This window comes from Companilactobacillus miaonis (assembly GCF_036913615.1).
Classification (GTDB): domain Bacteria; phylum Bacillota; class Bacilli; order Lactobacillales; family Lactobacillaceae; genus Companilactobacillus.
The window spans coordinates 1-57,671 of record NZ_JAYKTX010000009.1 but is presented as its reverse complement, the minus strand read 5'-3'; the positions used below and the strand labels follow the sequence as shown (position 1 = coordinate 57,671).

The 57,671-nt window shown below is 36.2% G+C and carries 50 protein-coding genes (1 of these 50 running past the window's edge); 29 read left to right on the top strand and 21 right to left on the bottom strand.

From position 1 onward, the window contains the following. Together U8521_RS08955 and U8521_RS08950 are read right to left on the bottom strand one after the other, a co-directional pair. Positions 1–454, bottom strand: partial view of an alpha/beta hydrolase gene (locus U8521_RS08955; RefSeq protein WP_334352481.1) — the 5' portion only. 149 nt of this gene lie to the left of the window's left edge; 454 of the gene's 603 nt are visible here — the first part of the coding sequence; the start codon lies at positions 452–454; the stop codon falls past the left edge of the window. Positions 455–462: 8 nt separating this feature from the next. Further along, on the bottom strand, positions 463–1,128 hold the full coding sequence (locus U8521_RS08950) for a type 1 glutamine amidotransferase (protein WP_334352480.1): 666 nt from the start codon (positions 1,126–1,128) through the stop codon (positions 463–465). A gap of 210 nt (positions 1,129–1,338) precedes the next feature. Here U8521_RS08950 and U8521_RS08945 point away from each other — a divergent pair, with 210 nt between their 5' ends. Then, positions 1,339–2,361 carry a hypothetical protein gene (locus U8521_RS08945; RefSeq protein ID WP_334352479.1) on the top strand — a complete coding sequence of 341 codons (1,023 nt, stop codon included), beginning with the start codon at positions 1,339–1,341 and terminating at the stop codon, positions 2,359–2,361. A 491-nt stretch (positions 2,362–2,852) separates the two neighbouring features. Here U8521_RS08945 and U8521_RS08940 read toward each other — a convergent pair whose 3' ends face one another. The 4 genes from U8521_RS08940 to U8521_RS08925 all read right to left on the bottom strand — a co-directional run bounded on the left by U8521_RS08940 (position 2,853) and on the right by U8521_RS08925 (position 5,634). Then, on the bottom strand, positions 2,853–3,572 hold the full coding sequence (locus tag U8521_RS08940; RefSeq protein ID WP_334352478.1) for a helix-turn-helix transcriptional regulator: 720 nt from the start codon (positions 3,570–3,572) through the stop codon (positions 2,853–2,855). A 73-nt stretch (positions 3,573–3,645) separates the two neighbouring features. Continuing rightward, positions 3,646–3,837, bottom strand: a complete 192-nt coding sequence (locus U8521_RS08935; RefSeq protein ID WP_334352477.1) for a hypothetical protein — start codon at positions 3,835–3,837, stop codon at positions 3,646–3,648. 103 nt (positions 3,838–3,940) lie between these two features. Next, entirely contained in the window at positions 3,941–4,648 is a 708-nt protein-coding gene (locus U8521_RS08930) for a hypothetical protein (RefSeq protein WP_334352476.1), read from the bottom strand. Between the two features lie 221 nt (positions 4,649–4,869). Next, positions 4,870–5,634, bottom strand: coding sequence for a glycosyltransferase family 2 protein (locus U8521_RS08925; RefSeq protein ID WP_334331896.1), 765 nt, complete (start codon positions 5,632–5,634; stop codon positions 4,870–4,872). A gap of 65 nt (positions 5,635–5,699) precedes the next feature. Here U8521_RS08925 and U8521_RS08920 point away from each other — a divergent pair, with 65 nt between their 5' ends. Continuing rightward, positions 5,700–6,452: a tyrosine-protein phosphatase gene (locus tag U8521_RS08920; RefSeq protein WP_334331897.1), complete on the top strand. Its 753-nt coding sequence runs from the start codon at positions 5,700–5,702 to the stop codon at positions 6,450–6,452. A gap of 213 nt (positions 6,453–6,665) precedes the next feature. Here the strand turns inward: U8521_RS08920 and U8521_RS08915 are convergent, their stop codons facing one another. Further along, positions 6,666–9,140 carry a hypothetical protein gene (locus U8521_RS08915; protein ID WP_334352475.1) on the bottom strand — a complete coding sequence of 825 codons (2,475 nt, stop codon included), beginning with the start codon at positions 9,138–9,140 and terminating at the stop codon, positions 6,666–6,668. 234 nt (positions 9,141–9,374) lie between these two features. Here U8521_RS08915 and U8521_RS08910 point away from each other — a divergent pair, with 234 nt between their 5' ends. From U8521_RS08910 to U8521_RS08880, 7 genes are all read left to right on the top strand, one after another. Beyond that, positions 9,375–10,829, top strand: a complete 1,455-nt coding sequence (locus U8521_RS08910; RefSeq protein WP_334352474.1) for a BglG family transcription antiterminator — start codon at positions 9,375–9,377, stop codon at positions 10,827–10,829. After that, positions 10,822–11,214 (top strand): PTS sugar transporter subunit IIA, encoded by a 393-nt coding sequence (locus tag U8521_RS08905; RefSeq protein WP_334352473.1) that lies wholly within the window; start codon positions 10,822–10,824, stop codon positions 11,212–11,214. Before U8521_RS08910 ends, U8521_RS08905 begins: the two co-directional genes overlap by 8 nt. Positions 11,215–11,217: 3 nt before the next feature. Then, entirely contained in the window at positions 11,218–11,664 is a 447-nt protein-coding gene (locus tag U8521_RS08900; protein ID WP_334352472.1) for a PTS sugar transporter subunit IIA, read from the top strand. Between the two features lie 30 nt (positions 11,665–11,694). After that, complete coding sequence (locus U8521_RS08895) at positions 11,695–13,035, top strand: PTS galactitol transporter subunit IIC (RefSeq protein WP_334352471.1); 1,341 nt, start codon at positions 11,695–11,697, stop codon at positions 13,033–13,035. A 16-nt stretch (positions 13,036–13,051) separates the two neighbouring features. Further along, entirely contained in the window at positions 13,052–13,345 is a 294-nt protein-coding gene (locus tag U8521_RS08890; RefSeq protein WP_334352470.1) for a PTS sugar transporter subunit IIB, read from the top strand. A gap of 215 nt (positions 13,346–13,560) precedes the next feature. Continuing rightward, positions 13,561–14,901: a zinc-ribbon domain-containing protein gene (locus tag U8521_RS08885; RefSeq protein ID WP_334331900.1), complete on the top strand. Its 1,341-nt coding sequence runs from the start codon at positions 13,561–13,563 to the stop codon at positions 14,899–14,901. 200 nt (positions 14,902–15,101) lie between these two features. Next, positions 15,102–17,009, top strand: coding sequence for an Ig-like domain-containing protein (locus U8521_RS08880; RefSeq protein ID WP_334331901.1), 1,908 nt, complete (start codon positions 15,102–15,104; stop codon positions 17,007–17,009). Positions 17,010–17,435: 426 nt separating this feature from the next. Here U8521_RS08880 and U8521_RS08875 read toward each other — a convergent pair whose 3' ends face one another. Together U8521_RS08875 and nagA are read right to left on the bottom strand one after the other, a co-directional pair. After that, a complete protein-coding gene (locus tag U8521_RS08875) occupies positions 17,436–18,179 on the bottom strand; it encodes a glycerophosphodiester phosphodiesterase family protein (protein WP_334331902.1) in 744 nt (247 codons plus the stop codon). Positions 18,180–18,484: 305 nt separating this feature from the next. Continuing rightward, positions 18,485–19,645, bottom strand: coding sequence for an N-acetylglucosamine-6-phosphate deacetylase (nagA, locus tag U8521_RS08870; protein ID WP_334331903.1), 1,161 nt, complete (start codon positions 19,643–19,645; stop codon positions 18,485–18,487). A gap of 313 nt (positions 19,646–19,958) precedes the next feature. Here nagA and U8521_RS08865 point away from each other — a divergent pair, with 313 nt between their 5' ends. Next, positions 19,959–20,624: a YczE/YyaS/YitT family protein gene (locus tag U8521_RS08865; RefSeq protein ID WP_334331904.1), complete on the top strand. Its 666-nt coding sequence runs from the start codon at positions 19,959–19,961 to the stop codon at positions 20,622–20,624. A 38-nt stretch (positions 20,625–20,662) separates the two neighbouring features. On the opposite strand, the gene U8521_RS08860 is transcribed toward U8521_RS08865, so the two are convergent. Beyond that, complete coding sequence (locus U8521_RS08860; RefSeq protein WP_334352469.1) at positions 20,663–21,718, bottom strand: D-alanine--D-alanine ligase family protein; 1,056 nt, start codon at positions 21,716–21,718, stop codon at positions 20,663–20,665. A gap of 481 nt (positions 21,719–22,199) precedes the next feature. Continuing rightward, positions 22,200–23,432, bottom strand: coding sequence for a PTS sugar transporter subunit IIC (locus U8521_RS08855; protein ID WP_334352468.1), 1,233 nt, complete (start codon positions 23,430–23,432; stop codon positions 22,200–22,202). A gap of 249 nt (positions 23,433–23,681) precedes the next feature. Here U8521_RS08855 and U8521_RS08850 point away from each other — a divergent pair, with 249 nt between their 5' ends. From U8521_RS08850 to U8521_RS08840, 3 genes are all read left to right on the top strand, one after another. Further along, positions 23,682–24,623: a DUF1002 domain-containing protein gene (locus tag U8521_RS08850; RefSeq protein ID WP_442886151.1), complete on the top strand. Its 942-nt coding sequence runs from the start codon at positions 23,682–23,684 to the stop codon at positions 24,621–24,623. 852 nt (positions 24,624–25,475) lie between these two features. Beyond that, on the top strand, positions 25,476–28,124 hold the full coding sequence (locus tag U8521_RS08845) for an HAD-IC family P-type ATPase (protein ID WP_442886152.1): 2,649 nt from the start codon (positions 25,476–25,478) through the stop codon (positions 28,122–28,124). 18 nt (positions 28,125–28,142) lie between these two features. After that, positions 28,143–28,601: an ASCH domain-containing protein gene (locus U8521_RS08840; RefSeq protein ID WP_334352466.1), complete on the top strand. Its 459-nt coding sequence runs from the start codon at positions 28,143–28,145 to the stop codon at positions 28,599–28,601. Between the two features lie 831 nt (positions 28,602–29,432). On the opposite strand, the gene U8521_RS08835 is transcribed toward U8521_RS08840, so the two are convergent. Beyond that, a complete protein-coding gene (locus tag U8521_RS08835) occupies positions 29,433–30,122 on the bottom strand; it encodes a ribonuclease H family protein (RefSeq protein ID WP_334352465.1) in 690 nt (229 codons plus the stop codon). A gap of 62 nt (positions 30,123–30,184) precedes the next feature. Here U8521_RS08835 and U8521_RS08830 point away from each other — a divergent pair, with 62 nt between their 5' ends. The 4 genes from U8521_RS08830 to U8521_RS08815 all read left to right on the top strand — a co-directional run bounded on the left by U8521_RS08830 (position 30,185) and on the right by U8521_RS08815 (position 35,128). Next, a complete protein-coding gene (locus U8521_RS08830) occupies positions 30,185–30,940 on the top strand; it encodes an alpha/beta hydrolase (RefSeq protein WP_334352464.1) in 756 nt (251 codons plus the stop codon). 40 nt (positions 30,941–30,980) lie between these two features. Beyond that, the gene (locus U8521_RS08825; RefSeq protein WP_334352463.1) at positions 30,981–33,740 is read left to right on the top strand and encodes a YhgE/Pip family protein; all 2,760 of its coding nucleotides are present in this window, start codon (positions 30,981–30,983) and stop codon (positions 33,738–33,740) included. Positions 33,741–33,982: 242 nt separating this feature from the next. Then, a complete protein-coding gene (locus U8521_RS08820) occupies positions 33,983–34,426 on the top strand; it encodes a hypothetical protein (RefSeq protein WP_334331912.1) in 444 nt (147 codons plus the stop codon). Between the two features lie 6 nt (positions 34,427–34,432). Then, positions 34,433–35,128 carry a zinc metallopeptidase gene (locus tag U8521_RS08815; RefSeq protein WP_334331913.1) on the top strand — a complete coding sequence of 232 codons (696 nt, stop codon included), beginning with the start codon at positions 34,433–34,435 and terminating at the stop codon, positions 35,126–35,128. 134 nt (positions 35,129–35,262) lie between these two features. On the opposite strand, the gene U8521_RS08810 is transcribed toward U8521_RS08815, so the two are convergent. Further along, positions 35,263–35,496, bottom strand: a complete 234-nt coding sequence (locus U8521_RS08810; RefSeq protein WP_334331914.1) for an AbrB/MazE/SpoVT family DNA-binding domain-containing protein — start codon at positions 35,494–35,496, stop codon at positions 35,263–35,265. Between the two features lie 502 nt (positions 35,497–35,998). Between U8521_RS08810 and cls the strand changes: the two genes are divergently transcribed. Together cls and U8521_RS08800 are read left to right on the top strand one after the other, a co-directional pair. Then, entirely contained in the window at positions 35,999–37,465 is a 1,467-nt protein-coding gene (cls, locus tag U8521_RS08805; protein ID WP_334352462.1) for a cardiolipin synthase, read from the top strand. 69 nt (positions 37,466–37,534) lie between these two features. Then, positions 37,535–38,266, top strand: a complete 732-nt coding sequence (locus tag U8521_RS08800; RefSeq protein ID WP_334352461.1) for a sulfite exporter TauE/SafE family protein — start codon at positions 37,535–37,537, stop codon at positions 38,264–38,266. On the opposite strand, the gene U8521_RS08795 is transcribed toward U8521_RS08800, so the two are convergent. Continuing rightward, a complete protein-coding gene (locus U8521_RS08795; RefSeq protein ID WP_334352460.1) occupies positions 38,263–39,282 on the bottom strand; it encodes a sugar kinase in 1,020 nt (339 codons plus the stop codon). The genes U8521_RS08800 and U8521_RS08795 overlap by 4 nt on opposite strands. A gap of 171 nt (positions 39,283–39,453) precedes the next feature. Further along, positions 39,454–40,209: an IclR family transcriptional regulator gene (locus U8521_RS08790; protein WP_334331918.1), complete on the bottom strand. Its 756-nt coding sequence runs from the start codon at positions 40,207–40,209 to the stop codon at positions 39,454–39,456. Positions 40,210–40,388: 179 nt separating this feature from the next. On the opposite strand from U8521_RS08790, the gene U8521_RS08785 reads away from it, so the two are divergent. Genes U8521_RS08785 through pcp form a run of 3 tightly spaced genes read left to right on the top strand, consistent with a single transcriptional unit; the run spans position 40,389 to position 42,640 of the window. Next, entirely contained in the window at positions 40,389–41,045 is a 657-nt protein-coding gene (locus U8521_RS08785) for a DUF969 domain-containing protein (RefSeq protein ID WP_334331919.1), read from the top strand. A gap of 14 nt (positions 41,046–41,059) precedes the next feature. Continuing rightward, positions 41,060–41,977 carry a DUF979 domain-containing protein gene (locus tag U8521_RS08780; protein WP_334352459.1) on the top strand — a complete coding sequence of 306 codons (918 nt, stop codon included), beginning with the start codon at positions 41,060–41,062 and terminating at the stop codon, positions 41,975–41,977. Between the two features lie 15 nt (positions 41,978–41,992). After that, positions 41,993–42,640, top strand: a complete 648-nt coding sequence (gene pcp, locus U8521_RS08775) for a pyroglutamyl-peptidase I (RefSeq protein ID WP_334331921.1) — start codon at positions 41,993–41,995, stop codon at positions 42,638–42,640. Positions 42,641–43,664: 1,024 nt separating this feature from the next. On the opposite strand, the gene U8521_RS08770 is transcribed toward pcp, so the two are convergent. Beyond that, positions 43,665–43,943 carry a hypothetical protein gene (locus U8521_RS08770; protein ID WP_334331922.1) on the bottom strand — a complete coding sequence of 93 codons (279 nt, stop codon included), beginning with the start codon at positions 43,941–43,943 and terminating at the stop codon, positions 43,665–43,667. Between the two features lie 148 nt (positions 43,944–44,091). Between U8521_RS08770 and U8521_RS08765 the strand changes: the two genes are divergently transcribed. Then, complete coding sequence (locus tag U8521_RS08765; protein ID WP_334352458.1) at positions 44,092–44,742, top strand: endonuclease III domain-containing protein; 651 nt, start codon at positions 44,092–44,094, stop codon at positions 44,740–44,742. Here U8521_RS08765 and U8521_RS08760 read toward each other — a convergent pair. Next, positions 44,713–45,303 carry a TetR/AcrR family transcriptional regulator gene (locus U8521_RS08760; RefSeq protein WP_334352457.1) on the bottom strand — a complete coding sequence of 197 codons (591 nt, stop codon included), beginning with the start codon at positions 45,301–45,303 and terminating at the stop codon, positions 44,713–44,715. The genes U8521_RS08765 and U8521_RS08760 overlap by 30 nt on opposite strands. A 190-nt stretch (positions 45,304–45,493) precedes the next feature. Between U8521_RS08760 and U8521_RS08755 the strand changes: the two genes are divergently transcribed. The 3 genes from U8521_RS08755 (at position 45,494) to U8521_RS08745 (ending at position 49,177) form a co-directional block, all read left to right on the top strand. Beyond that, the gene (locus U8521_RS08755) at positions 45,494–46,399 is read left to right on the top strand and encodes an ABC transporter ATP-binding protein (protein WP_334352456.1); all 906 of its coding nucleotides are present in this window, start codon (positions 45,494–45,496) and stop codon (positions 46,397–46,399) included. Continuing rightward, on the top strand, positions 46,389–48,005 hold the full coding sequence (locus U8521_RS08750; RefSeq protein WP_334352455.1) for an ABC transporter permease: 1,617 nt from the start codon (positions 46,389–46,391) through the stop codon (positions 48,003–48,005). Before U8521_RS08755 ends, U8521_RS08750 begins: the two co-directional genes overlap by 11 nt. Before the next feature lie 176 nt (positions 48,006–48,181). After that, positions 48,182–49,177: an aldo/keto reductase gene (locus tag U8521_RS08745; protein WP_334352454.1), complete on the top strand. Its 996-nt coding sequence runs from the start codon at positions 48,182–48,184 to the stop codon at positions 49,175–49,177. Between the two features lie 66 nt (positions 49,178–49,243). Here U8521_RS08745 and U8521_RS08740 read toward each other — a convergent pair whose 3' ends face one another. From U8521_RS08740 to U8521_RS08725, 4 genes are all read right to left on the bottom strand, one after another. Further along, a complete protein-coding gene (locus U8521_RS08740; RefSeq protein WP_334352520.1) occupies positions 49,244–50,833 on the bottom strand; it encodes an ATP-binding cassette domain-containing protein in 1,590 nt (529 codons plus the stop codon). A gap of 289 nt (positions 50,834–51,122) precedes the next feature. After that, positions 51,123–51,464 carry a bacteriocin immunity protein gene (locus U8521_RS08735; protein WP_334331928.1) on the bottom strand — a complete coding sequence of 114 codons (342 nt, stop codon included), beginning with the start codon at positions 51,462–51,464 and terminating at the stop codon, positions 51,123–51,125. 120 nt (positions 51,465–51,584) lie between these two features. Then, positions 51,585–52,964 (bottom strand): bacteriocin secretion accessory protein, encoded by a 1,380-nt coding sequence (locus tag U8521_RS08730; RefSeq protein WP_334352453.1) that lies wholly within the window; start codon positions 52,962–52,964, stop codon positions 51,585–51,587. 12 nt (positions 52,965–52,976) lie between these two features. After that, the gene (locus tag U8521_RS08725) at positions 52,977–55,142 is read right to left on the bottom strand and encodes a peptide cleavage/export ABC transporter (protein ID WP_334352452.1); all 2,166 of its coding nucleotides are present in this window, start codon (positions 55,140–55,142) and stop codon (positions 52,977–52,979) included. A 229-nt stretch (positions 55,143–55,371) separates the two neighbouring features. Here U8521_RS08725 and U8521_RS08720 point away from each other — a divergent pair, with 229 nt between their 5' ends. The 3 genes from U8521_RS08720 to U8521_RS08710 all read left to right on the top strand — a co-directional run bounded on the left by U8521_RS08720 (position 55,372) and on the right by U8521_RS08710 (position 57,596). Further along, the gene (locus U8521_RS08720; protein ID WP_334352451.1) at positions 55,372–55,521 is read left to right on the top strand and encodes a hypothetical protein; all 150 of its coding nucleotides are present in this window, start codon (positions 55,372–55,374) and stop codon (positions 55,519–55,521) included. A 186-nt stretch (positions 55,522–55,707) separates the two neighbouring features. Continuing rightward, positions 55,708–56,880, top strand: a complete 1,173-nt coding sequence (locus U8521_RS08715; RefSeq protein WP_334352450.1) for a GHKL domain-containing protein — start codon at positions 55,708–55,710, stop codon at positions 56,878–56,880. Beyond that, entirely contained in the window at positions 56,877–57,596 is a 720-nt protein-coding gene (locus tag U8521_RS08710; RefSeq protein WP_334352449.1) for a LytR/AlgR family response regulator transcription factor, read from the top strand. Before U8521_RS08715 ends, U8521_RS08710 begins: the two co-directional genes overlap by 4 nt. Positions 57,597–57,671: the final 75 nt, after the last annotated feature.

The window sequence follows — 57,671 nt, the reverse complement described above, 5'->3', positions numbered from 1 at the left end:
TTTCACCATAGAGAATACTCGTTGGTACTTGCCAATTAATGGGATGTTCGCGAACGAATTGTAAATATTGCCACGAAACTTCCTTACCAGTTTTCAAAATAATTTTGGATTCTTTTTGTAATTGCGTTTCCGAAATATTTTCTGCTTGTAAGGAATCGGTGATCGACTTCTCCATGTCTAGGATTGGCGAGATGAATAGGGCTTTTTTTAGCGGTTTATCTTGCAGTGCCACCATCCCGAAATAAGTTCCGATACTGTTTGTTATTAAGCTAATTAATTCATAGTCGCGTGACAGGCGTTCATAATCTTCCCGGATCAATTTTTCCACAACCCAAGGCAAGTATTCTTGATAATCGACACCAAAAGCATCATATTCTGGACAATCCATTCCAAAACGTCGAGCTTCTGCCGCACTGCCACCTTTGCCGTGGACGTACAAAATTGCTTTTTTCACGCTGCCACCTACTCCGTTATGTAATCCAAAAGTCGATTCAAAATCAGTTCATTTTCCGCTGGCACTGGCGAATTGAGGATATCTTCCTTAGTCTGATTCAACACCGAGCCTTTAATATAAGGAAAGTCATTAACGACTATTTCTCGAACATTATCAGCTTTTGGCTCTAGATGAAACTGCAGTCCAACCATCCGGTGGTTCAGAACAAAGCCTTGATTCTTCACTTTGTCGCTGGAAAAAAGCAATTGCGCCTCATCCGGTAATTCAAACATTTCCTCGTGCCAATGTAAGACAGTTGTCTTTTCAGGCAAACCAAAAATTTCTTCAGTTTGTCGATAAACTGGTGCCCAACCGACTTCCTTAGCTGGTGATTTAGTGATTTTTTTACCGAGTGCTTTAGCGATTTGTTGCGCACCAAAACAAACTCCAAAAATCGGTTTATTTTGTTTAATCAATTCTAAAATCAATTGACGTTCTTGACTGATCCAATCCAAATCATCATTTGGACTCATTGGTCCACCTAAGACAACCAACATGTCAGTTTCAGCTGCAGTTGGTAGATAACCATATTGATAGGGATGATAAATATACATTTGATGTCCATGATTTTGCGACCAATCCTGAATCATTCCTGGCCCCTCATTAGGAGTATGTTGCAACACATTTATACGCATAGTTTTCCTTTCCACATCAACGGCAATGTTTAGTGGGGTTCGCCTGCAAATCCCCAAGATGAGAATATTATAACATGATGGTTTTGTTTCAACGCCAATTTGAGATTTCGATAATATTTTTGATTTTTATTTTCGTATCTCTTGTAATGACATATTGTGTCGTGGCTAAGTGATATTCTTTAGTCATAAAATGATAAGGGGGATTTTTTTATGAACCGTGGAAAAGTATTAGAGAAACTTGATGAAATAGATAAAGAATTTGAATACAAAGGAAAAAAACTATCAATTGATAATTTCAGTTCTTTCTTAGTAGTCACTAGAGGGCTGCCATCAAACGAAGAAATAGAACATTTTGTATCTGAACATCCTAATGATCATGGTTTAAAAGATTTAACTGATCATTTTCAAACTAATTTAACATTTGATAAATCATTTATAAACCCCAAAAATAACGAAAAAGAGTTTAATAACCGATTCATGTTTATTGGATTAAACGTCGCTGCCCGTTCTACTGACAAGGGCAAAGATGGTAAAGGGGATTCATTAGAAAATTGGCAGAACTTCCATGATCCTGACAAAAATCCAGAAATGCAAAATAATATGAGAAAGCTATATATTCAGACGAATGACAAATTATTCAAAGGATGCTACATAACTGATGCTATTAAAAAGGCAGTCGCAAGTAATTCTGGAAAAATCGATAGTGAATATTTCCTATCATCTGAAAAATTGCGATTTTCACAAAATGATTACGATGTTTATACAGGAAAAGCTACAGCAGAGCAAAAATCAATTGTCACAGAGCTTGATAAGAAACGTATAAAGTCGTATCGAGAAAAGGATTTTAACTCATCACATCCAAAATCAGAAAAAGTAAATCCTACTAAACAATTATATTTTTCCGATGATGATGCATATAATGCCCTTCAAGAAAATAAAAAAACATTTTTCAAATCAGCATATACTCTACTAGAAGAAATGAAAGCCGTTCAGCCTAGACACTTATTAGTCTTCGGCCCATCCGCTAATCATGCCCTACAAAAAATGAAAGATCTACAAATATTTAGAGATAGCAATAAATGCTCCACTCTGATTGATGATGCTACAATTATTAAACATTATGCTGGAACCGACGATAAAGCCGACGCTTGGTTCAAAAATCAACCTTCTATCGCAGCACTACATAATATTAGAGATGATAAGGCCTTCACTAAGTATGATGAATATATTTAATTGATAATATTTGACACATCTAAATAATATTATTATTTCATTCGAAACAAAAAGTTGTACTAATGGAAACTCTCCTTTAGTACAACTTTTTTGATGTTCATAATTAATTGATATATAGAATAAAATTTGTTATCTAGTCTGAAACATAAGCTCTGCGATGTCAGGTTCCAAATTTTTGTTGGTACTTTAGCAGTTCTCGTTCTAGTTTGGTTATAAAAGATACAGGAAGTCTTTATTAATGAGATTTCCGTTAGTAGTGACTTCTTCTTTTTAACATTTTTACAGTAAACAGATAAAAAAATAAAACTGGAGATTTAGTCTGGAGCACAAGCCCTGTGATGGCTCAGCCGCCAAATTTTTTGTTGGTGCTAAAGCACCAACAAAAAGGCTAATCTTTGAGATTTTTCCGAACTTGAAAAAACTCAAAGTTACGCCGGCAGCGTTCCAGTCCATCACAGAGCTTGTGCGGAAGACGGCAATTTACCACTAACCTAATCTTCATACAATTTCAAAGCTCGATGCAATTGATCTTTAACTGCCTCAACCAAAGTAGGCGGATAAAGCACTTTAATATGCTCTCCTTGACTAAAGAGCCACAACAAAGCACCTTCAGAAAAAATCTCCCCTTCAATTTGGACACTATTGTCAGGAAATACTTTGGTAACTCTCGATCCTGGTAATTTGTCCAAAGCAGTTTGTGGATAATACCAGTATCTAAATTTGTAATGAACATCATTTCCCATTTTCAACAAGAAAGTTTTCTTTAACATTTCCCCTTCGTCGACTTTCTTATCAAATGGTAAATGAATTTGTTTTCGTTTCTCCACAACTGGAAAATTAAAGCGATCGACTCGAAAGACTCTTGGATTCTCAGCCTTACTATCATCGGTATCTAAATACACCATTACATAATAATAACTTCTATCAAAATACATATTGATTGGAATGCCAGTGAACTCTTCATTTGGATCACTATCAGTTCTGCTACTGTTATAAGTGTATGTGATAGCTTTTTGATTAAGTATCCACTTAGAAAATTTTCCAATCCGTTCCAACATATCATCTGGACTTTTCACAGGATAATACTTATTGACGGTGGTCGTCGTCAAACGTTGAATCTGCTTTTTTTGACCGCTATTCACTAATTCGAAAATCTTTTCTCTGATTGCATTCAACTCGGATTGACTGAACGCTCTAGTTCCAATGATCATCTTTAAAATGGCTACGGCTACCGAAATGGAAACTTTACTCTCTGTTTCAATGCGGTGGGTCTTATCTTCGCTGTCAAAAATAATTGACCATTCTGGAACATTTTGTTTTAATGATTCTTAAATCATTTTGAATCGCTTTTATACCAACATTGTAGTATTTACTAGCAGATTCAGTATTGATCCTTTCACCAAAATACATTCTAAAGAATAAATCCATGATTCGTGTTCGACTGTCAATTCGGTCTTTTTTATTCGTATCGCTCATATATTCCCCTCCCCTTGCAGATAATATCATTATATTATTTACTGATAGCAATTAATAATACGAACTGATTGCTTTTTGCATGAGGTTGAGATAGAGCTTTTACTTAAGAAATATAACTCTCTTCTTCTGAATTGAGACGACTACGCCAATAATCATTAGGTACAACGATCTCTTTGCCCAAATTTTTAATACTCTTAATTTTTTCAATTTGATATGACATATCTTTATATTCGTCATCAACGTACATCAGAACATAAAAGGTTCCCTTCTCAGAAAAAACTGATAGTGGAACACCTTTATTTGTCCCGCCATTATATGTGAATTCAAGTGTCTGATAATTGATGATTCCGTTCAATAATTGTTGTAATCTTTCAAATGCGTCTTCTTTATGAAGCGTCGGTTCATAATTTTTATATGCACTCAACAACAATGCATTCAGAGACTTTCTTTGATCAGACGCTACCAACTGAATAACGCTTTTTTGAATCAAACTGAATTCATCACTACTGATTCGCACATTATTATCCAACAACGACAGTAACATTCTCAACGCATCTGGAGAAGTCAAAATACCTTCATCAAACAATTGGTAATCATTATTTTGACTGTCATATTTGATAAAAAAACGAGAATTTCCAACATCTTTATCATCCAAGGAATGCTTAATAGCACTAATATCACGTAAAATAGTCCGTTTTGAAACTCCATATTTGTCTGCTTCAGCTTTGACACTGATTTTTTCCCCCGAAACCATTCTGATTGCTTCAGCCAATACGCGTTCCTGACTGTTCATATCCTTGCTACTAGTCATTTCAATCCCCCCTAACGCATTCAAGATAGCATCGGGTCATGTCACAATATGACGTTTTGAGAGGTTTGAAAAATTTATTTCAATTTTTTTTGAAAGCAAACAATATCACTAAATGCTATTCTTGATTAGGTTACTTATTAAGGCGTTCCAGTCCATCACAGGGATTGTGCGGAAGGCGGCAATTTACGCCACAATAAAAAATAGCCGAGCTCTTCACTCGACTACTGTAATTGATCTTTTTCCTTTCGAGAGCTATCCCGAATTGCTTTGTAAACTTTCATTCTAGCGACACCGACATCACGAACATTCTCCATCGCAAAACGTTTAGTAATGCTGTCTTTGCGGGAAATATAGTGATAAAGCGGCACGCTATCTAAGTAAAATTCTCTTGAAACTGTCGCATATTCAACGTTGAAAACTTGGTCTTCCATTAAATCTAAATCAGTTTGAAAACTCAAATTGTTATCAATGATAATTGAACGGATATAAGCTTTGTTCCATGTGTAACCCATAACAGTTCCGGTCATTTTAATGATCTGTTTGATTGCTTCGTCCCGACCGACAATTGACGTTTGATTCGGAGCTAATTTATTCTTTACTTTACCATTTTCGCCTTCATTAAAGAAACCGCAGGTAACCATATCGACATCATAGTCCGCAAATTTTCTTAAGAAGTGCTCCACGTAATCAGGCTCCACCCAATCATCTCCGTCGATGAAAGTTACGAATTCACCGGTCGCATATTTTAACCCGGTGTTACGAGCATTGGAAACGCCTAAATTTTGTTTGTGACAAATAACTGAGATCCAATCATACTTCTGTTCATATAAACGAATTATCTTCTGAGTTTGATCGGTTGAGCAATCGTCGACTATGATTAAATTAAAGTCATGATTCGTCTGAGCAATCACTGATTCAATCGAGCTAGAAATGTAGCCAGCAACGTTATAAGCTGTCATAATAATTGAAAGTTTATTTTTTACCATAATTCACCTTAATAACATTTTACTTCTAATGACCTAAAATAAGCAACGACAGGGGAGGATAAATAATGCAACGTATATTAAATCTAGAAGGTGCTATCAACTTACGTGAACTTGGCGGATATCCCACTAAGGATGGTACGACAATTAAATATAATAAACTCCTTCGTTCAGGAGATATTAGTAATTTAACAAATAAGTCTTTAAAGTACCTTAAAAACTATGGGTTAAAATTTGTCGTGGACTTCCGTTCAGAAAACGAGCAACAAATGTGGTCTGATGTGAACTCGGATTTCTACCGCGTCTACTCGGACCCAGTCTATCCATTGACCGGTAATGGTGATAAGTTAGCCAACGCTATTAACCATGGCGATTATTCGTATTTAGGCTTAATTTATCAAAGTGTCGTCCTCGACAAACATGGTCAAGCTGCTTACAAGATGCTCTTTGACTTGATGCTTGAAAATGACCAAGACCACCAATCTCTACTATTTCACTGTGCCGCTGGAAAAGACCGGACTGGTATCGGAGCTTTGTTAATACTGAAAGCTTTAGGTGTCGATGACGAAACTATCACCAAAGACTATTTATTAACTAATTTGATGTACTTGAATCGCGCTGAAATCGAAAAAACTTTAAACGCCAAGACTGGTGATGCTGACATCAACAAGATGAATATGACTAAAGGTGATCTTGAAAGTATCACTTCTATTTTCAAAGCTATCGAGCATTATTATGGAAGCTTTGAAAATTATTTGGACAAAGCTCTGGGTATTGATCACGATAAGTTGTTGCGTCTCAAAGAACTTTATACTGAGTAACAATTTAATAAATATCAAATTATATCAAACTAAGTTGGCAGAATTGATAATGGATTCGTTATAATACTTTGTGGGAAGACGAACCTCACCTTACAACATTACAAACCAGCAGTCTGCGTCTTCCTAAACAATCCATACTTATTTTGACTGATACAAAACCGACTATCGTTTTCCTCATACGCCATGTATGAGGTTTTTTTATTTTCTGAAAATTTAGAGATTTTTCATATAATCTCCGACTTGCCAAGTCAACATTCCTTTATATTGACCACCGAGATTTCTTTGGTATTGGCGCAACAGGATTCCGGTATCTTCAGTCCAATCGTCAGAAATATTGATTGCTTGATTTTCTTCATAAAAGTTAACATCCGAAAGAATATCGACTGTTTCATCCCCAAGCGCTTGCTCACCATTTTCACCAATATACGTCAAATCTCCATCAAAAATCGTTCCGTTAGAATTGACCAAATCACTGGCCGCCACACTCAAAGTCCAAGGATTACGCAAACTGTTGACGATAACATCATAATCACTGACACGATTTAAAATATCATCTTCATTATAACTAGTGATCGTCTCAAATTCTAAACTGTCACTGACTTCTAAGTTCAATAAACGGTTCGGAATCACATTGATGGTGAAAGTGATTGGGTTGGACCTTATTAAATCCCCATCACGCACCGTAATGGTCACAACTTGCTTAGTTCCTTCCTGGAAGATTTCCCAAAATTCATCCTCGATAATTTCTTTTAACGGAATATTAAATTCCCCAGTAACCGCATCAACGGTACTTGTCAGTGAATAAGTTTTATCTTGTCCTGTGATGGCTATTTCGTAAGTAAACTGATCATCCGCTTGAATTGGATGGTCTTGAGTATAACTCAAGGTCGTCGGCAAACTGAGCTCTGATTCTTGTTCAAACGGCAAATTGATTTCGCCGCCGCCTGCCAAATTCAATTGCCATGATTTCTTATTGCCAATGATAAATTCTGGCGTATTGGTTGAAGCAATCGCATTGGAACCTGTGAAGACGGCTGGTTGCTCATCGACTGTGATATCGGCATCGGTTTCATTGATAGCTGTTCCATAAATTTTTACATTAGCGTAACCGTTAGTATTTCCATTCAGATTACCCAGAGGTTTTTGAATCGGTGTTGAAAGTGGATTAGGAAAATAATCAAATGCATTATTAACAGTCTCAATAGAACCGTTTTCGTATTCTATTACTGCCGTTGTCTCACCATCTTTGGTATAGGTCACGTGTTCTGGCAAATCAATTTTTCCGACAATATCTTGCCAGTTTTCACGCCCGCGAACGAACTCTACCCGATAATTTAATTCTAAATTAGAACCGTGCGGAACGTATTTATCTTGTTCTGTAACAGTTTTTCCATTATCAAGATTCTTAATCGTGACTTCTGCTTGTCCAGTTGCCATGGCCGGGATCGATTCGAAAACCACCATCTTACTGTTAACTTCGTCTGTGTGACCGTTAGCTCCAGTGAAGCCCCACAAAATTTTCCCATCAGCTCCGGCGTTAAAGATATCAGGGTTAACGATAATTTCTTTGTCGATTCGTTTGAAATCACGGTCGGTCGTATTCAGATTTTCTTCCCCATTAACTTTCTTATCATTGTAAGAATATTTAATTGTGGCTTTATCGTCGTAATCATGAGGGATCCATTCAAAAGTAATGTGGTGCCAAAGAATCGAATCGCCATTCTCGTCATAATCATTGATCAGTTGTGCTTTAGCTGAATTAATATGGAAAATTGACGGTGCCTGCTCATACCCTTTCCATTGACTAGCGTTATCCCCATCACGAATTGGATATTTATAATAACTGTCAATAATTCCTGGATAAGTTAAAGCAATATGTCCATAAGTTCCACTGGCACCTAAATAAGTATCATCTGGGAACACTGCTGGTGCTGACACGGCCGCAGTGTTGACCGTATCGTAACCATTCAACGAGTAATATCCGGTACCAGCTCCTAAAACGAGGCTTTCGCTCATCGTAATTGGATAACCGGTTCTTCCGTTAGTGAAATTAGCTGGATCAGAAGGAGTTCCGTTGACATCGCTTCGTTGGGTATCAAATTCTAAAGCCATACTATTTTTGATAGCCGTATTCAAAATCCAATCAGTTGAAGGTGGTGTTCTGTCAATAGGATATCCTGCAACAAAACCAGATTTATGTCGATCATAACCATAAACTCCTAAGCCTTGTAATCCCATACCAATAGCTCGAGTTTTCCGATTATCATTTTGTAAAACTAGCGCCATTCCGTGACCATTATAAAGTTCATCACTTCTATCCGGACCAAAATAAAGCCAAGCTGAAATTGTTTGGCGTTCATTGATATTTATATAATTGAGATTATCTTGATTTCCCCAAAGGGCCCCTAATGTCCCTTTTACATCGTTACCTTCACCATCAGTCAAGATCAAGACATCCCCATTGCCACCAACTTTAGCTGAGTTTGTGGTGAATGGAAAATCCTTAACATAGCTAAAACTATCTTTGACAAAATAGTCCTGAATATTCAATCCCCCAGGATGATCGGCAATCGCGGAAGTATCATAATCAGTTAAAGCAAATGCCGGTTTGGATGTAAAGATAGAAATCGAAAAAAGAGCAATCATCAGCATCAAGGTCTGAATAATTCCCCTAACAGGCCTTTTCATAAAATTGTCCTCCTTCAATTGACATTTATTGTCATAGTATATAAACAATTATATCAATTAATGATAGTAATCTCATCAATAATGTTAGCGCTCGCATTTTTTCTTATGTCTAGCATTCCTTTCTTTTCAAGGTTACAATGTCAGTTGGCTTTTAGGTGTCCATTGCAATGGACATACTATTACAAAATATAGCTTTTAAAGTCCCTATAATAAAAGACAGGAAGGAGGAATATCATGGATCCACTCGCAAAAAAGATAATTCTTTATCTTTCAAATAATGTCGGATATATCAAATCCGCCGACCTAGCTAAAGAACTTAACGTATCGACCAAAACAATTTATCGTACTGTTAAGAAGATTAATTCTGATAAAGAAATAATCACTTCACGACGCGGTTTAGGTTATGCAATCAACCAAGTTCAAGATTCTGATATTGCCGACAATTTTGATGACATAAACGAGAATAAAAAAAGGACCTATGCAATTGGAGTCTACGTTCTCTTTAACCAACCCATTGGACCAAAGTTCTTCAATACAGCGGATAAATTCTATTTATCTGAATCTGCTTTGAACAAAGAAATTCAAAAAATCAATTCTATTCTGACGAAATTCAAAATCAAGATTACTAGAAAAAATGGTCATTTGACTGTACTTGGTAATGAAGTTGGCATACGGCAAGCTTTAAATTTTCTTTTAATTCGAAAGGGTGCCGTTTCCGAAGGTTTTACTTCAGTATCGGAAATCTTTCCTTCAATAAATGAAAATGATAGAAGTTTTCTAATAACACAATTAACGTTGATTCAAGATGAATTAAATGTTGTTTTGGTCGATCCGTATACTTTAAATATTTTTTCACATTTATATATTTTAATGGGACGTATTAGATCATCGGCTCATACTAATCAGCCAAAGGAAATCGACGAATCAGATGTTAAATATGACCAGTTTTACGAAACGGCTAGATTAATAATTGAAAATATTTCCAGATACACAAACAGAACTATAAATGCTAGTGAAATTATTTATTTATCACAATATTTGCTTTCGCTTCGATATATGCACAGTAATGACATTCAACAAATAAATAACGCTGCACCGACAACTAAATTTGAAAAACCCGTTCTAGATTTTGCTACAAATATTATTAATAACTATCCTTTTAAAAAACCAATTAATAAGCAAAACTTACTAACGGATTTATGTGCACACATAAAACCAATGTTGAATCGATTAAAATCAAGTCTAGTCGTTGTGAATCCTCTAGTTGAGGAAATAAAAGATAGTTACAGTAAAGAATTTTTACAGACAAGGAAAATTGTTGATAATTACACTTCTAGAAAATACAGAATGAATCTTTCAGATGATGAGGTTAGTTTCATTACTCTTTACGTTGTTAAGGCTATTGAAGAAAGCGCTAAAACAAATAAAGTTTTATTGATGTGTACCACGGGTATTGGAACTGCACAATTATTAAGAACAAAATTACTTAATGCAATTCCTAATATGAATATAACTGATGTTATTTCTTCTTATAGTTATCGAGAGAATATGGAAAAATACAATCAGGAAGCAGATTTAATCATCAGTACCGTTGCAATTCCTGAACAAAGTAAAGTTCCAATTGTTGTTGTAAGTCCCCTTCTGAACGAATTGGATTTACAGCGAGTTAAATCATTTTTAAATGTTTAAATTTAATTTTTTATTTCTTAATAATGTATCTTCAAAAGAAGAAGTGAATATGCTCGTCAGTCGTCAAATTGAGAAAGATTATGGTATTCCTACTACTGCTGTACTAAAAAAAATACAAGCGCGTGAAGCTTTGGGATCAGTTCAAGTAAGCAAGAATTTCGATCTACCACATATTGAATACGACGGAAAAAATCAAGGAGTTTTTCTAACAAATTATTTTTTGCAAAAAAATTTATATTCGTCATTATTCTTGATTGTAAATCCTCAAGAAATAAATAAAGAATTAGAAAAATTTCTTAAAAACATCCTCAACGAAACTGGTCTTGAATCATTACGTAGATGTAAAAATTTAAATGAATTTAAAAAAATTATAGAGGGGGTATAAAAATTGTTCGATGAAAAAGTAGTTTTATTAGACATCAATCCTAAAGATAGTACTGAAGCACTATCCTTAGTAGCTGATAAATTAATTAAGAAGAAAATCGTTAAGCCATCATATAAAAGTGCCGTTATTGAACGTGAAAAGACTTTTCCAACTGGTCTAAATGCTCCTAGCTGCGGAATTGCAATACCACATACGGACGCGATTCATGTTAATAAGGCACAAATTGCGATTGCTAGACTAGCTAATCCTGTTAAATTTTTGCAGATGGGAGACGGAGCAGACGTACAAGCAAGGTTAATTTTTATGCTTGCACTAAAAGAACCACATGCTCAACTAGAAACATTACAGAAATTAATGGCTCTTATTCAAAATGAAAAAGCTGTTTCTGAATTATTATCAGCTCAAGATTCAGAAAGCATCATTAAAGTTTTAAAAGAAAACAATCTTTAATTTAGGGATTAAATATAAGGAGATGTCATCATGGCAATTATTCACTGGTTATTGAATGCTGGTCCAACAGTATTCTTACCAATTCTATTATTTGTTTTCGCGTTAATTTTAAGGATCAAACCTGGACGTGCTTTTAAAGCAGCCGTTACAGTTGGTATTGGATTCATTGGTTTAAATCTAGTTATTGGTTTACTTACTGATAGTCTTGGACCAGCAGCCCAAGCAATGGTTAAAAACTTCCATATGAGTTTGAATACCATTGATGTTGGTTGGCCTGCTGCTTCAGCCATTTCTTACGGAACTACTTTAGGTAGTTTAGCAATTCCTATCGGTGTTGCACTTAATGTCGTATTATTAGTTTTCGGATTGACAAAAACTCTAGATGTTGACTTATGGAACTACTGGCATATTGCTTTCACCGGTTCATTAGTTTATGCTGCAACAAACAATTTCGCCCTTGGTTTAGCTACTATGGTTGTTCACGCAATGTGGATTTACTTCTTAGCTGACCTAGCCGCACCCACAATTCAAAAGCATTATGGGTTAGCTGGTATTTCATTCCCACAAGGTGCTTCAGCCCCTGGATTCGTTCTCGCATTACCTATTAATTGGTTGCTAGATCGCATTCCCGGCGTTAAAAATATCCATTGGACACCCGAAACTATTCAAAAAAGACTCGGTATCTTTGGTGATTCAGCTATCATGGGTCTAATTATTGGTATCGTTATTGGTGCTTTAGCACAGTATAGCAGTACAAAGATTCTTAATTTAGGTATGTCAACAGCTGCAGTTCTAATTTTGATGCCTAAAATGGTTGCTTTATTGATGGAAGGTTTACAACCAATCTCTGAAGCCGCTAATGCATTGGTTCAAAAGAAGTTTCCTGGACGTAGTTTATATATTGGTATGGATTCAGCCCTAGCCGTTGGTCAAGAAGCTGTTTTGTCTGCATCACTTGTTTTAGTTCCACTTTCATTGCTAATCGCTGTTATTCTACCAGGAAATAAAGTTCTTCCCTTTGGCGATTTAGCAACAATTCCATTTATGGTTGCTGTTATGGCTGCCGTCTTTGGTGGTAACGTATTCAGAATTGTTATTGGTGGTATTATTGATATCGCCATTTCATTACTAATTGCTTCATGGGCCGCTCCAATGCTCACAATTACTGCAAAATCCGCTCATTTCGCTATGAAAGGTGCAACATCTATCTCAATCTTGTCAGATGGTGGTACTTGGACAACATTAATGATTGTCGGACTTGGTAAATTGATGACTTGGACAGGTATAATAGGATTAGGTATTATCGTTCTTGCCCTAATGATCTGGTTAAATAGATTTCACGACAAGAAAGTCACCGCAGAAAATAAATAAAAAGAGGTTTTAAAATATGGCAAAATCATTAATGGTTGTTTGTGGTACTGGTATCGCTACATCAACAGTCGCTACAGGAAAAATCAAATCATATCTTAACGAACAAGGTCTCGCATCAGACGTTCACTTACTTCAATCAAAAATTGCTGATGAGGTTAGTGCTATTGGAAATGGCGAGTACGACATTGTTGTTTCAACAACAATGGTTCCTAGTTCAATCCAAGACAAGGTTATCAATGGTGTTCCTTTACTTACAGGAATTGGTGCTGATAAGGTTCTTGAAGAAATCAAAAAACAAGTTGAAGCTTAACTTAGTTTTTAAGAGTTCAGAAACAGTAGTTTCTGAACTCTTTTGTTATATCCAATTACAAACATTTTAAGCAATCTTTAAAAATATTTTGTATAATTAAGTTTCGAATAAGCTTAATCAAACTATGACCTTTTTGTGAATTTTTACCAAATGTCTTCATATAGCCGAAAGTGTCTTGTATACTTATTTTGTCAACATAATGGAGGAATGCAAAAATGTTTTGTCCAAATTGTGGCCATAAAGTCGATCCCAATCAAAAATTTTGTGATAATTGCGGCTATGCCCTAAAGAAAAAACCAACTGAAACAAGCAAAACTGAAACTAATGAGAAAAAAGACGACGATACAATTCGTTCTTTGTCTGAAATTGAAAAAGAATTAAACCAAGAAGATCCTAACGCACATAAAGAGGAAAAGCCGGTTCTACAACAAGCACCCGCTCAAAAGCGTGAATTCGATCATACTAAGGCTGAGCAATCAGAACCTGAAATGAAGACCTTCAATCGATCTGATCGGTCATCATTCCAAAATAATAATAATAATCAAAATAATGATAAAGAAGAACCATTGGATGACCGGACTCAAGTCTATAACAAGAATGACTTTAATCCGATTTCACAAAAGCCTTATTCACAAAAATCTTATGAACAAAAACGTCAACATAAAATAGATGACACTTTTGATGATCCTATTAAAGACCCACTAGGTGATCCTTTCAAACCTACTCAAAGTGAGATTCGTGCTGCTAAAGCTAAGGCTGCTGCGGAACAAGTCGACCCTAATGATGGTTTTATTCACAATATGATTAAATTTGCTAAAAACAATGCTTTCATAAGTATTTTAGCGGTTATTATTGTGGCTGTATTATTAGTCTTCAAACGAAATTATGGCTTTATCGCCTTAGCTATCGTAGTTATTTTATGGTTCTTACTTTCACAATTAGGTCACGGTAATGAAACAGGTGCCAATAAAGCTTTGAAACATGAAACTTCATTAAAAAAGCCTGAGCATAAAAATACTGGTTCCGAAGATACTTACGAATCCGAAAGAAGAGAACCCCGTGATCATAAGATGACCGCTGCAGAACGTCTCAAACCTAACCACAAGACAACTGCTCAAAAAGTAATCATCTTCTCATCGATTATTGGATTTATTGCTTCTATCGGTGGACCATTCTTAAACGGTGTTTCACTGACAAGTACGATTTCAACCGCTGCTAACTACACTGCTAATATGGGAGCACAATCCGTCTGGATCACTAATGGATTCTCTGCCATTCGTTTGATTTGTTTCTTATCACCAATCATAGCTTTAATAGCTGCCTGCTTTAGAGCTCGTGGAACTATTCGTTTGGTTAGAATATTCACTGTTTTACCAACAATTTTGTACGCTGCACTTTACGGTGCTCTATATGCTGGTTTAGTTAACTCAACTGCCATTACCGGTCAAGTTGCTGTAACAACCAATGGTTCATTTGGTACTAGTTTCTATGTCTTATTAGTGACTTCTATCGTTTCTATGCTCATGGCATATTCATTACGTCCAAAAGTTAGATAGAATTATTAGTTTCAAATGAAATTTAAATATTTTTAAATTATAAAAACCGCAAAATGATTTGCGGTTTTTTTGTATCTTTTTATCAGAATATTAATCACATTTTAGAGCAAAAAACTTGAAATAATTGCCAAAACGTCTTTTAAAAAATTTGTACGTTATATACAATACAAGTAGCACTTAATAACGGGGAGATAATTCTAATGGTTTTAAAATATATGGGGATAAAATTAATATTCGTTTTGATCATGATTCTAACGATTTTCTTTGTCATGCCTTCTACTAGTCATATTGCCGTTGCAGATTCAAACGAAACAGTTGTTCATCCTCCATTTACTGTTAGTCCAGATCCCAAATTTTTTTGGGGAGCATTAATCACGACTGGTTATACTACTCAACCAGCAAAAGTCAGCCATGTTACTGTTGGTGATCCTTTGACATTGGAAACTCAACTAAAATGGCCTGTTTGGGAACCATCATATATCATCGGCTATACTTGGTGGAAATCATCCGACGGAAATAATTGGCAACAGTTGAACACCCCCACCATCTTTAACAAAGGCAGTAAAAATTTAACAGTGAATACTAGTAAGCCTGGCACTAGCTATTATTTTTTGAGAACAAGTTTTGTTACTACAAACTACATTTCTAAAGTCAGTACTGTATATGTTTCTGAAAAAGCTGTCGATGCCTCATCCATTACTGTTACAACTGGTTTAAACTATTTGTTTAATCTTAACAGTGATTTATTAAGTAAAGATACTATCGCACATGCTGAACTTCAGCCCGATGATTCAAATTCAAAAGTTCATTGGTCATCAAGTGACAAAAGTTTGGCTACCGTTCAACCAGATGGACTAATTACAGCCAACAGCAACGGAAAATCCGGTATCGTGACAATTACTGGTACCGCCGAAAATAAAAATGGTCCGTCGATTTCTAATTCCAAAGAAATTATTATCGGCGGAGGTTTAATTAATCAAACTGTTAATTCAGGAAAAAAGGCTACCTTTACACTTCAAGGTGAAAATGACGAACAACGTGACAGTAATTATGGATTCACAGTTGATTGGTATAAGCAATTACCGAACCAAAAACCAATATTAGTTGAACATCAAAAAAATCCTACAAGGATCGAATATACTACGCCTATTACCTCTACAAAAGATGATGGTGCTCAATATTATGCTCGTATCTCTGTTCAAAATAAGGCTTCTGTTACTACTGGGGCAGCACAGTTAACTGTTCTTCCACCAAATGATCCTGACGTAAATATTGAAACATCGGTAACCAATCACACATTTCATGACAAAGATGACAACTCCACAATTATCAACAATGTTATTAATAATGATCAACTGACCTATAATCTAAATTTAACTAACAATAGTAAACGGGCTGTTCACGACACTTATTTAGAGCTTCCACTGCATCTTGGAACTAAAATCAATTCAATCACTGTCGATGGAAAAAAATTATTTGAACTGGATTATTATCTGAGTGATACGGATAAAAAAAGTATCCTACATATCGATTTGGACGGACTGGACCAAAATCAATCAAAAAGCTTAGAAATTGATACATCGACTCACGATATTACTAACAGAGAATCTTTCCTCTCGACTCCTGAATACTTCGGTTTAGATCCTGATGGCGATAAATACACTAGTTACGGTCCTGAATTGAATATCAACTACATTACCAATGAATTGACTGCTAAATTCAAAGATATAAATTTTGAACCAATCGGATTGTACGATGGGCAGTCCATCAAACATCGGACTGAGGAAACAAATGATCCCAATCCAGTTGTCAAAATCGATGATCAGCGTCGTAAAAAAGTGGCTACAAGATTATTTCTAACGCAATTGACGCCCTTCACTTCCAATGCGAATACTACTCTACCAGCTAGTTTAAGATTGTATAATGGTTCAACCTTTAGCAATCCTTTATATCAGAAAACTCTAGTTTCCCAATCACACAATGGTAATATCTTTAATTCGATAATCTGGCATAAAGACAACGGATTATTGCTGCATCTCGATAAAAAATCTTTTGTCTCTGGAAAATACTCCTCTAAACTCAGTTGGACTTTTGAACAGAGTATCTAATTTTGACAATAAGTATGATGTACAGTTCATATCTTGGAATACCAACTCTGGTGTTTATACTTAAAGGTAAGAGGAACAGTAGACAGAAGGTCGTGTCACTCTTCTTCAAAGTCTCACTTTGTGAGCTTACATATACCAAAATGCCACCGATTGATCAGTCGTAGTCGCGGTATTTGTAATGAACGGGATAGTTACAAAAAATACGGGTTGAAATGGAGATGATACAAAATCAATTTAATTAAAGATTTTGTTGTATCAGCAAATGATATTAGATAAATCATGTGTTCTAAGTAGGTTCTTGTCCCTTCTAAGAACTGAAATTGCCATTTATTATTACGATGAATCCTCCGAAAAAAGAAATTTGTCTAGACAAAAAGGCCCCGAAAAAGTTTTCCGATACCAACTTTTTCGAGGCTATTTGTTTGTCTAATTTTCTAAGAATAACATTCTATCAGCGATGTTGGTGATGATACCATCAACGCCCCAGTTTAATAATTTTTGAGCACGATTGATGTCATCAACTGTCCAAGCATTGATTTCATAACCGTAATCTTTCATTTGCTTAACTTTTTCTTCAGTCAAACCAGCACCTTCAGGATGAACGATTTTAGCATGACAAGCTTGCATAACTAAATTCCAATCATCCCCTAAAGTAGCTCGGCTGAACAAGACGGCATACTTCAAATCTGGTCTAAGTTTATACATCTTTTCCAACATGATGGGATTGAAACTAGAAATAATCAATTCCACATGTTCATCTAATCGATCTAAGGCTTTGGCAAATTCTTCTACCAAGCGGTCAGCTAAATAATTAGCATTGTCCCCGACAACACCTTTTAATTCGATATTGGCATTAATTTTATGAATATTAAGAAAATCAATTAGTTGATCTAAGGTAGGTACCTTCTCACCACGGAATTTTTCCGCGAACCAGTAACCAGCATCAGCTTTTTCAACAGTCTCACTATCAATTGTTTCGATTGAACCAGATTGATTAGTTGTTCTGTTTAACTTATCGTCATGAATGACAAAAACCTTTTCATCTTTAGTAATACTCAAGTCAGTTTCAATCCATTTAACATCACGATTAACCACTTCATTGAATGAAGCCATGGTATTTTCAGGTGCTAATGTTGGTATTCCTCTATGAGCAACAATTTTTTTATTCATTTTAATCCTCCTGATAAATAGAGTATACAACAGTTATGCAAGGGACTAAAAAGCCGAGGTGTCTATGTGGTAGACCTCGGTTTTTTGGTTTTGGGTTCTTAATTTTAGATAGAATGGTTCTTTTTGGGAATAACCATGGTTCTTTTAATTTTGAACCATTGTTATTTGCGGAATAGCTAAAACGCGTTCCGCAGGCCAGGACTTGACATATAGCTACGCTTCCCAAATCATCCGCAAAGTACGCGGATAATTCGTGAAGCTAAGCTATCTGCCAAGTCCTAAACGGGCCTGCTTCACGCTCTGCTCTAAGCTTGGTAACGTGAAACTCCGTCCAAGTATGTTTCTTCCAAACTCATATCGTCGTCCAATACGATAAAGTCGGCATCTCTACCTTCAGCAATTACACCACACTTGTCGCCAATCTTTGAACTTGTTGCAGCTGTGTATGTTGCCATTTCGATAGCTTCTTCATCAGTTGCAATGTTCCAGTCAACAACGTTCTTGACAGCATCTTTAAGAAGTAAGATTGAACCGGCTAAGTTGTGTGTTTCATCAGTTAATCTGGCTGTTCCATCTTTAACGATAACTGGTAATTCACCTAGAACATAATTACCTTCTGGCATTAGTCCGGCACGCATACAATCTGTGATCAAGGCAACATGTTCTGCGCCTTTCTTTTCGATAACTACTCTAGCTGCAAATGGATTTACGTGGTGTCCATCACAAATCAATTCGTCGTCAACTAATTTCATTGAAAGAGCTGCGCCGACCATTCCTGGTAATCTGTGGTTTAAGCCGCTCATACCGTTATATGTATGTGTGAATCCTGTAGCGCCTGCTTCAACACAAGCCTTTGCTTGCTCAAAAGTAGCATCACTGTGACCAAGATATACAGCAACATCATCTGATGCAACTTCTTTAGTAAATTCTACTGAACCTTTTCTTTCTGGAGCAATAGAAATCTTCTTGATCATGCCGTGAGCAGCATCTTGCCAGTCTTTGAATTCTTCAGCATCTGGATCTCTGAAGTACTTAGGATTTTGAGCACCTTTATGTTTTTCTGTATAGAAAGGACCTTCAAAATGAATACCTTGAATCTTAGCACCAGTGGCCTTCTTGTAATTGTCACCGATTGTTTGACAAATATGTTTTAGTTGGTCATGTGAAGCTGTTAATGTTGTTGGCAACCATGAAGTAACACCGGCCTTTAATAAGCCTTCTGACATTTCATTTAGTTTGTCAAAATCATCATCCATAACATCATGACCACATAGACCATGAATGTGAGTGTCAACAAGACCAGGAGCAATAAATTTGTCTGAGTAGTCGACAATCTTACCCTCTGGTTTACCCATTTCTTCCGTGTAGAAACTACCAAACTTACCGTCATCTGTAACTTCTAGATAACCACCATTTTCAGTAGCGTTTTTCAAAAAGAACTTTTTAGCATGAATATAATATGACATTATCCAGTCTCTCCTTAATTGTTTTAACGATTTCATTATAGCATTAATTACTGGTCTATACCACATCTCAATCGACAATTATTTACCATTTTGTCATTAAAAAAACTTATTTTGGTATAAGGATTGATTACTTCAACTTAAAACAAATTTCCCCCCACCCTTGCACTCGCTCATAGTAACAGAAAATAACCACCAAAAATGCTAAATAACTTAAATTTTACATTGTAAAATTCTTTTTACAAAACTTGGCATCTTGACAATTTTTTCTTTAAAAAATAAGGTAATCTACATATTGTAAGAAAGAAGTTTCAAAATGTCTGACAATAACTCTCTACCACAAAGATACTTAGCACTCTTTTTAGGCCTCGTGATCAACGCTTTAGGAAATGGACTAACAGTTGCCACTAATATGGGAACTAGCCCCTGGACCGCCTCAGAAGTCAATCTTGGGCACATGTTAGGAACGACCGTTGGTTGGCCGATGTTTATCGTCGGTGCGATCACGGCCATAATCAATCAATTTTTGATTGGCAAATGGGATGCACTGAGATTCTTTGGAGAAATTTTATTCATCTCTTGTTTCAGTTATTTCGTTAATACTTTTGTAGCACTCTTTACTCATCTAGGTGTCACGCAACTACCGTTAATTCCTAAAGTCATTGTCTGTTTGCTTGGCGTCGCAATATTTTGTTGCGCCATTTCGCTTTATCAACGGGCCAATTTAATCATGCATCCAAATGACGACACAACAAACATCATCCGTTTTCGCTTTTTTAAAGGCAAAGTAGTTCAAGCTCAAATCGTCAATTTTCTCGTACCAATGATAATTATCGTTATAACTGTCGTGATGACTCACAAAATTTATTCCGTCAATATTGGAACAATTTTTTGTATTTTCTTCAATGGACCTCTAATTGGCATATCTGATAAATACATTTGGCCAAAACTTCATCATAATTTTCGTATTCAAGCGCACTAAAAAACTCTGAAATCTATTCAAGATTTCAGAGCCTTTTATTATTTCTTAGTTTCGTAATAATGCATCTTACTCTTAATAATTCTCTCACACAAATCAGCGTAAGAAATGCCAGCAGCTTCTGCTTCTCTTGGCATCAATGACAATGGAGTCATACCTGGTAAAGTATTGGCTTCCATGACATACAATTGGCCATCACGCAACAAGAAGTCCACTCGACCATAATTGCTCATACCTAAGGCTTCAAACGTCTTCTTTGTCAAAGCTTGCATCTTAGTATGAATTTCATCATCCAAGTTTTCTGGTGGTGTGATGAAATGTGTCACATTGTTAGCTTGGAATTTGTGTTGGAAATCGTACCAACCTGTATCAACAGTAATTTCAACAGCTGGCAAGACTAAACCATCAACGATAGCAACGGAAAATTCTCTACCCTTAATGTATTCCTCAATCAAAACTTCGCTATCAAATCTCAAAGCATCGGCAACATTTTCTCTCAACTCAGTTGCATTTTCAACGATATGTGTCCCAACACTTGAACCACCATTAGATGGCTTAACGACCATTGGATAGTTGAATGGGATGTCTTCTGACAAAATCTTATCAGTTTTAGTAGTTGTGAACTTAGCTGTAGGGATATTTGCTTGAACAAAGATTTCTTTTGAATACTTCTTATCCATAGCAAGACCTGAAGCTAAAGTACCACTACCAGTATACTTAATATCAAAGACATCAAAGACTGCTTGCATCTTACCATTTTCGCCATCTTCACCGTGAAGTCCCATGTAGACGATATCAGCGTGACGACAAATATTTAGAACATTCTTACCTAGAAGACCAATAGTTCCATCGGTACGAAGTGCATTGATTTTTTCGTCAGTTAAGACTTCATCATCAATGATTAAATTCTTTTCATCTTCTGGTTCAGTTGTGAAAAGATCATCGATTTGATCTTCTGCAATATCCATACCTAAGAATGAATCAACGTAAGCTACTTCGTAACCTTTACTACGTAGTGCGTTGGTGATTTTAACTCCGGAAGATAAAGAAACATTTCTTTCTGTACTTCTTCCGCCTGAAAGAACGACAATTTTCATTGTGTTTCACCTAATCCTTTTTATTTAATATGTACTTAAGCGTATTCCTAGAACCTACAGAATAGCACAAACCTGCATTAATTACTATTTTTTTAATGGTATTTTAGTAAGTTTTATTTGTTGGTGGTAGTAGTATGCCGTCCTCCATAGCAAATCTATGGTTTATTTGCTTTCTATTCTTTTAGGAATACTAATTCTATTCATGTGTAATACTTGATATTTTTATAGTCAAATTGCTTTTTCTATTCAAAATAGAAATATGAACAGTATAAAAAAGAAGACATCACTAGTTTGCAGCAATCTTCCGCATCTCTAGTAATGTCTTCTATTATTTTTATGAAATTTCACTAATTAAAGTTCAAATGGTTATAACGTATCCAGACTATAAATCAATTCTATGTAAATTTTGAATAGAACTTATATCCCACTCAGAATTCACTTAACCACCATCCCCCAAAAGAACCTCAACTATCCTCAATTTTCAGTTGTTTTTTTCTTTAGCAAGCATTCCTTTTTCAGCAACTTTGAAGAATGGATAATACATTGCTCCGGCTAGAACTAATTCGACTGCTGACCAAACAGCGGCACGCCAATCCCAGCCTGTAGCCATCAATGGTCCGATAATTGGTGGCATTGTCCATGGAACCATAGCTACTGGTGCATTCATTAAGCCCAAACTGATCAAAACATAACTACCGGTAGCTAAAATCAATGGAATGACAATAAATGGAATCATTGTCAATGGATTCATGACAATTGGAAATCCAAAGATTACTGGTTCGTTGATTTCAAACAAAGCACCTGGAAAGGCAACTCGTCCGAGATCTCGATAGGTTTTACTCTTTGAGAACAACATTAAAACAACTAACGTAATTGTGGCCCCAGTACCACCAACGTTAACCATCAAACTAGAAAATCCAGCGGCTGTCGCATAGGGTAATGGCTGGTGATGTGCGAAGGCTGTTCCGTTTGCGGCTAAGAATTGTAGAAAAATTGGATCAGCAATTCCTTCCAAAGTCATGTCACCGTGGATACCGCAGACCCAAAGTAGACTGACTAGGAATGTGTAGACAAGAATTCCTGGTAGTGTGTTCATCGCAAATAGCAATGGGTGGAAGATTGATTGAATTACAAGGTTGATATCGATGTGGAGTGGCATTCTGATGAACCAGAACAATACCAAAATCACAAAACCTGGTAATAGTGACACAAATGAGTTAGAAACGGCTGTTGGAACCCCGTTTGGTAACTTAATGACAATGTTTTTCTTAATAAAGAAGTTTAAAATTGAAACTGAAACCATTGCCGTAATAATAGCTGTAAATAATCCAGAAGATGAAAAATTATTAACATCTAATTTGAACTTGTCATTGAACGAAACGATTACGAATGCCATCGTTGAAAGTCCGGCACCTGAAATTGCATCGATGTCCAATTGCTTAGCAAGTTCATAACCAATCCCAATCGCTGCCAATAACGAGATAATCCCAAATGACCCGTTAACAGCGACCCCAATCATATTCATATACGGCTTAATAAAGTTCGCCCAAGCAGTAATAGGAATATTTCCAATAATCAGGAAAACACTACCACTGATAATGGCTGGTAGAGTAAGTACTAACCCATTACGAATTGAAACAAGATACTTATTATTTCCGACTTTTGACATTGGTGGCATAATTTTATTCTGCAACCAATTTATAAATTTCCTCAAAAGTCTTCCCCTCTTTTCTGTCAAATTGATTTATTAACATGATGAGTATATTCTTGAAAACGTTTTATTTCAATAGGTATATACCAAATTTAGTAAAATAATGACAGTACGTCAACTTTTGATAATTTTTAGAATTATATTTGATTAACATTTTAATATGAACTAAAATTTAGATTTGAAAAAAATTTGTCCATCTTCTCGAATTCTTCACACATATTTGGTTTAATTAGGCTTAAGGAGGGTAATACCTTGAAAAAATTAAATATCATTTTATTAGGACTAGTGTCACTCATAACTTTAGGAGTCTTTACAACTCAAACAGTTAAAGCCGACACTTTAAACGATCAACCAGTTATGACACTGGGAACATCCCTAACTTCGAGTCAAAGACAAGGAACAATCGACGCTTTATCATCACAAATCAGTGGTGACTACAAAACCATTACCGTTACAGGCGATACGTTAGTAAAATACTTAAATCCAAGTGGTAGCAACTTTACTAGCAGTAACGGCGTTTGGTCTTCAGCCTTGATCCAAAAAACCTCATCTGGCTCAGGTATCAACGTGAAAATTGTTGATTATAATGGTAAAAACAACATCACAACTATCACCGCTGATCAATACCGTAACGCTGCCGTAACGGCTGGTATCAGTGATGCCAATATCTACGTAACATCCGCTACACCAATCGATGGATCAGGTGCTTTAGCCGGAATCTATGCCGCATATGCTGACAGTGGTGAAACTTTGAACCAAAGCCAAGTCAATGCAGCTCAAAAAGAAATGAACGTGTTAAGTAATATCACTGACGCTAACAAAGGTACCGACGGCTACTCAGATAAACAATTAAATAACGCCGTTGCCGGTATGAAATCAGACCTTGCCAGCAAAGGTGACAACGTAACCGTTAACCAAATCACCACAATTGTTAATAACAATTTGCAAAAGAATAACTTGCAAAATATTATCAACAACAGTCAAAAACAAAAAATTATCAATTTAATGGTAGAAATCAGAAACTCAGGTGCACTAAACAATTCCAATTTCAAGGAACAAGCTAAAAAATTAAGTAGCGACATCATGAGCAAAGCCAAGAATATCTTCAACAATCTAAACACCGAAGAAAACCGTAATTTCCTACAAAGAATCTGGGATAGTATCGTTTCATTCTTCAGTGGATTGTTCAACTAGATGTGCTAAGTATGCCGTCCTCCATAGCAAAGCCGATTTTGGCTGGAACGCTGCCGGCGCAACTTTGAGCTTTTTGTAGGTGCTAAAGCACCAACAAAAATTTGGCGGCTGAGCCAAATCGGCTTTGCTATTCCGGACTGAATTTCACTTTTATGGTTTATCTGCTTTCCATTCCTTTAAAAATAGTAATTCTATTCTGATTTAGGATTTTATATTTTAATGGATTATTGTGTCCCCCTTATTCAAAAAGAAAGAGGATCTTACTAGACTGCTGTAAGCTGCGGTTCTAATAAGATCCTCTATTTTTATATCAATTTAAATTAATTAAAAATTGAAAAAGCATAACTTATCCAAACTATAAACTAGTTCTTCACTTATTCTAAATAGAATAGTATCCACTTCAGAATGTACCAATTAACTGCAAAGATTTGGATCCAGTCTGGAGCAACAGCTCTGGGAAATGCTCAGCTGTGAAATTTTTGTTAATGCTTTAGCATTTACAAAAAGGCCAATCTTGGAGATTGCGCGCACTTTGCGTAAGCTTCAAGTTGTGCCCACAGCGTTCCAGTCATTTCCCAGAGCTGTTGCGGAGGACGGCATCATCCACCACAAAAACAAAAGAACTACACAATCATAAAATTGTTAGGAAAGCATAAAAATCTTCACAAGAGGTGTTGTCTTTTTATACCTCTACCTATTATAATCATATTAATATCTTTTTAATATTTTAAAAAGATACCAAAAGTTAAATTATTAGGAGGAACACACTGAATGCAAGACGAAACTGTCTATGAATCAACTTCGTCCGAAAATTCCGACTCGGATCATGTCCCGATACACGATTCAAAACAAATGTGGGAATTAACTGAGGATGAATTAATCAAGCTGTATCAAACTGATGCTGAGGATGGCTTGAGTGAGGAACAAAGTCAACAAAGACTGAAAGAACATGGGTTGAACGAATTGGAAGCAAAGAAAACATCAAAATTCGTTCAATTCATCAAACAATTCAATAACAGCATCATTTACATTTTGGCCGCCGCTGCCATTATGACTTTCTTCATGAGGAGATATTCCGACTCAATTGTTATCGGACTAGTCATCATCGCCAATGCCATTATCGGTTACATCCAGGAACGCCAAGCCGGTAACGCTTTGGAAAAAATCCGTGAGCTGTTGGTCTCTAAAAACTTCGTCTTCCGAGGTGGAGAAAAATTAGAGCTTGATTCACGTCAATTAGTCGTTGGTGACCTAGTCAATCTTGAAGCTGGAGATTCCGTGCCAGCTGATATGCGCTTGATTTCAGCTGATAACTTGAACGTTCAAGAATCAGTTTTAACTGGGGAAACTAATCCAGTGGAAAAAATTGAGGAACCAATCACGCAATCAGAATTACCGTTGGCCGAAAGACAGAATATGGTCTATGCCTCAACTGCTGTTACTAGTGGTTCTGGTTTAGGTATCGTTGTCGCAACTGCCGGTGACACTGAGATTGGACAGATTCAAACTTCTGTAGAAACTGTTAAAGAAAAACCAACTCCATTGATGCAGAACTTGAACTCGTTAGGATTTGGCTTGTCAGTGGCAATTGTCATCGCTGCTGTTTTACTATTTATCATCGGTTATTTCCTAGATACATATAGCCTACCAACTCTATTGATCTCCGTGATTACTATGGTCGTAGGTTCCATGCCCGAAGGCTTGCCCGCTAGTACTTCCGTGGTTCTCGCTATGGGAACACGCAAAATGACCAAGCGAAACGTTATCGTCAAGTCCTTGCCAGCCGTTGAAACTTTGGGTGCGGTTGATATCGTTAATACTGATAAAACTGGTACTTTAACTAAAAATGAAATGACCGTCAAAAAGGTCGTTACTCCCGATCACGCTTTCGATGTAACTGGGGTCGGCTACGATGCGGACGGTGGAGTTGATTTTGAAGGTAGTCTGAAGTTAGGCAATCAGACTTATGACTGGAAAAAAGACTCCAACATGAATTGGCTAGTCAACATTGCTGGTCAAACTACTGATGCTCAATTGCATTTTGAAAACAATCGTTGGGAATTAAACGGTGAACCAACTGATGGTGCCTTAACTACCCTTTATCGTAAGATGACTGGTGTTGACCCCGAAGTTGACGAAATCGATTCACTACCATTTGATTCAGCCTTTAGATACTCGGCTCGTTTGGCTAACTTCAATAACCAACGTGTCTTAATGGTCAAAGGTTCTCCAGCCACAATTATTAATTTAAGTAACGATTCAACTAATGAAAATTATTGGAACCAAACTATCAAAAATCTTTCAGCTGACGGCTTACGTGTCGTTGCTCTAGCTTATAAAGTTGTCGACGACTCAGTTGAAATGATCAACACCAACGACATCAACGACTTAAACCTCGTTGGTATGGTTGGTATCATCGATCCACCTCGTGAAGAAGCCCGTGCTTCCATCCACGAACTAAGAATGGCCGGCGTTAAAGTTAAGATGATCACTGGTGACCATCCCGACACCGCTTCAGCCATTGCTAAAAAACTCGATCTCGATTCAGTTATCAGTGCCATCACCGGACCTGAAATTGACGCCATGTCCGATGATGAACTAAAAGACAAGATCGATAACTACAATGTTTTTGCTAGAACCACTCCAGCTAACAAATTACGAATTGTACGAGCTCAACAAGCTAACGGACACGTCGTTTCCATGACTGGTGATGGTGTCAACGATGCTCCTGCTTTAAAACAAGCCGATATTGGTGTAGCTATGGGTATCAAAGGTACTGAAGTTGCCAAAGAATCCGCCAATATGGTGTTAGCTGACGACGACTTCGCTGACATCGTTGTGGCCGTTCGTGAAGGTCGACACGTCTTCGATAACATTAGAAAGACGATTCGTTTCCTATTACCAACTAGTTTTGCTGAAGGACTTATCGTGGTAATCAGTATTTTATTAGGACAAGACTTACCACTTTACCCCGCACAACTACTTTGGATCAACATGGTTTCTGCCTTAACGATTCAATTTGCCTTCATCTTCGAACCACCAGAAGCTGGCATTATGGCTCGTGGTCCTAGAAATGTTAAAGCTGGACTTTTGACTAAACTCGATACCTTCGAGATAGTCTACGTTTCCTTCTTAATTTCCGGATTAGGAATCTGGGCCTTTGATATGTTAACAAGTCAAGGGATGCCGGAAGTTCTTGGAAGCACGATGGCCTTGAATATTATTATCTTTGGTAAGATTTTCTATCTATTTAACCTCAGAAATAATTATCCCGTTATTTCCAAGTACTTCTTCCAAAACAAGATGGCCTTCTACATCGTTGGTATCTTGATTCTTCTTCAAATGGGAATCATCTATTTACCATTCATGCAAGATATTTTCCACACAACCAACATCAATTTTGCCTATGGCTGGGGAATCCCAATCATTGCCGGAATTATTGTCTTGATCGTGACCGAAATAGGAAAATACATCAGAATCCATCTCTTGCGTCAAAATTAATCAAGAAAGCCAAAAATTATGGATATCACAACATACTGGCAACAGTTCAAACAGAGTCATCCCGAAGTAAAAACTGATGAATACGAAGCATTTTCATTAGGCGCCGAAGATGATTTTCAGCAACAAGACCAATTAGCACAATTAATCTATGACGGCATAAAAACTGCCACAACTTCCGCATACGATCTCTATAAACAAGACGAAACAGACCCGTTGCCAAAACTTGGTGAGTATGGAATTATTTTAAACGGTCACCAAAAACCAGTCTGTATTACTAAAACAGTCGTGGTAGAAACAGTGCCCTTTTTACAAGTCTCCGCCGAGCACGCTTATCACGAAGGTGAAGGTTCTAGAACTTTAGAGGAGTGGCGCAAAGTTCACTGGGATTTCTTCAAGAAAGAGTATCAAGAAGAAAACCACGAATTTAACGAAAATTTGCCATGTGTTTGTGAAGTCTACGAAGTTGTCTATCGCTAATTTTAAAAAACCGGTTAAATAATATTAATCGGTTTTTTTGTTTGGTTTGATGGTGGTAGTATGCCGCTCCTCCGCAACAAAGCTGATTGGGCTGGAACGATGTGGGCTGACTTTGAGCTTTTTCAAGCCCAGAAAAATCTCAAAGCTCAGCCTTATTCTAAGCAATAAATTGCTAAGAATAATTTCACATCTGAGCCCATCAGCTTTGTTGCTCCGGTGCTGAATAACGGATCTATGGTTTGGAAGTTTTCCATTCTTTTAGAAATAGTTGTCCTCTTGGAATTAACCTATGTTCTGAATTTTATGGAATTATTTTTGTGATTTTATGTCACTCCACGTGATACAACAGTCCTAAAAGTTGGAGATTCAAAAAAACATCTATTCAGATAACAATAGAAATTCTGAATAGATGTTTTTTTGCTTTACTGTAATAAATAATAAAAGATGCTATCTAGTCGGTAGTGGCATCCAGAAAGAGCCATAATTTGAATAATATACTCTCTAGCAAGATTTGTTTCTCTGAATTCACTACCTATGAAAAAAAGTTCTATAACGTATCCAAACTAACATTTACCAATTCCAAAAATCACAGAAATAACTGCAAAAATCTGAAATCCAGTCTGGAGTAACAGCTCTGGGAAATGCTCAGCCGTGAAATTCTTGTTGGCGATTTATCGCTTACAAGAAGGGTGAGCTTGAAGACAATTTCCGATTTTGAAATTGGCTCCAAGTCGCCGCACCTTCTCCAGCGTTTCCCAGAGCTGTTGCGGAAGACGGCATCAATCCACCACCCAAGCAAAAGAAGTTTGGTCCTTCGTCCCAAACGCTGACCTACATTTTATCCATAGTCTCATTCAATAAAGCATCCACTCGATTGTTGCCGATATTCGTTGCATGTCCTTTAGTCCACTCAAAAGTTTTCTTAGGTACTGTTGGCAAAAGTTGATCTAATTCTCTCCACAGTTCAACGTTCTTAGGCACTGTCCCATCAGCTTTTTTGAACCCGCGACGTTTCCAGCCATTGAGCCAATTTTTAGTGATTGCGTTGAGGACATACTGAGAATCTAAGACAAATATCGCATTTTGTTGGTTGATTTTAAGTTCATTTAATCGTTTAATACTCTGAATTAGGGCCATTATCTCCATGCGGTTATTGGTTGCTCCAAATTCGCCACCTGTTCCCTCAAAAGTTTGACCGTGGTTGTTGATGTGATAAGCCCATGCGGCTTTGTCATCATCTAAAACATGTCCACCTTTAACATTACCGTGATTTCTTGAACCACCGTCTGTATAAATAACTACGTCAAAATCGGAAATATTTACTTTTTTATTTTTAGTTGTTGTAGTTTTCTTTTGAAAAGAATCACTACCTCCTAAAAAGGCTTGAGCATCAGCTTTACTAGTAAAACTCTTATAGCGCGCTCCGGTAAATCCGTTAACTTGTTTTTGGCACTCTGGCCATGTCAGATAGATTCCTGGCTTTCTTCCTTTTCGTACTGCATAATATTTTTGCAATGTCATACCTCATTTGGTTAATTTTTCTCAATAATAATTATATAATAATATCTTGTTGGGGTGAATTTATGGAAAATTGGCAGTGGCCGATTCTTTACATCCACGGTTTTCGTGGCGGTGATTATACGACTCAAAAAATGATCGAATCGGCTTTAAAAAGTAATGGTAAAAAAAAGGATCAATTCCTCAAAGCCATAATTGATTGGCGAGGAAGAATCACATATGAGGGAACTTGGACTTTGGACGAACATCCCATTGTACAAGTAGTTTTCAAAAACAAATGGGTTGGCAGTAACCAAATAGCATATTGGTTAGTCAAGCTCTTATTTGACTTGCGCTTACAGCATAATTTCACGACTTATGATGCGATTGGACATTCTCTTGGCGCCGTTGCACTAGTCTTAGTTAACTTGAAAGAAAAAATGCGTCCTTATATGCCAAGATTAAAAAAATTGGTACTCATCGCAGGTCCATTTAACGGCATTCTCGGTCTGGGCGATCTTCCCAACATCAACCGGATCAAGCCAAATGGTCGACCAGCTTTCATGAGTCCAACGTACTTTAGAATTTTTATGAATAAAAATAGTATATCCGACGATCTTCGGGTTTTGAACATTTTTGGAAATGTTGGCGATCACTCAAACAGTGATAAGTACATCTCCGTTACATCTGCCAAGTCGATTTCATATATTCTTAAACCAAGAGTTAAGGAATATAATGAATATCTTATTAAGGGGTCAAACGCAGAACACTCAATGCTTCACGACGATTCTGAGATTTTAAAAATGGTCAATGGGTTTATATATTATAATCCACTGTCATAACGTTATATAATTATATTATTCTAAAAGTTTTAACAGAGATTTGGAGGGGATTTCTATCAAAGCTTGGGAACTATTTAAATTAGATTTAAGGAGAACTTTAAAATCCAAACCAGCAACTTTATTGATGCTGGCTTTGGTCATTTTGCCGTGTTTGTACTGTTGGTTCAATGTTTGGGCCTTATGGGACCCATATTCTAACACTAGCGGTCTAAAAGTGGCAGTTTATTCTGCCGACACACCAGTCAAAGTTGAGGATCAAAAAATTGAGATTGGTGATCAATTGATCGATAACTTAAAGAAAAATCACAAACTAGGTTGGACTTTCGTCGATTCAAAAAAGGAACTCGACCAAGGTGTCAAGGATGGTTCCTATTATGCTGGAATTTACATCCCTAAAACCTTTTCAAAAGATATTGTCAGTTTTCTTTCTGGGACAATCAAGAAGCCTAATCTAGTTTTCTCGGTCAACCAGAAAATCAATGCGATAGCCCCGAAATTGACCGAAACCGGGGCGACGACGCTGCAAAATACGATTTCTTCTGAATTTATGGGGACAATCAGTAAAACTATTACCCAGGCCTTGAACAAATCAGGTGTGGACATTCAAAACAATTTACCAATGTTAAGACGTTTTGAGACTTTGCTTTTGTCGACTGACGAAAATATCCCTGAATTGCAAAATATCATGGACAAAGTTCAAAAAGCCAATACAATGGTTCCAACATTAAATAATAAATTAAATGAAGTTAATAATATGTACGGTTATCTTCCATTATTAAACGAAGATGCGCAAAAAATTGTTAACATCAACAATTACCTACCATTAGCTGATGCTGGTGGAACAGCTGCAACGCAGTTGAAAAATAAGATACCGGAAATTCAAAATGCCGGCAGTCAAATCAATGAAGTGGATTCCGACTTTAGTAAAATCAGTGATTTGATGGGTACTAGCATCACTCAAGTTGAAAATGGTATTCAAGTAATTCAAAAAGTTCAAAACGTCATGCCTGATATTCAACAACTCGGAACTGACGCCAAGAACGCTACTGACAAAGTTTCAAATGAGCTCGTACCAAAGATCCAACAAGCTTTGCCAGTCATCAAATCGACTATCGATACCGGCCTATCAATGGTTTACAACCTTGGTAAGCAGATTGCAACTTCCGCTGAAAACATCAACACTTTAATCGACAAGATCAAAGAAGATCCAACTAATCAGCAATTGAAAGCTCAACTCAAGACGGTTATCCAAAATATCAGCACCGACGCAACTCACTTAGCTAAGATTTCTCGTCAAGTCGCCTCTTCATTGACTGACTTGCAAAACTTCTTCAACCGCTTAGCTGAACAATTGGGACACGACAAGATCACACTCTTTGACCGCCCAATCCAACATCTAAACGACTTAGCTGCCCTAAACGAAACACTCGCTACTAAAGCTGACGATATCGTCGCAAACTTTGACAGCCTTGATACAACGCAGTTGCAGAATAAACTAACTGATTTACAAAATCACGCTAACCAAGTTGCTGAAGGAATCGCAACCATTAAGAATCTCAATATTCTCGATAACGTTTCTAGTGTAATTACGGATATTAACTCATTCTTGAAGGAACTCAGTTCAACATTGGGTGAATTCAACACTGACATTATCCCTTCTATTCCTGGTTTATTAAATAATACCCAAGGAATTCTTGAGACAGCTCTATCATATCTACAGAAGTACCAAAAACAATTGCCCGCTGTTGGTAACGAGATCCATGACGCTAACCAATTACTAAACGGCAATATGAGTAACATTGTCACCGGAATCGGTCTATTAAACGACTTCTACAACAACGACTACCCTACTTTGAAGAATAAATTGGCAAAAGCTACTTTCTTTGTTCAATACGAATTGCCTTCAATTGAAAATGAATTGACAACAACTCTAAACTTGGTCAACTCCAAAACACCTGAACTAGAACAAGCTCTTTCAACTGCCAACGAATTCGCTGAAAAAGACTGGCCACAATTGAAGAAGGACATCCATCACTCAGCAACACTATTGCGCAAGGGTGAAAAGGATATCGATTTAAACGCCATTATCAAGTTGATGAAAAATGACGCCAACAAGGAATCAGACTTCTTCTCCAATCCAGTTAACTTGAAGCAAAAAGACCTCTACGACGTGCCAAATTACGGTTCGGCCAGTGCTCCATTCTACTTAGCCCTCTGTATTTGGGTCGGTGCTCTATTACTATCAAGTATTTTTACAGTTCACTTCAAGTTAGATGAAAAACAAAGAGCAATCTACACTTACAAGCAAAGATTTAACGGACGTTACTTAACCTTTAGTCTTTTAAACCAATTACAAGCAATCGCTGCAGCGTTAGGTAACCTCTTTATCTTACATGCTTATACCAAAGAAAAAGTTTGGTTAATTGTTTTCTGTATGTTAGTAAGTTTCGTCTTCATGTCGATTCTTTACTCACTAGTCCAAATGTTTGGAACCATCGGTAAGGGATTAGGAATCATCATCCTAGTTCTCTCAATCTCCGGAGCTGGAGGAAACTTCCCAGTAGTACTATCAGACGGATTCTTCAGAATGATCAACCCATATTTACCATTTACATATGCAGTAAATCTAATCAGAGAAGCCGTCGGAGGAATATATTGGCCAAATGCGACAAAAGATATCGTAGTATTGTTAGCCTTCGGAATTGGCTTTTATCTATTAGGATTATTCTGTACAGAACCATTGAAACCATTTATGCATAAATTGCATAAGAGCGCCAAGAAGAGCATGATTATCGAATAGAGCGTGGAACAGGCCCGCTTAGGACTCGGCAGATAGCCTAGCTTCACGAATTGCCCGCCGCACTTTGCGGGCGATTTGGGAAGCGTAGCTATATGTCGAGTCCTGGCCTGTGGAACGCGTTTTGACTATACTGCCAAAACTCATGGTTATTCCAAATAGAACCAAACCAATTCCCAAAAAGAGAAACTACTATAAAGAAACAGAAACAAAACCAACACAGACAAGAAAAGAAGATGAAAAAAATGCCAAAACTAAAATCATACCGCCCATTAGTAACAGAAAACTTCATCTGGGATTTTCCAAGTCGTCTAAACCTAAAAACTATCAGTGAATTTCTCAATGAAGAAATCGATCCAACAACTGAATACATTTCAAACACCGCTAAAGTCACGATGCAAAACACTGGTGTTTATTGGTTCATCCAACAAAAAAACACCGATAAAATTTGTGCGTCAGTCAGTCTATCCGACCCTGATTTCACAAAGCAAACCGCTGCTTTAATGGTAACTTTCAAAGATTTAACCGATGCTCAAAAAGGCGAGATTGCCCAAAGACTACTCGTCCTTTTAAAAGATCAACTAGATTTAAAAGAAATAGAAATTAACGAACTCGATCACATAATTCAAGAAAAATTCACAAATAATGGTTATACTATTGTTAATCAGAAAACATTAAAGAGGAGTTAACAATATATGTATGGATATGGTTTCTTTGGTCCTAGCTATTTTCTAGTAATAATTGGTCTTGTTATTAGTTTATGGGCTTCGTGGTATGTAAATCATAATTTCAAAAAGTATGATCAAGTAACAAGTCAAAGTGGTACCAGTGGTGCTGAGGCCGCCCGTTTTATTCTCGACAACGCCGGCTTACAAGACGTACAAATTCTAAGAACTAGTGGTAATTTAACAGATAATTACAACCCAACTAACAAAACCTTGAATTTGTCAGAATCAACTTTTGATTCCACTTCCGTTGCAGCAATCGGCGTTGCTGCTCACGAATGCGGACATGCAATTCAAGATCAAACCGGTTATGTACCAATGAGAGCTCGTGCAGCTTTAGTACCAGCAGTCAACCTTGGTTCCAACTTCTCAATTCCTTTAATTTTATTAGGTGTCATCTTGGGAGCGAACCAAACCTTGATTCAAATCGGAATTTGGCTTTTCGCCTTAGTCGTTTTATTCCAAGTAGTAACCCTACCAGTAGAGTTCAACGCCTCAGGACGTGCCATTAAAATTTTAAGTTCCGGTAACGTATTAAACAACGACGAAGTACCAATGGTAAGACAAGTCTTACTAGCCGCAGCATTAACCTATGTCGCAGCCGTTATTTCAACTGCTTTACAACTATTACGTTTAATAATGATTTTCGGCGACAATCGAAATTAACACCAATAATACGAGATTAAGATACGAAAGGATCAATCGAATATTAAGAAAAATAGGTTCTGGTAATCAACACACGATTACCAGAACCTATTTGCTTTAAAACAAGAAAATATCATATTTCAAAATATTCTAATTTATAATTCTTCCGTTCCCTTAAGAGTATCCGACCATTCTTCCTTTTGACTCCAATCATGGGTCCTTATAAATTCCTCATCGTCAAACACATTCTTACGCTTAGGAACATAAACTATATCGCCATGTCTTCCTTGAAAAACAATATACTCATCAGATGTAATATGAATCGACTTTGGAATAGTAAATACTTTAGAATCACCAATTTTTCTAACTTTTACTTCGTCAATTTTCATGTCCATACTCCCCAGTCTTTTGTATCTTTAATATATATAGAACTAGATTGTAATTCAATTTTTTAAAACCCTATTCTTCAAAACCGTTATCTCACACAGAGTGACACCAAATCACAAATATAATTCCATAAAAATTAGAACATCGGTTAATTCCAATAGAATAACTATTTCTAAAAGAATAGAAAACGTCCAAACCATAGATCCGTTAACTAGCACCGGAGTAACAAAGCTGATGGGCTCAGATGTGAAATTATTCTTAGCAATTTATTTGCTTAGAATAAGGCTGAGCTTTGAGATTTTTCCGGGCTTGAAAAAGCTCAAAGTCAGCCCACATCGTTCCAGCCCAATCAGCTTTGTTGCGGAGGAGCGGCATCCCCCACCAACACAAAAAAACAACCATTTCCATAAAAATATTCCACCAAAATATTCCATCTAAAAATTAGATTTTATCAGTATTTTGAAGTACACTTTTACATATGAATAATAGAGGGGAATTTATTTTATGATTGATACTTGGATCATCTGGCTAATTCTCATTATCTTAACAGTCAATACTATTTCGGCTCTTATTACTGTCTTTCACAGACCTCGTAATATTGTTACTACTTGGGCATGGATTTTAGTCCTCGTTCTACTACCAATTGTAGGTTTCCTGATTTACGCATTCTTGGGACGTGGGATTGCTCAAGAGAAAATTTTTAATATCAACAAACAAGAGCATTATAGTTTGAGCCAACTGAAAAGAATGGCCATTGCTGCTCAAAAACGTCCGCAAAACGCCTCCCGTTACGATGAGACCCGTTACGCTGACCACATCATTAGATTCTTCAACGAAACTGAGGAAGCTCCTTTAACGCGCCATAACGAGATCAAACTGTACTTTGATGGACAAGAGAAGTTCAAAGACATGTTTGAGGATATTCGCCAGGCTAAAGAAACGGTCCACGTTGAATATTATGCTTTCATTAAAAGTAAGATAGGTGACCAATTCCTGGACCTTTTAACGCAAAAAGCTAAGGAAGGCTTAGAAGTCCGAATCCTATATGACCCATGGGGTTCTGGTGGTACGACGCCAAAATACTTTAGAACCTTCCAGGCAGCCGGTGGTGAAGTCTTGCCTTTTATCACTTCTAAAAATGTGATTGCCAAAACTCGTTTGAATTATCACTTGCATAGAAAAATCGTTGTCGTTGACGGGACTACTGGTTGGATCGGTGGTTTCAATGTCGGCGACCAATACGTTAATACAACTGAAAAGTTTGGTTATTGGCGTGACACCCATTCACGAATTTTCGGCGCGGCTGTTTTACTTTTACAAGAAAGATTCTTCCGTGACTGGAACGCTTCACTAGATAGTAAAGCTGAACCTTTGGCATTTTTGGAAAAATACTTTCCATCTGACAAGTTCAATACGGATGCTAATCTGCCGATTCAAATCATTTCTGACGGACCCGATTCACGAGATGAGATACTCAAGGACGGTTTCATCGATATGATCGTCAGTGCCAAAAAGAGTGTTTGGATTCAATCACCTTACCTCGTACCTGACGATGCGATGTTCACCGCTTTAACAATTGCTGCTCGTTCCGGGGTCGATGTCAGGATCATGATTCCTTGTATGCCGGATCATCCTTTCATTTACCGGGCAACTCAATACTATGCCAACCTTTTGACGACTTACGGCATCAAAATTTACAGTTATCAAAAGGGATTTTTGCACGCTAAGACTTCAGTCTTTGATGGCAAAATTTGTTCGGTCGGTTCAATGAATCACGATTTCCGAAGTTATTCATTAAATTTTGAAGCTAACGCCTTTATCTACGACGCAAAGATTTCCCACCAAATTGCTCGTTCGTTTGAAGCGGATATGAAAGATTCGCTGCTTCTAACACCAGAAATTATCAAAGAACAAGGTATGTGGCTTCACTTCAAGCAACGTTTCTCACGTTTACTATCACCCATACTTTAATAGAAAAAATATTAAAGAGGACCAAGTAAATCAATACTTGGCCCTCTTTTATTGGAGTGTACATATCAAATGACATATATATTAGTAGTTTTAATTGCTTTATTTGGTGCTTTAATGCGAACAGCCTTTGGTTTTGGGGAGGCACTAGTTACCATGCCACTGTTAGCGTTAATTTCTTTTAACCTACAAACTTCGACCGCTTTAATCGGAGCCTTAGGATTGTTAGTCGCTATTCCGGTTGCTATCAAATACCATCAACACATCGATTGGTCGACTCTCAAACGACTGATCATCGGTTCAATTTTGGGGATTCCAGTTGGAATTTTGATCATCAAACTAGGTTCACCGATTATTATCATGAAAGTTTTAGGACTTTTCATCATCGTTTACGGAGCTTACAACCTCTATGCCTTGAAGCATCCCCGAAAAACTAGTTTAAAAATCAATGATAAATACGATTATCTAGCCGGAATCGTCTCCGGAATCTTAGGCGCATCTTTTAACAGTCACGGCGTTCCCATCGTTATTTATGGAACCGCTAAGAAATGGGATCCTGATAAATTACTCGGTATCTTACAAGGACACTTTGTCGTCGTTGGTAGTTTGGTCGTCCTAAGCCAGTTAGGGTCCGGCATGTGGAGTCTTGAAGTGGTCAAACTACTGGCCGTCATCATTCCATTATTGTTCATCGTCGTTCCATTCGGCAATTGGATCAGCTCCAAAATCGACAGTCAGCACTTTACAAAATACGTGTTTGCTATTCTAATCATTTTCGGATTAATTTTGTTACTGAAAAACTAACGGCTCATCGCATCGGCACCTTGCATCACACTCTTGATCTCGCTTTCGTTAACGAGGTTCAAATCACCGGCAATCGTCAACTTCAAAACGCTGGCTGCCATGGCATAGTTAACTTGAGTTTGTAGATCGTAATTGTGTAAGAAACCATGAATCAATCCGGCACCAAAGGCATCCCCACTTGCGACACCTTCATAGACGTGCATCTTGTAAACTGGGCTTTGAGCAAATGTCCCATCACGCAAAACCAGGGCCGTCCATTGTGAATCCTCGACCGATTGGATATTGCGCAAAATGCTGGCTACGATGTGGATATTAGGATATTGCTTAATAACTTCTCTCATCCCAGCTTTGAAGCTCTCAACTTGGTCGATGCCGTGTTTCATATCGCCATCAAAAGCTTTAATGTTCAAGCTAGCTTCAAAATCCTCATCATTAGCTAAAACGACATTGACGTATGGCATAACTTTTTTCGAGAATGCTTGAGCCTCTTCTGGAGTCCACATCTTGCCTCGATAGTTTGTGTCAAAAACAACCGTGATGTTATTTTCTTGGCAATACTTCACCGCTGACAAAAGTGTGTCTTGCATTTCTTTTGACAAAGCTGCAGTGATTCCAGAGAAGTGGAAATAATCAACATCTTTTAAAAGCTCTGACCAGTTAAATTCATCACTCTTAGCTTCTGCAAATGAACTTCCAGCTCGGTCATAAACGACATTTGTTCCTCGAATGCTAGCACCCTTTTCAAAGAAATAAATTCCTAGTCTTGGTCCACCACGCAAAATCTTACCTGTATTTACACCGTAACGGTTCAAAGTTCCTAAAGCTGCATCACCGAGTAGATTTTTTGGTAACTTGCTGACATATTCAGCGTTATCTCCTTGCAAGGCTAAAGAAACCGCCACGTTAGCTTCTGAGCCACCATAATTTGCTTCAAAAGAATCTGATTGTAAAATACGTTTGCTTTCACTTGGCTTTAAACGTAACATCATTTCTCCAAAGGTTAGAACTTTCATCATAATTACCTCCATTATTAAATTTCTTAATAAGAAACTAAGTTTATATAAAATTTACTCAAAAAGAAAAAATTCTTTCTCAGAATTTTTTCTTTTTTCTTATTTAGAAATACTTTTTATTTATTAGAAATCACACTTATAATATAATCCTTTGAAAGCGTTTTATCAAATAGTTTATAGTGCCTGTTCAATTTCCTTTTTAGTCTCTAAAACATATTGAATGATTTGATCACGACGATGATCTCCTAGACGATAGTCTGGTGTACTAACACTAAAAGCTCCATAGACTTTATTGTTCTTCTCAATCACTGCTCCAATGCAGACAACTTCTGGTTGGTTCTCTTTGTCATCAATCGAATAGCCTCTTTCTTGTACGGCCGCAATTTGTTTGTTCAATTCAGAAATACTGATGATCGTATAATCTGTCACTGGTTTTAAGGTTTCTTTTGAAAAATATTCATCTAACTCTTCAGGAGTTTTCGAAGCTAAAATTGCCTTACCCATGGCGGAACTATATAGATTCAGTTTACCCCCGATGCGTGATTTCAAATTAATACTTTGTGGACTCTCTAATTTTTGCAAATAAACAACTTTATTATTCTGCTCGATTCCCAAATGGACTGTTTCTTCAGTCTCATCACGCAACTTCTTTAAAAATGGCAAGGCAATACGGCTGATATCGAAGTCAGCCAAGGCTCTTTGACCATAGCCAATCAATTCAGTACCAAAGAAGTACTGTTTGGTGTCATCATTTCTCCAGATGATATTTTGCTCACCCATAGTCGTCAAAATTTTTAAGGTCGTCGATTTAGGCGCTTGAATACCTTCACTAATTTCTTTAAGTGTTAAGCCGGTATCTTGGGACATCATATAGTCCAAGATGGATTTAGCTTTGATCAATACTGTTCCGTATGCTTTTTTCTCAGCCATAATTTTGCTCCCTTCAAAATAGAACTTAGGTTTATTATATAGAAATTATATGCCATTTTGGAAGCCTTGTCATCTCTGATTTTAAATTAAAATTCTTTTAATAATTTTCATATGTAGACTATTTTTATTAAAAAACAGTGTTACAATGGTGAATAAATTTAATAATTGGGAGATTAATAATGGAATATTTGAAATTAATTGGAATTGTTATAATTATTCTCGGATTTGCCTTCAAATTAGACACCATTGCTGTTGTTGTTGCGGCAGCTTTGGCAACTGGTCTAGTTTCTGGAATGTCCTTGACCCATGTTTTAACACTTTTAGGTAAAGGATTCATGGATAACCGAATGGTTTCCTTATTCTTTCTAACCTTACCAATGATTGGTGTCGTTGAAAGTCATGGTTTGAAGCAAGCTGCTGTCAACGGCATTAGTAAGATCAAAAACTTATCGGCTGGAAAAATCTTTAATATGTATTTAGCTATTCGTGAAATCACTGATGCTTTGGGGATTGCTTTACAAGGTCAGGTTCAATTCATTCGACCATTGATCAACCCTATGGCTCAGGCTGCTGCCAGCATCAAGAAACCTTTGACCGACAAACAAGTCGATTTGATCAAAGGACGGGCTGCCGCAACTGATAACTTTGGTAACTTCTTCTCACAAAATTTGTTCATCGCCTCTAGTGGTGTCTTGTTAATGTCTAGTACCATGAAGTCACTCGGTTATTCAGCCACCCCCGGTAACATCGTTCTTTATTCAATTCCCATGGCAGTGATAACTTTTGTCATAACTGCAATTTACAATCGACGTTTTGATAAACAATTCAATGAATAAGACGAGGTAAAAATATGAGTGTAAACAATATTCTAGAAATTTTTTATGTTTTAATCGGTTTGATCATGTTTTTTGCCAGCATCGAATCTTTCCGCGATAAGGAAAACTCTGCCCGTATCGGAACCGGCCTTTTCTGGTTGATCATGGGTGTTATCTTCGCCGTTGGTAAATACTTACCAAACTTCGTTATCGGAATTCTTTTAGTTTTCGTAGGTATTTTGTCATTACTCAAACAAATCAAAGTTGGCAAAATCAAAGAGGTTAATAAAGAGTTGGCCGAAAAATCTGCTAAACGTTTGGGAGCTTGGCTCTTCTTTCCTTCCATCGTATTAGCTATCTTATCGATTCTGATCAGTCAATTCACCAAACTCGGCGGTCAAGTCGGTATTGGTATCGCCTCAGTAGTTGCTTTGATCACTGCTATGATTTTGTCTAAAGCTGATGGTAAAACAACTTACCATGATAGTGAAAGAATGGTTCGTTCAGTCGGAACCGCCGGTATCTTGCCACAACTTCTAGCTACCTTAGGCGTTATCTTCACTGCTTCCGGTGTTGGGGATGTCACTTCAAAAGCCATCTCCGGAATTTTCCCAGCTGGTGATCACTTACTCGGAGTCGTTTTATATTGCGTAGCCATGGCAATCTTCACGATGATCATGGGTAATGCCTTCGCTGCTTTTGCAGTTATTACAGCCGGAATCGGAATCCCCTTCGTCGTAGCTCAAGGAGCCAATCCTGCTGTCGTCGCTGCAATCGGAATGACCGCTGGATATTGTGGCACTTTGATGACACCAATGGCAGCCAATTTCAACTCGCTACCCGTGGCACTGCTGGAAATGAAAGACAACCTAGGCGTGATTAAGCAACAATATCCAGTCGCTTTAGTATTACTCGTGATCCAAATTGCATTAATGTACTTTTTAGCATTTTAAGGAGGAAATATTTTTATGAAAATTCTAGTAACAGGTTTTGATCCCTTTGGGACTGACAAAATTAATCCAGCCATCGAGGCAGTTAAGAAATTACCCGATACCATCGCTGGTGCTGAAATTATTAAAGTAGAGATTCCCACTATCTTCAATAAATGTGCTGAAGTAGTTCATCAAGCTATCTTAGACAACAAACCCGATTACGTTTTAGATATCGGTCAAGCTGGCGGACGTTTTGCTTTAACACCAGAACGCGTTGCCATCAACTTCGACGATGGAAGAATCAAGGATAACGCTGGCTATCAACCAAGAAACCAACCAATTCATGAAGACGGCCAAAACGCCTACTTCACACAATTACCAGTCAAAGCTATGGCTTCAGCTATCATTGCAGCTGGCCTTCCAAGTTCAGTTTCAACAACCGCTGGAACCTATGTCTGCAACCACATCATGTACCAAGTTCAATACATGATCGACAAAGAATTCCACGATTTAAAAGCTGGTTTCATGCACATTCCATTCTTGCCTAACCAAGTAGTAGATCGTCCCGACACACCAAGTCTTTCCCTTGATGACGACGTCAAAGGAATCACTGCCGCAATCGAAGCAATTGTCGAACGTGATGGCAAAGGCGACATCGAAGTAGTAGGCGGCAGTTTGCATTAACTATGTTTTGCTAAGTATGCCGCTCCTCCGCAACAAAGCTGATTGGGCTGGAACGCCCTGGGCACTATTTTGAGCTTTTGCACAGTTCGCAAAATCTCAAAAATAGGCCTTATTCTAAGCAATAAATTGCTAAGAATAATTTCAGGGCTGAGCCCATCAGCTTTGTTGCTCCGGTGCTGAATAACGGATTTATGGGTTATTTGATTTCCATTCTTTTAGAAAATAGGGGGTCTATTGAAATTAACCTATGTTCTTATTCTTATGGAGGTAGGATTTTAATAGGTGTCACTCTACTTTTGAAAACCATTCTTGAAGAGAGAAGTTTTTTTCCCGTTTGTTGCTCCGGACTGAATAGTGCTTCTACGTTTTACTTCTTTCTAATGATTTAGAAATAACAGTTCTATTCAGACTTTCCCTTAATAACTAAAAAAACAAAATACAGCATCTATTCTTTAGTACCACTTTCAGAATAGGTGCTGTATTTTTTTGTTTATGAATTTAAACTAATGAAATTTTTACCCTTTTACCCAAAGTACTAGCAATTTGGGATAATTTCTTCATTGAATCATTATCGCCTCATTCTATTCTTGCAATCGTAGCTTGTATGATATTTACTTTTGGGGCTAATGTTGTTGTTAACTTTTTTAATTAAGAATACCGAACATAGATCAACCAAAAAATAAAAAACTCATTACAATAAAAAAATTGCATTATCAGAATGAAATTCTAAATAATACAATCTTTGCAAAGATACTATTTTTCTACTTTATATCATCATAACCCCATACTGAATAGAACTACTATCCCAAAAAATATTAGAAAATAATAAACCATAGAAGCACTATTCAGTCTGGAGCAACAGCTCGGGGAAATGCTCAGCCCTGAAATTATTCTTAGCAATTTATTGCTTAGAATAAGGCCAATCTTGAAGACAATTCCCGCTTTTGGAATTGGCTCCAAGTTGTGCCCAGAGCGTTCCAGCATTTCCCCGAGCTGTTGCGGAAGACGGCATCCTTAACCAATCTTAACCGTTATCCGATTCGTAAACACTTTTAACGACTCTTTGATGATACAAATCGTTTCCTTGTCCCCAGAAAATGAAACTCAGCGATACGTAGATGATCGCTAGTAAAATATTTACTGCATTAAATGGTGTCGAATTTCTCATCATCAAACCAATTATGAAAACAATCGAACCAATCGGAATGATGGCCCCTAGCCATGCATGCGAATTGTTAGCAAAAACATATTTCTCAAGAATCAAGGAGGCGATTGAACCAATTACAAAAAATACCCCTAACATAATTACACCCCCATAATTAATTCAGCGATAATTATAATAACATAATTAATTTTCTGAAATAATCATTTTCACTCTGAAAACGTTTCCGGACACTAATCACAGACATTCTGGACGTTTTATTGGATAATTAACTTCAAGGGGGAACACTTTGACTAAAGAAATTACTATTTATGATTTATACGAAATTTTACATAACAAGCTTGGCGAACAAAATTGGTGGCCAGCTGAAAATACTGAGGAAATGTTGACGGGGATGATTTTGATCCAAAATACTAATTGGAAAAATGTCGATAAATCACTAGCCAACCTCAAAGAAGCAACTAATTTTGAGGTTGATAAAATGCTGAAGATTTCAACCGAACAACTTCAGGAACTGATTCAACCTAGTGGTTTCTTCCATAATAAGGCACTCTTTTTGCAATCGCTTTTGACTGCCTATCGTGACCAATTTCCAACTTGGGAAAAACTTCCTACAACTAAATTACGTAAGAAACTCTTGAGTCTCAAAGGCGTTGGTAACGAAACTGCTGACGTGTTATTGCTGTACTACTTTCATCGGGCCACGTTTGTCGCTGATAATTATGCTATGAGGATGTTTCAAAATTTGGACACCTTCACTAAGAAACCGACTTACATGCAGCTCAAAAAAGCCGTCGAAGTAGATTTTAACTTCAACTCTAAACAGGCTGAGGAGTTGCACGCGTTAATCGACCAATTGGGGAAAAATAAGCGTGATTACTTGGCAGAATACCAATTACACCTACCTTTTCTAGCGTCCCATGATGCCATAGTAAAATAAGTGGATCAATTCCTCGGCATGATGGTTGAATTTAACCGCGTCATAACTGGGATTTAAGGCATAGCTGACGTACATGTCTAAGAAAATCAGCGCTGCTTCATTAGAAATTTGTGGATTCACTTTGCCTTCCTTACGGCCTTGATCAAATAACTTATTCCAGAAATTGACTTTATAGTCGTTATAGACTTTTAAAACGGTTTTTGAGCCATTAGCTCCGCGAAATTCTTTTAGCATGAAATTGACGAAATCGTCACTGATCTGTGATGCTTCAGAGCTGCCACCTCGCATCATCGCCTGCATTTTTTCGACAAAAGTTTTATCAGGGTCATCTAACAATTTATCGTACTGGCCATACCCTTCAACAATCAATTTCACGACTACCGCCCGAGCTAATTCGACTTTACTAGCATAATATTTATACAAGGTGACTTGTGAACTGTTCGCTTCCTTTGCAATTTGCGCAATGGAAGTTTTTTTGTATCCATTCACAAAAAATAATTTTGTAGCAGCGTTTAGAATTGTTTTTTGCTTATTTTTTTTACGTTGTAGATTGTTTGTCATGAAATCCTCCAAAAATATTTTTTATAAATATTTCAGTTTCTTGCCCATTCTTTCAACAATCGCTAAAAAGCCCGTCAGAATAGTTCATTTAGCAGTTTTTCTTTGATTGACAAGGCCAATTCCTAGCTCTAATATACTCGGTAAATAATGAACTATTCAAGCTAAATATTTCAATTTAGGGGGTATTTTTATGACAACACCTACATTACACATCAACCATCTTCAAAAGAATTTTGGTAAGTTCCAAGCTTTAAAGGATATCACTTTTGACATTTATCCCGGCGAAGTTTTCGGTTTTATCGGACCTAATGGGGCTGGTAAATCGACTACGATTAAAACCTTGTTGGGAATTTTAAAGGCTAGTGGTGGCCAAGCGACCATTTTTGGCAAAGACGTTTTTAAAGACGCGGTAGCAATTCACTCACGCCTAGCTTATGTCCCTGGAGACGTTTATCTGTGGCCCAATCTCAGTGGTGGCGAGATCATCGACCTCTTTTTGAAATTAGCCCACAACAGGCACACTGAAAAAACCGACCAATTGATCAAAGCTTTTCAACTCAACCCGACCAAAAAGGCTCGGACTTACTCAAAAGGAAATCGTCAAAAAGTAGCTTTGATTGCGGCATTCTCCACCGAAGCTGACTTCTACATTTTCGACGAACCGACTAGTGGGCTTGATCCATTGAACGAGGAAATTTTCCAACAAGAAGTTCTCAAGTTAAAAGCCGCTGGCAAGGCAGTTTTGCTCTCCAGTCATATTTTGTCAGAGGTTGAAAAAATGTGTGACCGGATCGGTATCATTCGCCAAGGAAAAATTGTTGAAACTGGAACTTTGCAAGAAATGCGTCACTTAACTAGAACGGTCGTCAAAGTCCAAACGGTGGAGCCAACGCCTGAAATAACCGCCTTAGTCGGTGTTCACAATGTCGAGGTCAATCAAAATGGCTCGATGACTTTAGCGGTTGATTCTGAACACCTCGACAGTCTGATGGAATATTTGTCTAAGAAACAGATTCTTTCTCTGCAAGCTACCCCACCAACTTTGGAAGACTTATTCCTACGTTATTACGATTCCGAGGTGCAAAATGAAAAATAATCAATTTCAAATGACCGGCTTTTTAACTCGGTTCACTCTAAAAAAAGACCGCCTCAAACTATTAGTCTGGGCGGTAGTTTTAATCTCACTGTTTGTCGGCGTCGCCAGCAAATTCACGAGTTTATACGGCAATCGACAAGCCATCGATGAAATAATTAAGACACTCAAAACTCCAGCGATGGTGTCACTCTTTGGAAAGATGCCTAAAAATGCTTTTACTAGCGCCGACGTCTTCGCAGCTGAAATGACAGTCTTTATGGCTATCATCTCCTGTATCATGAATTACTATTTCGTGATCCGTAACACTCGTGGTGAAGAGGAATCTGGCATTTTAGAAATGATTCAAGCCCATTCTGTCGGACGTTTGGCAAATCTGAGTGCTACTATCGTTGAAAGTTTTCTTTTAAATTTTGGCATCGGCTTGATCTATGCTCTTGGTTTACAATTTGCCAATCTTTCAGGTACTGATCTCAATGGTAATTTCTTACTTGGATTAGGCTTGGCTAGTTGTGGTTTCATGTTTGCCGGTATTGCGACTGTAGTGTCGCAACTCAGTGATAACACGCGCAATACCACAACTTTAGCCTATTTGGTATTTGGAATCATGTACATCGCTCGGATGATCACCGACGTCACCGATCCCCACTACACTTGGTTTGTCCCTCTAGGTTGGGTAGAAAAATTCTCAACTTATCAACAAAATAACTGGTTACCAGTTATCTTAATGTTGGTGTTATCTGTAATTCTAGTTCTAACAGCTTTTTACTTAAACTTGCACCGTGATCTTGGCTCCGGCCTGATTGCTACCAAACCGGGTAGAGCTTCTGCTAGTCCTTTGTTACACAATCCGTTGACTCTTTTTTGTCGTCTCAATCGTGTCAGCATCCTAGTCTGGTTCTTCGGAATTTTAATTTTAGGGATGACTTACGGCTCAATTTTTAACACAATTGGTGATATCGTCAAAACCAATCCAATGTTCAAACAACTACTCAGCACAAGCGCCATCGATAACGCTAATCTATTGATAGTAAAGCAATTCATCGGCGTGTTAATGATTGTCTTTGCGGTTTTAGCCTTGATACCAGGAATATCTCTAATCAATTATTTAAAGAAAGGAGAAGACAAAGGATACCTAGAAATTATTCACGCTACTCCAACTAGCCGTTTGAAACTATACAGTTCAATGGTTTTCTTATCCGTTATAACGATGACGATTATCTTTTTTGCTGGAAACCTCGGACTATATCTCGGTGGTAACGCCGTTATGAAGCAAAATCTACCCTTAGAAATTTTTCAACGCAATCTATTAGGATACTGGCCCGCAACTATGATTTTTCTGGGCATCTCTGCTTGTTTAGTCGGCTGGCTACCAAAATTGATCAGTTTGAATTTCGGTTACTTGATCATCAGTTTCTTCATTCAATACTTCGGTAAGCTGTTAAAACTACCCGACTGGACTGAGAAATTAACCCCCTTCGGCTATCTTACCAAAGTTCCTGTGAAAGATTTTAATCCAACAACCTTCTGGTTCCAACTAGCCCTAGCACTGATCTTAATTGTAATTGGTTATATCGGTTATCGTCGACGTGACTTGGTAATCAATTAACAGTTTTTTAAGTACAATATCCAAGATGTCAAAATTATACTTAAGATTTTTTAGGTTCCAATGATAATTCCCAATAAACAAAATTTTCATTAATTAATTCAATTAGTCCAAAGTTTGCGTAAACGTTTGCAGTGGCATATGATTGAGCTAACAAGTTTTTTCGAAAGGATGATTTTATGTATAAAGCTTCAGATACTCGTTACCAAGGAAACGTACGTCACGCGGGGCAAACCGGGTTAATGTTGCCACCAATCTCACTTGGACTCTGGCATCATTTCAGTTGTGCTGATCCATTGAGTGAAAGAAAGCAAGTCATTTTACATGCCTTTGACAAAGGTGTTTTCCACTTTGATGTTGCCAATCACTATGGAGACGGCACCAAAGACGGTTTAGGTAGCTCCGAAACTCTGCTGGGACAAATTTTGAGCACCGATTTGAAACCATATCGTGACGAATTAGTTATTTCTACCAAGGCTGGTTATGAAATCCACGATGGTCCTTACGGTATCGGCACTTCCAGAAAGTCCTTGTTGCAAGACATCGACTCTTCGCTCAAACGGTTGCAACTGGATTACGTTGATATTTTCTACGCTCACCGTTATGACGATAAAACTCCAATTGAAGAAACCGTTCGCGCCTTAGACGACATCGTCAAGTCTGGGAAAGCTTTATACGTTGGTGTTTCAAATTATGAAGTTCCACAAATGAAACAAGCCATCAAATTATTTAAACAATTAGGTACTCCATTTGTTTTGGATCAGATGAGCATGAACCTATTAAACAATCACGTTGAAGATAGTGGACTACTCGACGTCCCAAAAGACGGCGGTGCTGGAGCCATCGCTTATGGTCCATTAGCTGAAGGTCTATTATCCGACCGCTATCTCAACGGCATCCCCGAAAGCTTCAAAATCCATCCAACTAACGAAGACCTATTTGCTAACGGCAAAGATGCTTTAGTCAAGAAATTAAACGACCTCAACGAAATCGCTAAAAACCGTAACCAAACCCTCAGTCAATTGGCACTAGCTTGGTTACTAAGAGATCCCGTTGTCGCCAGCGTCATCATCGGAACTACTAACGTCGATCACCTAGACGATAACCTCAAAGCTCTAGATAATCTCGATTTCAGCCCCGATGAAGTTGCCGCAATCAAAAAGTTGATTAAATGACAAAAAGAGGCTGTACTAATGAAAGTATCATTAGTACAACCTCTTTTTTGCATGCGGAAAACAACATCAATCACTAACCGCATCCAATTCAACAATTCGATCAAACAAAGATTTTTCTTGATCAGAAATCTTATGTGCCACTTCGATGACCGCAATTTGCGGATTCTTCAAAATTGTATTGTGAATCTCTAATGACAATTTAGAATCCAAAGCACTCGTCGCTTCATCAGCCAATAAAATTGGTCGGTTAGATAACAGTGCCCGAGCAATTTCAACCCTTTGAATCTGACCACCAGAAAGATTGGCGCCCTTTTCACCAACTTGATAGTCCCAGCCTTTTTCTTCTACCAACTCAGATAAACCAGCCTTTTGAGCCAATTCATTCAACGTAGCAGCATCAGCTTTTCTACCTAAAGTGATATTAAATTTCAAAGTATCATCAAAGATGAAGGGCTTTTGGTTCACATAGCTAAAGTTATCATGAGCTGCTTGCCAGTCCCCTGTCACGCTATTTTGATTAATGTAAATTTGGCCATTATTCGGTTGTAACTTTCCTAAAAACAACTTCAATAAAGTCGTCTTTCCCCAGCCACTAGGTGCCATCAACAAGACTTTTTCATTAGGTTTTAGTGAAAAATCCAAATCAGAAAATAACGTCTTATCTTTCACCCGATAAGTTAGATCATCTACATTTAACCCCGAAAAGTCACTGCTGGTAGCGGCCTTAGGTTGCACTTCATTAAATTTCAAAGCTTGATCAACTTTATCCCACATCGGTTTGGTCGACTGAATGGCATTGACCTGTTGGAAAATATTGATAATTGGATTAACGAAATCATTCGATAATTGCACGATCATGACTAAAGTACCAGCGCCAATCTGGCCTTGATACATGAGGATTGCTCCCACCAAAAATGGGAGGATGAAACTAAAAATTTCCGCTACTGCCAAAATAATTTCACCGGCAACTGCTTGCGTGAAATTCAAACTTTTCAGAGCATCTTCCATTCGCTTAGCCCCAACAATAACCCGACCGACGATAGGAACTTGTACATCGTACAAATCTGCCGTAGCGGCTCCATCCAAGCCATCACTGACTTTTTGAGTATAATTAGCATTCGCTTTTTCCCAAACGGCCGACTTAGCTTGGATTTTTTTCGTGAAGAATTTCTGAACAATTCCAGGTACAATCGTGGTTACAATAAACAGCAAAGTCAACAGCCAAGAATTAAGCAGCCCGACCACAATTGCGACGACAAACGAGATAGCTTCCGTGATGATCATCAATTCATTAGTGATTTTCAAAGTCTCGATTTGCTTGACGTCATTGGTCATCAAACTCAATCCATCCTTTTGAGAATCGTCTTGTTTCTCAATTAAGTAAGTCATCGTCTTCGCCTTAATGTGAACGTTGATATCCTTGATAATATCGCATTTCAAATACCGATAAACAAAATTTGCTAACATAATTACTGCAATTGCCAACATACCAACAAGACCGACCACAATCAGTTTATTAATGTTTCCTTGACGAAATTGTGCCATATTCAACATTATTTTGGTGACATAAGCTATTACAACATTTCCTAAAGCATATATGATAGAAAATATAAAATACAAAAATATTTTAAATTTGGAGGTGTAACGTAAAGATATATTTGCCATAATTCCCCTTTTCCAAATATCACAAACACTGATATTTTGTTTGGCAACCAAACATTAAAAATATTTAATAATCAATACCCCCCACACAAATACCAATGCATAAATATAAGTTTGATTTAACAAATATTTTACCTCTCAAAAATTAGATTTCAAGACATAATATTAAAGTTGTTTTAATTTACAGATAAAATAAATAGACCAAGGTAATCGTTCAAATTACCTTGATCTATTCACCTTAATACCTGAAAACTACTCAAGTTATGTCCCGCTCACCAACATATTAACGACGTGGCATCTTTTCAAACAAACCATAAAATTGCGATTTATCGTCAAAGCTAGCCCGATTTCTACCATTGAGTCCGGATTTTTTCGAAAGATCTCCCAACTCAATCAAAAAATCATCTTCTTTTCTAGAAAAATGAACCCTACTAAAAGCTTCCATGTAAATATAATTAACCAACCTGCTCAACCAAGCTTCAGGATTTTTGACCGTATCTAATTTTAAATAAACCTGACTTAATACATCTGTTATATTCAGTAAATAAGATGATTGATCCGGATGTTGATGTAAAGAATTATACAATTCGTGAATAACTTTCTTCGTTTTCTCTATGTCTAGCATGTAACAACTCCCCAAATGTTTTTATAGCTACGCTCTTAAATTTAATTGATAAATCAAGTTAATATTGATATCTTCCCTTTTATTTATTAGTATCTTTTGCAAAAGAATTTACTTCCAAATTCAATTTTTATCCAGTAATTTATCTTTATAATATTTAAAGAACGTTTCTTCTCCAGTAATAATAGTCGTTTTACCACTCATTCCATAATGAATTTGTGAGACAACATTAGCTCTAATCTTGGCTTTAGCGCTAACAATATAATAAGTTCCTTTGTTTACTGGAACTGGGGCAACACTAATATTATTAATAATTCCATCAATTAAAATTGGTCGAGGTACATTACGGGTGATTTCTAATCGCATATGCTGCCCCTTTTTAATTGAAGAAATTTCTCTTGAAGAAACATAACTTCGTAATTTCAAAATATTACCCTTTTTTAAAACTGGATATATTTCAGCCATTTCAGATCCAGCTCCAACATATTTGGCCCCTCTTATTGATTGATTGTTCATATGAATAATTCCCGATTTTTTTGCTTTAATATACGAATTGTTTTTTAAATCATTCAATTCTTCTAAATTAGTTTTTAAATTTCTTTTTTGTGCTTTTAGTTTAACCAACTCTGCTGAAATATTTTTCAATTGATCATTTTGTAGAGATTGCAATTTCATTTTATTTGAATCCACATTATACTTACTATCATCAAAATCTTTTATGGAGTTTTTCTGTGTATTAATATTATTAATCTCATCATTAATATTGGTAATTCGTTGTCTTAAATTATTTAGATAAGTATTTTTTATAGTTGATTTTTCAGTATCAGATGCACTTTTTAATTCTGCATTATATTCATAATACAAGAAACCATATTCATTTATAGATGAATACTCCTTATCGTCTTTTATGGCATTAAAAATATTCTGACAAGCTCTGACTTCATTATTTTTTTGATTTAGATTACTATCGTATAATTTGGTTAGCCCTTCTATCTTGTCATTAGAAAAGGAAGACTTACTTTGTATCAGGTTATTCTCAATATCATAAATATTTCTTTGATTTAAATAGCTCTTCAATAAATTCCGATATCCATATCTATCATCACTACCAAAAATATCTTGATTAGATTCAACACTTTTTTTAAACGTTTGTAGACTTTTAATTTGATTATCTACATTTGTTTGTTGATCTTGAATATTACTAATTTTAATTTCATTATTAGTATTCTCATATGAGAGTAAAACTTCTCCTTTTCGCACATATTTTCCTTCAGATAAGTAATTCTTTTGAATCGCACTATTAGAGGGTGATTGAACAATGGGAACGTTTTGTCTACTACCGATGTCTCCAAAGGACTCAATTATAATTTCACGTCTCATAAAAAATGAAAAAACAATAACAGAAAGGAACAAACAAAAAAGCGGAATTATCAGCAAAGTTGAAAAATTATCGAATCTCTTATTATAAAACTCACTACTTTCCAAAAACTTTTTATTTATCATTATAGTTCACTCCTAATTGTTCAAAAGATCAAAGTAATAACCCTTCTTATTGACTAATTCTTTATGAGTCCCTTTTTCTACAATTTTTCCCTTATCCAATACCAAAATATTGTCCGTTTTCTTTGCGATTGACAATCTATGGGCAATGAAAATAACTGTTAATCCCTTAACTTTCATTAAATTATTCACAATATTATTTTCAGTTATGGAATCCAAGCCGCTAGTAGATTCGTCAAAAATCAAAATTCTAGCTGGGGACAACAATGCTCGAGCAATAGTGATTCTCTGCTTTTGACCACCAGACAAAGTATTTCCATTTTCATCCAAAACAGTCTCAAATTGTAACGGCATTTTCTCAATATCATCATCTATTTGAGCAATTCTGCACGCCTCTAAAATATCTGCATCACTTAAACCTTCTCGATTTCCTAATGTTAAATTTTCCAAAATACTTCCCGAAAAGATGTAAGGAGATTGAGGTATATAGTTAATGAAACGTCTTAACGTATGCTTATCTATATTTTGAATATTATTCTTATTAATGGAAACTTCCCCTTTATTGGGTTTAAAGAAATCTACCAATAATTTGACTAAGGTTGATTTACCAGATCCACTCATTCCTACAATAGTTACTTTTTCACCAAGGTGAATATTTAAATTAATATCACTTAGAACATTTTCTCCATACCCATAACTATAACTAACATTTGTTAGGCTAATATCCCCAACTAATTGATTAACATTCTGAATTGATCGATTTTCTTTAAACTCGGAATCAACCAAATAAACTTCATTCAATCTATTGTTAGCAACCTTAGCCGACTGCAGCTTAGGTTGTAAATTGATAATATTCTGTAATGGATTAACAAAATACGCAAGTAATGCATTATACGTCATTAATTGGCCAACAGACAATTTATTTTTAGTTACCATAAGGGCTCCAACCCACAAGACTACAACACTCAAAACTAATTGGATGAATAGCTTCAAAGTTTGTTGTAACGTATCGGCCTTTACATAATCCAAGCTTTTTCTTAAATAATCAACAAATTCACTGTCAATTTTAGAATAACGCTGATCTTCACTAGTTAAAGATTTAATTGTTTCAATTCCATGAATATCTTCAATAATTGAAGAATTTAAAACCGATCCACTCTCCATTTCTTTTTGATTTAATCTTTCGAATGGTTTAGAAAATATCCAAATTATTACTACATAAATCGGAAGGGATATTAAAGTTATTAAAAATAGACTTTCATTTTGAATGACTAAAACGGTTCCCATAATAATAACAATTCCGACATCCAAAAAAATCGAAATTATTGTGCTAGCCAAAGCATCAATAATTTTATTAGCATCATTAAATCTAGAAACAATTTCCCCTGTTCTTCTGGTAGCAAAGAAATCCATAGGTAATTCAAAAATATGCCTTATGTAACTTAAAATAATATCAATAAACAACCTTTGACTTAAAATTGATAACAAGAAGTCCCTAGCATACGTAAATATAGATTGAAATATATAAAGAACCATCAATCCCAAGGAAATGATTGCTAAGGTATTAGCCATATTATTAGGAATATATGAGTCAATAACTGTTTGCAAAAAATATGATCCTATAATACTGATAACAGTTATCAATAATGCCGCTAAAATAATATTGACAATCAATCTCTTTTGTTTAAAAAGCATTGGAACAAACGAAAAAAGGGATTCCTTTTTATCGACTTTTTCAGGCTTATACTCTGAATTAGGTGCAAAAAATAAAGCTACTCCCGTCCACTCAGAGGCAAATTTTTCATACTTCATTCTAGTTATTCCGACCATTGGATCAGGATCGGCAATCAAAATGTCGTTTCCGGTACATCCCAAAATCACATAATAGTGTTCTAAAACCTCATTCTTTACTACATGGGCAATGAACGGAAATAGAATATCCTTTTCCTTAAAAAGACTCATGTCTGCTTGAATCGCCTGTGTGTCAAAATTTAGTTTCTGAGCTGTTTTAATCAATCCTAATGCTGTAGTACCCTCTTTGTCGGTTTTAGCTAAATTGCGTAATCTAGCTATAGAATAATTTGAACCATAATTTTTTAAAATCATCGCTAAAGATGCGGCACCACAATCACTTTCATCTACCTGAGATACATATATTTTATTTCTATTCACTACAGTCATATCTCTTTTTCCTTATACACCAGAAAATAATTTTTCTTCCATTGTAAATGCTTATTCTATAATGAATGTTCCCACTTCTTTAAAGTCCCTAACTAAGTTCTCTAAAGACATGAAAATAAAAAATATTCGTTCAAGACATCTATATGCCCACTTCAGGATAAATATATATTTCAATATTTTAATTGTCTTAGAATATCTTTATAATACTTTTTAAGCGGAGGATATGGAAATGAAAAAAGAGCTATTTTGGGACAAAAAAATTTCAATTGATAAACTAAAGAAAATAAATGGCGGAAAAGTACCTACAAATGCAACTGTTTTAACTCCTAAAGGCAACGAACTTAAATGTTTACTTTCATTATTTAGGCATTGCGATTAAAATTATACGTAGTGCTAATTATGAGGTGAACAACGGATGATTACTGTAAACACTTTTTTATACACAATAGAGACGATGGTATCGTGTCTATTTTTTTTCTTTATATTTCTTTATCTCTATGATTTGAAAATGAATTCAATAAAGAAAATAATATTGTTTTCGTTATTATATATATTAATGATTATTATGATTTTTTATGCAGGCATTTTGATAACTCCTTTATTTGCATTAATAATGTTCACAACAATCAAAAGAAAAAAAGATAGCATATGTAAAAAATTTTACTTAATCAATACTATTCTTCTTGGATTGTTAATTGAATTAATTTCATCAATTATCTCCTCCACACTTTTTTCCAAAATATATTATTCCATAAAAATATCAGATTTCGTTTTAATTGGCGGGATTATAACTACTGAATTAGCCATAATCCTATTATTTCTTACCCTGTTTAGCAAATTATCGTTAAAGAAAAAAGTTATTGAGGTACATTCTATTTATCCAAGTATGGTTTTGCTTTATATGTATATAGTATTTATAACCTTTATATATTTCATAAAAATTTTCAAAGCTTATACTATACTAATTTCTGGTATTTTGTTATTTCTGTCAATTCAAGGAATAGTTATTGTATTGATTTTCATTTATGCTAACGGACAAAAAGAAAAAAAATTTGAAGATCAATTAATTTTAGAACAAATAAAAAACTTAAATCTATATACAAGCCAATTAGACAAAGATCAAAAAGAAATGCATAAATTCAAGCACGATTATCAAAATATATTAAATAGTTTATCGGAAATTGCTGTATCAAACGATAATGATGATTTAAAAAAATCTTTAATTGATTTAGAAAATTATTCATCCGAATACTTTGAAAATATCTCAATGGACGATTTTAAAGATCTAGAATATATCTCAAATGCTTACATAAAATCATTATTAATTAGTAAATTAAAAGCTATCAAACTAAACAAAATTGATTGCTATTTTGAATGTAAAAGCGATTTAGATACGAATATGGGAAACATTAACATTTTTGATTTAATAAGAATTTTAGGGGTATCCATAGACAATGCCATAGAATCTGTTAAAGAACAAAAAAAGGGCAAAATTCAGATTTTATTTATACAAACAGCTAATAATCTAGAAATAATTATCAAAAACACGATTTCTGATTCAATACCCATGAACAAAATTACTAAATATGGGTATTCTTCAAAAAAAAATCACTCTGGACTTGGCATGATCAATTTACAAGAGATTAAAAAAAAATATCCAAATTTACTTATTTTTTTTAATTCAACAAATAATTGGTTTAATATGCAAATCACTATTACTGAGGAGAATAAAAAATGAGTTATCCTATTATAATCTGTGAAGACAATTCAATTGAATTAAAACAATTAAAAATTTTAATTGAAAACTATTTGTTATTCCATAAGGGTTTCTATGAAATTGGCTGTATTGCAAAAGAGCCAGTTAAGATTTTACAATATCTCAAATCTTCTGTGCCGAATAATGGTATATATATATTAGATATTGACTTAAAGTCAAATATAAACGGGATAGATTTAGCACAAAAAATACGTAATATTGATGTTGAAGCAAACATTATATTTTCAACAACTCATGAAGAGATGGCTCGTGAAACTCTTAAGAGAAAAGTTGGAGCCATTGCCTTTATTGAAAAAAATCAAAATTTAGAAGACTATAGAGATGATATATACCAAACACTGAAATACATAAAAACACTAATTGAAAAGTCATCAGACTATCGTCAGCAAAATTTTATTTTTGGAATTGGCACGCAGATATTCAATTTTAATCAAAATGAAGTATTTTCAGTCGAGGCTTCAAAATTGCCACACCAGTTGATATTCACATCTAACAATGGCCAATATGAATTTTATGGAAAGCTTAATGATTTAGAAAAAAAATATTCTTTTTTATTTAGAATAAATCGCTCATGCTTAGTAAATCCTCAAAATATTAGAAAAATAAATTTTCCTTCCAGAACTATCATTTTAAAAAATGGAATAACAAAAAAATTTTCTATTCGAAAATTTCAATAACAAGTTAGCCACTTGGACAAAATAAATTGAATCCAAGTGATATCAGTATTTGAAGTTTATAAATATGTCTTTAAG

What these genes read in the sequence shown, in the direction of transcription:
- U8521_RS08830 (WP_334352464.1), top strand. Translation starts at nt 30,185, where the DNA reads ATGGAAAATTGGCAGTGGCCGATTCTTTACATCCACGGTTTTCGTGGC.
- U8521_RS08820 (WP_334331912.1), top strand. Translation starts at nt 33,983, where the DNA reads ATGCCAAAACTAAAATCATACCGCCCATTAGTAACAGAAAACTTCATC.
- U8521_RS08925 (WP_334331896.1), bottom strand. Translation starts at nt 5,634, where the DNA reads ATGGTAAAAAATAAACTTTCAATTATTATGACAGCTTATAACGTTGCT.
- U8521_RS08895 (WP_334352471.1), top strand. Translation starts at nt 11,695, where the DNA reads ATGGCAATTATTCACTGGTTATTGAATGCTGGTCCAACAGTATTCTTA.
- U8521_RS08885 (WP_334331900.1), top strand. Translation starts at nt 13,561, where the DNA reads ATGTTTTGTCCAAATTGTGGCCATAAAGTCGATCCCAATCAAAAATTT.
- U8521_RS08750 (WP_334352455.1), top strand. Translation starts at nt 46,389, where the DNA reads ATGAAAAATAATCAATTTCAAATGACCGGCTTTTTAACTCGGTTCACT.
- U8521_RS08915 (WP_334352475.1), bottom strand. Translation starts at nt 9,140, where the DNA reads ATGAAAAGGCCTGTTAGGGGAATTATTCAGACCTTGATGCTGATGATT.
- U8521_RS08840 (WP_334352466.1), top strand. Translation starts at nt 28,143, where the DNA reads ATGGATATCACAACATACTGGCAACAGTTCAAACAGAGTCATCCCGAA.
- U8521_RS08950 (WP_334352480.1), bottom strand. Translation starts at nt 1,128, where the DNA reads ATGCGTATAAATGTGTTGCAACATACTCCTAATGAGGGGCCAGGAATG.
- cls (WP_334352462.1), top strand. Translation starts at nt 35,999, where the DNA reads ATGATTGATACTTGGATCATCTGGCTAATTCTCATTATCTTAACAGTC.
- U8521_RS08720 (WP_334352451.1), top strand. Translation starts at nt 55,372, where the DNA reads ATGAAAAAAGAGCTATTTTGGGACAAAAAAATTTCAATTGATAAACTA.
- U8521_RS08800 (WP_334352461.1), top strand. Translation starts at nt 37,535, where the DNA reads ATGACATATATATTAGTAGTTTTAATTGCTTTATTTGGTGCTTTAATG.
- U8521_RS08940 (WP_334352478.1), bottom strand. Translation starts at nt 3,572, where the DNA reads ATGATCATTGGAACTAGAGCGTTCAGTCAATCCGAGTTGAATGCAATC.
- pcp (WP_334331921.1), top strand. Translation starts at nt 41,993, where the DNA reads ATGAAAATTCTAGTAACAGGTTTTGATCCCTTTGGGACTGACAAAATT.
- U8521_RS08815 (WP_334331913.1), top strand. Translation starts at nt 34,433, where the DNA reads ATGTATGGATATGGTTTCTTTGGTCCTAGCTATTTTCTAGTAATAATT.
- U8521_RS08715 (WP_334352450.1), top strand. Translation starts at nt 55,708, where the DNA reads ATGATTTTTTATGCAGGCATTTTGATAACTCCTTTATTTGCATTAATA.
- U8521_RS08760 (WP_334352457.1), bottom strand. Translation starts at nt 45,303, where the DNA reads ATGACAAACAATCTACAACGTAAAAAAAATAAGCAAAAAACAATTCTA.
- U8521_RS08860 (WP_334352469.1), bottom strand. Translation starts at nt 21,718, where the DNA reads ATGAAAATTGTCGTTCTTTCAGGCGGAAGAAGTACAGAAAGAAATGTT.
- U8521_RS08785 (WP_334331919.1), top strand. Translation starts at nt 40,389, where the DNA reads ATGGAATATTTGAAATTAATTGGAATTGTTATAATTATTCTCGGATTT.
- U8521_RS08935 (WP_334352477.1), bottom strand. Translation starts at nt 3,837, where the DNA reads ATGAGCGATACGAATAAAAAAGACCGAATTGACAGTCGAACACGAATC.
- U8521_RS08910 (WP_334352474.1), top strand. Translation starts at nt 9,375, where the DNA reads ATGGATCCACTCGCAAAAAAGATAATTCTTTATCTTTCAAATAATGTC.
- U8521_RS08755 (WP_334352456.1), top strand. Translation starts at nt 45,494, where the DNA reads ATGACAACACCTACATTACACATCAACCATCTTCAAAAGAATTTTGGT.
- U8521_RS08810 (WP_334331914.1), bottom strand. Translation starts at nt 35,496, where the DNA reads ATGAAAATTGACGAAGTAAAAGTTAGAAAAATTGGTGATTCTAAAGTA.
- U8521_RS08725 (WP_334352452.1), bottom strand. Translation starts at nt 55,142, where the DNA reads ATGACTGTAGTGAATAGAAATAAAATATATGTATCTCAGGTAGATGAA.
- U8521_RS08835 (WP_334352465.1), bottom strand. Translation starts at nt 30,122, where the DNA reads ATGACATTGCAAAAATATTATGCAGTACGAAAAGGAAGAAAGCCAGGA.
- U8521_RS08780 (WP_334352459.1), top strand. Translation starts at nt 41,060, where the DNA reads ATGAGTGTAAACAATATTCTAGAAATTTTTTATGTTTTAATCGGTTTG.
- U8521_RS08905 (WP_334352473.1), top strand. Translation starts at nt 10,822, where the DNA reads ATGTTTAAATTTAATTTTTTATTTCTTAATAATGTATCTTCAAAAGAA.
- U8521_RS08845 (WP_442886152.1), top strand. Translation starts at nt 25,476, where the DNA reads ATGTGGGAATTAACTGAGGATGAATTAATCAAGCTGTATCAAACTGAT.
- U8521_RS08710 (WP_334352449.1), top strand. Translation starts at nt 56,877, where the DNA reads ATGAGTTATCCTATTATAATCTGTGAAGACAATTCAATTGAATTAAAA.
- U8521_RS08930 (WP_334352476.1), bottom strand. Translation starts at nt 4,648, where the DNA reads ATGACTAGTAGCAAGGATATGAACAGTCAGGAACGCGTATTGGCTGAA.
- U8521_RS08865 (WP_334331904.1), top strand. Translation starts at nt 19,959, where the DNA reads ATGTCTGACAATAACTCTCTACCACAAAGATACTTAGCACTCTTTTTA.
- U8521_RS08730 (WP_334352453.1), bottom strand. Translation starts at nt 52,964, where the DNA reads ATGATAAATAAAAAGTTTTTGGAAAGTAGTGAGTTTTATAATAAGAGA.
- U8521_RS08880 (WP_334331901.1), top strand. Translation starts at nt 15,102, where the DNA reads ATGGTTTTAAAATATATGGGGATAAAATTAATATTCGTTTTGATCATG.
- U8521_RS08745 (WP_334352454.1), top strand. Translation starts at nt 48,182, where the DNA reads ATGTATAAAGCTTCAGATACTCGTTACCAAGGAAACGTACGTCACGCG.
- U8521_RS08795 (WP_334352460.1), bottom strand. Translation starts at nt 39,282, where the DNA reads ATGATGAAAGTTCTAACCTTTGGAGAAATGATGTTACGTTTAAAGCCA.
- U8521_RS08920 (WP_334331897.1), top strand. Translation starts at nt 5,700, where the DNA reads ATGCAACGTATATTAAATCTAGAAGGTGCTATCAACTTACGTGAACTT.
- nagA (WP_334331903.1), bottom strand. Translation starts at nt 19,645, where the DNA reads ATGTCATATTATATTCATGCTAAAAAGTTCTTTTTGAAAAACGCTACT.
- U8521_RS08770 (WP_334331922.1), bottom strand. Translation starts at nt 43,943, where the DNA reads ATGTTAGGGGTATTTTTTGTAATTGGTTCAATCGCCTCCTTGATTCTT.
- U8521_RS08790 (WP_334331918.1), bottom strand. Translation starts at nt 40,209, where the DNA reads ATGGCTGAGAAAAAAGCATACGGAACAGTATTGATCAAAGCTAAATCC.
- U8521_RS08735 (WP_334331928.1), bottom strand. Translation starts at nt 51,464, where the DNA reads ATGCTAGACATAGAGAAAACGAAGAAAGTTATTCACGAATTGTATAAT.
- U8521_RS08875 (WP_334331902.1), bottom strand. Translation starts at nt 18,179, where the DNA reads ATGAATAAAAAAATTGTTGCTCATAGAGGAATACCAACATTAGCACCT.
- U8521_RS08890 (WP_334352470.1), top strand. Translation starts at nt 13,052, where the DNA reads ATGGCAAAATCATTAATGGTTGTTTGTGGTACTGGTATCGCTACATCA.
- U8521_RS08945 (WP_334352479.1), top strand. Translation starts at nt 1,339, where the DNA reads ATGAACCGTGGAAAAGTATTAGAGAAACTTGATGAAATAGATAAAGAA.